Source organism: Comamonas resistens (assembly GCF_030064165.1).
In the GTDB taxonomy this organism is placed as follows: domain Bacteria; phylum Pseudomonadota; class Gammaproteobacteria; order Burkholderiales; family Burkholderiaceae_C; genus Comamonas; species Comamonas resistens.
Map to the genome: position 1 here is coordinate 3,068,844 of NZ_CP125947.1, position 57,671 is coordinate 3,126,514.

Annotated in this window: 47 protein-coding genes, 1 tRNA gene and 1 pseudogene (2 of these 49 cut by a window edge); 22 read left to right on the plus strand and 27 right to left on the minus strand. The window is 60.6% G+C overall.

What is annotated here, in order from left to right; all coding sequences use genetic code 11:
• Positions 1-62, minus strand: the beginning of a protein-coding gene (gene proP, locus QMY55_RS14325; RefSeq protein WP_283484865.1) for a glycine betaine/L-proline transporter ProP. 1,513 nt of this gene lie to the left of the window's left edge; the window shows 62 of its 1,575 coding nt (coding positions 1-62); it begins with the start codon at positions 60-62; its stop codon lies off the left edge, out of view.
• Between the two features lie 125 nt (positions 63-187).
• Complete coding sequence (locus QMY55_RS14330) at positions 188-1,444, minus strand: MFS transporter (RefSeq protein ID WP_283484866.1); 1,257 nt, start codon at positions 1,442-1,444, stop codon at positions 188-190.
• Between the two features lie 306 nt (positions 1,445-1,750).
• On the opposite strand from QMY55_RS14330, the gene QMY55_RS14335 reads away from it, so the two are divergent.
• The gene (locus QMY55_RS14335; RefSeq protein WP_283484867.1) at positions 1,751-2,782 is read left to right on the plus strand and encodes a patatin-like phospholipase family protein; all 1,032 of its coding nucleotides are present in this window, start codon (positions 1,751-1,753) and stop codon (positions 2,780-2,782) included.
• Positions 2,783-2,895: 113 nt separating this feature from the next.
• Here QMY55_RS14335 and QMY55_RS14340 read toward each other — a convergent pair whose 3' ends face one another.
• From QMY55_RS14340 to QMY55_RS14400, 13 genes are all read right to left on the minus strand, one after another.
• Positions 2,896-3,288: a nuclear transport factor 2 family protein gene (locus QMY55_RS14340; RefSeq protein ID WP_283484868.1), complete on the minus strand. Its 393-nt coding sequence runs from the start codon at positions 3,286-3,288 to the stop codon at positions 2,896-2,898.
• Between the two features lie 77 nt (positions 3,289-3,365).
• Positions 3,366-5,210, minus strand: coding sequence for an acyl-CoA dehydrogenase (locus QMY55_RS14345; RefSeq protein ID WP_283484869.1), 1,845 nt, complete (start codon positions 5,208-5,210; stop codon positions 3,366-3,368).
• Between the two features lie 126 nt (positions 5,211-5,336).
• Complete coding sequence (locus QMY55_RS14350) at positions 5,337-6,512, minus strand: acetyl-CoA C-acyltransferase (protein WP_283484870.1); 1,176 nt, start codon at positions 6,510-6,512, stop codon at positions 5,337-5,339.
• 161 nt (positions 6,513-6,673) lie between these two features.
• Positions 6,674-8,773: a 3-hydroxyacyl-CoA dehydrogenase NAD-binding domain-containing protein gene (locus tag QMY55_RS14355; protein WP_283484871.1), complete on the minus strand. Its 2,100-nt coding sequence runs from the start codon at positions 8,771-8,773 to the stop codon at positions 6,674-6,676.
• Between the two features lie 124 nt (positions 8,774-8,897).
• Positions 8,898-9,593: an ABC transporter ATP-binding protein gene (locus QMY55_RS14360; RefSeq protein ID WP_283484872.1), complete on the minus strand. Its 696-nt coding sequence runs from the start codon at positions 9,591-9,593 to the stop codon at positions 8,898-8,900.
• A 171-nt stretch (positions 9,594-9,764) separates the two neighbouring features.
• Positions 9,765-10,601 carry an ABC transporter ATP-binding protein gene (locus tag QMY55_RS14365; protein WP_283484873.1) on the minus strand — a complete coding sequence of 279 codons (837 nt, stop codon included), beginning with the start codon at positions 10,599-10,601 and terminating at the stop codon, positions 9,765-9,767.
• A 3-nt stretch (positions 10,602-10,604) separates the two neighbouring features.
• Complete coding sequence (locus tag QMY55_RS14370) at positions 10,605-11,942, minus strand: branched-chain amino acid ABC transporter permease (protein ID WP_283484874.1); 1,338 nt, start codon at positions 11,940-11,942, stop codon at positions 10,605-10,607.
• Between the two features lie 3 nt (positions 11,943-11,945).
• Positions 11,946-12,899: a branched-chain amino acid ABC transporter permease gene (locus tag QMY55_RS14375; RefSeq protein ID WP_283484875.1), complete on the minus strand. Its 954-nt coding sequence runs from the start codon at positions 12,897-12,899 to the stop codon at positions 11,946-11,948.
• A 106-nt stretch (positions 12,900-13,005) separates the two neighbouring features.
• Entirely contained in the window at positions 13,006-14,241 is a 1,236-nt protein-coding gene (locus tag QMY55_RS14380; protein WP_283484876.1) for a branched-chain amino acid ABC transporter substrate-binding protein, read from the minus strand.
• Positions 14,242-14,464: 223 nt separating this feature from the next.
• Positions 14,465-15,700 (minus strand): branched-chain amino acid ABC transporter substrate-binding protein, encoded by a 1,236-nt coding sequence (locus QMY55_RS14385; protein ID WP_283484877.1) that lies wholly within the window; start codon positions 15,698-15,700, stop codon positions 14,465-14,467.
• A 200-nt stretch (positions 15,701-15,900) separates the two neighbouring features.
• Entirely contained in the window at positions 15,901-16,914 is a 1,014-nt protein-coding gene (locus QMY55_RS14390) for a DUF4123 domain-containing protein (RefSeq protein WP_283484878.1), read from the minus strand.
• Positions 16,911-17,129, minus strand: coding sequence for a hypothetical protein (locus tag QMY55_RS14395; protein ID WP_283484879.1), 219 nt, complete (start codon positions 17,127-17,129; stop codon positions 16,911-16,913). The genes QMY55_RS14390 and QMY55_RS14395 overlap by 4 nt, the downstream gene beginning before the upstream one ends.
• A gap of 135 nt (positions 17,130-17,264) precedes the next feature.
• On the minus strand, positions 17,265-18,905 hold the full coding sequence (locus tag QMY55_RS14400; RefSeq protein WP_283484880.1) for a 3-(methylthio)propionyl-CoA ligase: 1,641 nt from the start codon (positions 18,903-18,905) through the stop codon (positions 17,265-17,267).
• A 241-nt stretch (positions 18,906-19,146) separates the two neighbouring features.
• On the opposite strand from QMY55_RS14400, the gene QMY55_RS14405 reads away from it, so the two are divergent.
• The 5 genes from QMY55_RS14405 (at position 19,147) to QMY55_RS14425 (ending at position 23,044) form a co-directional block, all read left to right on the plus strand.
• On the plus strand, positions 19,147-20,646 hold the full coding sequence (locus QMY55_RS14405) for a protein adenylyltransferase SelO (protein WP_283484881.1): 1,500 nt from the start codon (positions 19,147-19,149) through the stop codon (positions 20,644-20,646).
• Positions 20,643-21,059, plus strand: a complete 417-nt coding sequence (gene msrB, locus QMY55_RS14410) for a peptide-methionine (R)-S-oxide reductase MsrB (RefSeq protein WP_283484882.1) — start codon at positions 20,643-20,645, stop codon at positions 21,057-21,059. Before QMY55_RS14405 ends, msrB begins: the two co-directional genes overlap by 4 nt.
• 300 nt (positions 21,060-21,359) lie before the next feature.
• A complete protein-coding gene (locus QMY55_RS14415; protein ID WP_283484883.1) occupies positions 21,360-21,917 on the plus strand; it encodes a septation protein A in 558 nt (185 codons plus the stop codon).
• Positions 21,914-22,180, plus strand: a complete 267-nt coding sequence (locus tag QMY55_RS14420) for a BolA family protein (protein WP_283484884.1) — start codon at positions 21,914-21,916, stop codon at positions 22,178-22,180. The genes QMY55_RS14415 and QMY55_RS14420 overlap by 4 nt, the downstream gene beginning before the upstream one ends.
• A gap of 72 nt (positions 22,181-22,252) precedes the next feature.
• Positions 22,253-23,044: a peptidylprolyl isomerase gene (locus QMY55_RS14425; RefSeq protein ID WP_407650517.1), complete on the plus strand. Its 792-nt coding sequence runs from the start codon at positions 22,253-22,255 to the stop codon at positions 23,042-23,044.
• Positions 23,045-23,120: 76 nt separating this feature from the next.
• Here QMY55_RS14425 and QMY55_RS14430 read toward each other — a convergent pair whose 3' ends face one another.
• Genes QMY55_RS14430 through QMY55_RS14440 form a run of 3 tightly spaced genes read right to left on the minus strand, consistent with a single transcriptional unit; the run spans position 23,121 to position 25,339 of the window.
• On the minus strand, positions 23,121-23,828 hold the full coding sequence (locus tag QMY55_RS14430; RefSeq protein WP_283484886.1) for a hypothetical protein: 708 nt from the start codon (positions 23,826-23,828) through the stop codon (positions 23,121-23,123).
• Positions 23,825-24,412: a sigma-70 family RNA polymerase sigma factor gene (locus QMY55_RS14435; protein WP_283484887.1), complete on the minus strand. Its 588-nt coding sequence runs from the start codon at positions 24,410-24,412 to the stop codon at positions 23,825-23,827. The genes QMY55_RS14430 and QMY55_RS14435 overlap by 4 nt, the downstream gene beginning before the upstream one ends.
• A gap of 42 nt (positions 24,413-24,454) precedes the next feature.
• On the minus strand, positions 24,455-25,339 hold the full coding sequence (locus tag QMY55_RS14440; protein ID WP_283484888.1) for a hypothetical protein: 885 nt from the start codon (positions 25,337-25,339) through the stop codon (positions 24,455-24,457).
• Between the two features lie 516 nt (positions 25,340-25,855).
• On the opposite strand from QMY55_RS14440, the gene QMY55_RS14445 reads away from it, so the two are divergent.
• Positions 25,856-27,148 carry a purine-cytosine permease family protein gene (locus QMY55_RS14445; protein WP_283484889.1) on the plus strand — a complete coding sequence of 431 codons (1,293 nt, stop codon included), beginning with the start codon at positions 25,856-25,858 and terminating at the stop codon, positions 27,146-27,148.
• Between the two features lie 580 nt (positions 27,149-27,728).
• On the plus strand, positions 27,729-28,205 hold the full coding sequence (locus QMY55_RS14450; RefSeq protein ID WP_283484890.1) for an SH3 domain-containing protein: 477 nt from the start codon (positions 27,729-27,731) through the stop codon (positions 28,203-28,205).
• 65 nt (positions 28,206-28,270) lie between these two features.
• Here QMY55_RS14450 and thiD read toward each other — a convergent pair whose 3' ends face one another.
• Positions 28,271-29,143 (minus strand): bifunctional hydroxymethylpyrimidine kinase/phosphomethylpyrimidine kinase, encoded by an 873-nt coding sequence (gene thiD / locus QMY55_RS14455; RefSeq protein WP_283484891.1) that lies wholly within the window; start codon positions 29,141-29,143, stop codon positions 28,271-28,273.
• Between the two features lie 361 nt (positions 29,144-29,504).
• Between thiD and QMY55_RS14460 the strand changes: the two genes are divergently transcribed.
• From QMY55_RS14460 to QMY55_RS14475, 4 genes are all read left to right on the plus strand, one after another.
• On the plus strand, positions 29,505-30,599 hold the full coding sequence (locus QMY55_RS14460) for an FAD-dependent oxidoreductase (RefSeq protein WP_283484892.1): 1,095 nt from the start codon (positions 29,505-29,507) through the stop codon (positions 30,597-30,599).
• A 93-nt stretch (positions 30,600-30,692) separates the two neighbouring features.
• On the plus strand, positions 30,693-30,890 hold the full coding sequence (thiS, locus tag QMY55_RS14465; protein WP_283484893.1) for a sulfur carrier protein ThiS: 198 nt from the start codon (positions 30,693-30,695) through the stop codon (positions 30,888-30,890).
• 138 nt (positions 30,891-31,028) lie between these two features.
• A complete protein-coding gene (locus QMY55_RS14470; protein ID WP_283484894.1) occupies positions 31,029-31,847 on the plus strand; it encodes a thiazole synthase in 819 nt (272 codons plus the stop codon).
• A gap of 183 nt (positions 31,848-32,030) precedes the next feature.
• Positions 32,031-32,969 (plus strand): thiamine phosphate synthase, encoded by a 939-nt coding sequence (locus QMY55_RS14475; protein ID WP_283484895.1) that lies wholly within the window; start codon positions 32,031-32,033, stop codon positions 32,967-32,969.
• A 113-nt stretch (positions 32,970-33,082) separates the two neighbouring features.
• Here the strand turns inward: QMY55_RS14475 and QMY55_RS14480 are convergent.
• A pseudogene (locus QMY55_RS14480) lies at positions 33,083-34,295 on the minus strand (GGDEF domain-containing protein).
• A 330-nt stretch (positions 34,296-34,625) separates the two neighbouring features.
• Between QMY55_RS14480 and QMY55_RS14485 the strand changes: the two are divergent.
• The 4 genes from QMY55_RS14485 (at position 34,626) to QMY55_RS14500 (ending at position 39,775) form a co-directional block, all read left to right on the plus strand.
• A complete protein-coding gene (locus QMY55_RS14485) occupies positions 34,626-35,345 on the plus strand; it encodes a Crp/Fnr family transcriptional regulator (protein ID WP_283484896.1) in 720 nt (239 codons plus the stop codon).
• A gap of 244 nt (positions 35,346-35,589) precedes the next feature.
• Entirely contained in the window at positions 35,590-36,675 is a 1,086-nt protein-coding gene (locus QMY55_RS14490; protein WP_283484897.1) for a phosphotransferase, read from the plus strand.
• Positions 36,676-36,723: 48 nt separating this feature from the next.
• A complete protein-coding gene (locus tag QMY55_RS14495; RefSeq protein WP_283484898.1) occupies positions 36,724-37,998 on the plus strand; it encodes an acyl-CoA dehydrogenase family protein in 1,275 nt (424 codons plus the stop codon).
• 217 nt (positions 37,999-38,215) lie between these two features.
• Positions 38,216-39,775, plus strand: a complete 1,560-nt coding sequence (locus QMY55_RS14500; RefSeq protein WP_328517797.1) for an ABC transporter permease/substrate-binding protein — start codon at positions 38,216-38,218, stop codon at positions 39,773-39,775.
• Positions 39,776-39,794: 19 nt separating this feature from the next.
• Here QMY55_RS14500 and QMY55_RS14505 read toward each other — a convergent pair whose 3' ends face one another.
• Complete coding sequence (locus tag QMY55_RS14505; RefSeq protein WP_283484899.1) at positions 39,795-41,558, minus strand: methyl-accepting chemotaxis protein; 1,764 nt, start codon at positions 41,556-41,558, stop codon at positions 39,795-39,797.
• 303 nt (positions 41,559-41,861) lie between these two features.
• On the opposite strand from QMY55_RS14505, the gene prfB reads away from it, so the two are divergent.
• From prfB to QMY55_RS14535, 6 genes are all read left to right on the plus strand, one after another.
• Positions 41,862-42,966 (plus strand): peptide chain release factor 2 gene (prfB, locus tag QMY55_RS14510; protein ID WP_283484900.1). Its coding sequence is split into 2 segments (ribosomal slippage): positions 41,862-41,942 and positions 41,944-42,966, totalling 1,104 coding nucleotides; the frame shifts between segments, so codons are not numbered across the junction.
• Between the two features lie 18 nt (positions 42,967-42,984).
• Positions 42,985-45,687: an aminopeptidase N gene (pepN, locus tag QMY55_RS14515; RefSeq protein WP_283484901.1), complete on the plus strand. Its 2,703-nt coding sequence runs from the start codon at positions 42,985-42,987 to the stop codon at positions 45,685-45,687.
• Positions 45,688-45,704: 17 nt separating this feature from the next.
• On the plus strand, positions 45,705-46,661 hold the full coding sequence (locus tag QMY55_RS14520) for a tetratricopeptide repeat protein (protein WP_283484902.1): 957 nt from the start codon (positions 45,705-45,707) through the stop codon (positions 46,659-46,661).
• 60 nt (positions 46,662-46,721) lie between these two features.
• Positions 46,722-47,744: a class 1 fructose-bisphosphatase gene (locus QMY55_RS14525; RefSeq protein WP_283484903.1), complete on the plus strand. Its 1,023-nt coding sequence runs from the start codon at positions 46,722-46,724 to the stop codon at positions 47,742-47,744.
• Positions 47,745-47,757: 13 nt separating this feature from the next.
• Positions 47,758-47,833 (plus strand) — tRNA-Thr (locus tag QMY55_RS14530).
• 160 nt (positions 47,834-47,993) lie between these two features.
• Complete coding sequence (locus QMY55_RS14535; RefSeq protein ID WP_283484904.1) at positions 47,994-49,094, plus strand: tyrosine-type recombinase/integrase; 1,101 nt, start codon at positions 47,994-47,996, stop codon at positions 49,092-49,094.
• Positions 49,095-49,262: 168 nt separating this feature from the next.
• Here QMY55_RS14535 and QMY55_RS14540 read toward each other — a convergent pair whose 3' ends face one another.
• The 6 genes from QMY55_RS14540 to QMY55_RS14565 all read right to left on the minus strand — a co-directional run.
• A complete protein-coding gene (locus QMY55_RS14540) occupies positions 49,263-49,700 on the minus strand; it encodes an HNH endonuclease (protein WP_283484905.1) in 438 nt (145 codons plus the stop codon).
• Positions 49,701-49,761: 61 nt separating this feature from the next.
• A complete protein-coding gene (gene istB, locus QMY55_RS14545; RefSeq protein ID WP_283484906.1) occupies positions 49,762-50,559 on the minus strand; it encodes an IS21-like element helper ATPase IstB in 798 nt (265 codons plus the stop codon).
• Entirely contained in the window at positions 50,549-52,075 is a 1,527-nt protein-coding gene (gene istA, locus QMY55_RS14550) for an IS21 family transposase (protein WP_283484907.1), read from the minus strand. The genes istB and istA overlap by 11 nt, the downstream gene beginning before the upstream one ends.
• A 77-nt stretch (positions 52,076-52,152) precedes the next feature.
• A complete protein-coding gene (locus QMY55_RS14555) occupies positions 52,153-52,485 on the minus strand; it encodes a hypothetical protein (protein WP_283484908.1) in 333 nt (110 codons plus the stop codon).
• 189 nt (positions 52,486-52,674) lie between these two features.
• A complete protein-coding gene (locus QMY55_RS14560) occupies positions 52,675-54,681 on the minus strand; it encodes a hypothetical protein (RefSeq protein ID WP_283484909.1) in 2,007 nt (668 codons plus the stop codon).
• Between the two features lie 8 nt (positions 54,682-54,689).
• Positions 54,690-57,671, minus strand: partial view of an Eco57I restriction-modification methylase domain-containing protein gene (locus QMY55_RS14565; RefSeq protein ID WP_283484910.1) — the 3' portion only. 2,193 nt of this gene lie beyond the right edge of the window; only the last 2,982 of its 5,175 coding nucleotides appear in the window; its start codon lies beyond the right edge, outside the window; its stop codon occupies positions 54,690-54,692.

The window sequence follows — 57,671 nt, forward strand, 5'->3', positions numbered from 1 at the left end:
ATAAGCGGCGGCGCCTCAGGCGCAGGAGACGGGCTTTCCTCGGGCAAGGTGTTGGCAGACATGGCACTCCTGGGCAAAAGGTCGAGATTTGTCTCCCATATTGACCAGAGCTGAGCCCGGCGGCCGTAGGACTTGATAACTTGCGATGCTGCGCAAAGCCATTTTTTGCGCAGCAGCAGTCAAGCACTCAAAGCGCCGCCCGCATGCGCGGATGACGTGAAAAAGCCAGGCCCAGCACCGAGCCCAGCAGCATGACAAAGCAGGCAAATACCGTGACTGCGGTATCTATGCCCCAATGATCGGCAATCCAGCCCACCGCCATCATGGGCAGCATGGATCCCAGCAACCCTATGGCCTGATAGCTGGAGAGCAGGCCCGCACGGTTGTCGGGCCGGGCAATACGCCCGACCATGGTCATTCCAGCCAGCATGCACATGCCATGCCCCAGCGCCGTCAGGCCCACGCCCAGGACAAATAGCTGCGTCGACGCCATTTGCAGGTTGAGTATCAGCAATGCGTTGCTGGCCACCAGCAGCAGCATGCCCAGCGCGCCACAGCGATGCACGGCCAGCCGCGCTGCCAGCAATTGCACGCCCGCAGAGAGCAGCAAAATAATGGCAATCGCGCTGCCGCTGACCACAGGTCCGTGCCAGGGAATCATCTGCCGCAAAAACAGCGGGGCCATGGATGCATAGAGGCCGAATACCCCGAAGGCCACAAACGGATAGCCACAGGTCAGCACAAATGCAGCAGAGTCGCTGCGCGCGGGCCAGATCAGGCGTGGCCTGCAGTCCTGCCATTGCAACCGCCTGCTCATGCCCCCTGCTTCTGCCTCCTGCATGACGGGCGGCAGCTTGAGCATGGCCATTCCCCAGGCACCGGCACAGCCAAGCAATAGCGGCAGCACATAGGCACTCATCAGCGGCTGAGGCAGCCACTGGCCCGCCACACCGCCGGCCAGCGGCCCCAGGCCAAAGCCCAGCACGTTCAGGAAACTCGCCACCATGGCCACGCGCTGCACGGAAAACCTGCTGCAGCCGTGCACTGCCAGTGCCGCCAATCCGCTGGTCGCACTGATGGTGATGAGACTGGACGATAGCCCCACCACGAAGCGCCCGACGATCAGGCTGGGCAGGTTCCAGGCAAACATGGACATCAGCGTGCCCGCCAGCGTCAGCAGCAAAAAACACAGCATCACCCGCTGAAAGCCTATGCGGTCAGGCAATCGCCCCAGAAACAGCAAGGCGCACATGCCGCCGCACATATAGAGCACATAGATCAGCGAGATATCGCTGGCCTTCAACTGCCAGGCCTGCTGGTACAAGGCATAGAGCGGGCTGATGAGCGCTGCCCCCATCACGCCCACCACCAAGGCAAAACCCACCCACCATGTGGCTGCGGACGCGGCGATGCCTCCCGCCCGCCATGCACTGCTTTGCTGCATTGTTTGCGGTCTCTGTGATTGCTCCAGCCAGGCTGGCGATCAAGGGCACCTGCATGGCAGCTGCCGGACAATGGCAAGGTTGCGAGCGGCTCATACCGTCCGCGTTTTTACTTGCGATGAAAACATTGTCTGCAGCGCAGGCTTGGCATGCATAGACCAAATGAAGGATATCGGCATGGAACACTTACCAGGCAAGCGCCTTCAGCTATGTTTTCAGAAGTAATTTCCACCTCACGGCCTGCTGAAAAAACAACCCGAAGCTATACTTCGCCTCCTCTTATTCCCAAGACGGCAGGATTTTTCGGCATGCGCCTGAATGCTTTTTTGCGCCCTCTGTTATGTGTAAGTCTGCTCGGCCTCGGTGCCTGCGGCAGCAACCCGCCCGCTCCTTCCGCGCCTTCCGATACCGCGGCCAGCACCGCCACGGCACAGCCCATACGCATTGGCCTGGCCCTGGGCGGCGGCGCGGCCAAGGGCTTTGCCCATATCGGCGTCATCAAGATGCTGGAAGCCAATGGTTTCACACCTTCCGTGGTGGCCGGCACCAGCGCGGGCAGTGTGGTGGGTGCGCTCTATGCCAGCGGCATGAATGCCTTCGAGCTGCAGGAAAAAGCCGTGGCACTCGACGAGGCCAAGATTCGCGACCTGCAGCTGTCCTCGGGCGGCCTGGTCCTGGGCCAGAAACTCGAAGACTATGTGAACGAGCAGGTACACCGCAAGCCGCTTGAGCAGATGGCCAAGCCCTTTGTGGCCGTCTCCACGCGCCTTGAAGATGGCGAGCGCACCGTGTTCGCGCGCGGCAATGTGGGACAGGCCGTGCGCGCCTCCAGCAGCGTGCCCGGCGTGTTCCAGCCCGTGACGATTGGTAAGTACCACTATGTCGATGGCGGCATCGTCAGCCCCGTCCCTGTGGATGCGGCGCGCAATCTGGGGGCCGATATCGTGATCGCCGTCGATATCTCCAACAAGGCCAGCGGCAAGACCCCCGCGAATATGCTGGGCGCGCTCAACCAGTCGATTGCCATCATGGGCCAGAAGCTGGGACAGGCCGAACTGGCACGGGCCGACATCATCATCCGCCCCAAGGTGCTGGATATCGGCCCTGCCGACTTCGGCCAGCGCGCCAACGCGATTGTGGAAGGCGAAAAAGCGGCCACGGCACTGATGCCGCAAATCCGCGAACGCATTGCCCAGCTGCGCGCCGAGCGCAGCAAGGCCGTTCAGCTGGCCCAGCAAAAGGCTGCCGATGCCAAGCACCAGGAATGCCTGAAGCAGCGCAGCAGCCTGCAAAAGCTCTCAGGCATGGTGGGCATGAGCGACAACTGCGAAAAGCCCTGAGCACATCGCCATAGCCCACAGAAAAACAGCCCGCCGCATGCGAGCTGTTTTTCATGATTCGGCCGTTCGCCGCCGCACTTGAGACTCGGCTCGGATCCGCGCCAGTCAGCCGCCTATGCGGACTTGGGCAGATAGACCTCTTTCCAGAGGCTCACCTTTTCGGTTGCGTCAAAGCGCATCAGCAGCATCGCAACAAAGGACTCGCGCTCACCGTTCAGGCGCTCTATCTGCACCGCCATATCGAATACCACGGATTCTTCGTCGGCAATGGTATGGAGCACCTGGTACTCGATGCCTGCCATGGCGGTTTTCATGCCATTGAGGAATTCCAGGTACAACGCGAGATTCGCCTGATAGTGGCGGCCATTGGGCTGCACCACAAAATTCGCGCCGAAACACTGAGCAACCAGCTCCTGCGTCAGCTGGCTGTCGTGCCTCAGGTACTTGCGGTTCCAGCCCAGCACTGCATGGGCCAGTTCAGTATTCCGGGCTCTTTGTGTAGTCATGAAACGATAGTAAGGCCAAGCCAGCCACCGCTGGCGGCAAGCCTGTCTTCCAAGCGATTTTTGACCGGTGCCTCAGATCAGAAAGCTTCCTCTTCCAGATTCGCGCAGGTCATATCGCGTGACTTGACCACCTGCAGCCACGCGCCAATCCTGGGCAGTTCATAGTGAAAGAAATAGCGCTGCGCGGCCATGCTGCCACGATGGGCGGCAATGGCCAGGTCGGCATCCTTGGCCAGCACGGCCAGCCCCACATCGAGCCAGATCCAGGCCAGCACCACATGGCCGAAGGCCTGCATATAGGGCACGGCATTGGCCAGCGCTTCTTGCGGGTTGCCCGTGGCCCATGCCGACTTGGTCGCGCCCCCCACTTCTGCCAGTGCCCGCGCCAGCTGGTTGGCATAGCAAGCCAGCTGCTGACGCTGCAAGGCCATCTGAATGGTGGTGTTGATACGCGTAGCCAGCAGTTGCAGGCCGTTGCCGCCCTCCATGATGACCTTGCGGCCCAGCAGGTCCATGGCCTGGATACCGTGCGTGCCCTCGTGAATCATGTTCAGGCGGTTGTCGCGCCAGTACTGCTCGACCGGGAAGTCACGCGTATAGCCATAGCCGCCATGAATCTGGATGGCCAGCGAGTTGGCTTCCAGGCAGAACTCGCTGGGCCAGCTCTTGGCAATCGGAGTCAGCACCTCCAGCAGCAGCCTGGCATCCGCTGCTTCCTGCGCGGAGCCTGTGTGCTGCTCGTCAACCAGACGGGCGCAGAACAGGTTGAGTGCCAGCGCACCCTCGCAATAGGCTTTTTGTGCCAGCAGCATGCGCTTGACATCGGCGTGTTCGATGATGCGCGACTGGGGCCTGCTCGCATCCTTGCCGCCCGAACCTGGCCCTCCTTGAACTGGCCTGCCCTGCGGACGGTTTTGCGCATATTCGAGGCTGGCCAGATAGCCGGCCATGCCCAGCATGGTGGCAGCCGTGCCGATGGAGATGCGCGCCTCGTTCATCATGTGGAACATGCATTTGAGGCCCTCACCGGGTTTGCCCACCAGATAGCCTATCGCTCCGGAGGCGCCTCGCACCGGATATTTGCCTTCACCAAAGTTGAGCAAGGTATTGGTCGTGCCGCGCCAGCCCAGCTTGTGGTTCAGACCCGCCAGCGCCACATCGTTGCGCTCGCCCGTCAAGCGACCTTCGGTATCGACCAGCTTCTTGGGCACGATGAACAGCGATATGCCCTTGACTCCGGGCACGGGCTTGCCATCGGGTCCGGGAATCTTGGCCAGCACCAGATGCACGATGTTCTCGGTCAGCTCATGGTCGCCCGAGCTGATCCACATCTTGTTGCCCTTGAGACGGTAGCGTGGCCCCAGGGCCTCGCTTTCGAAATCCGCGCCATCGGGCTCGGCGCGCGTGGCGATGTCGGACAGCGACGAACCCGCCTGCGGCTCCGACAGCGCCATGGTGCCAGCCCAGCGGCCGTTGAATTCATTGGCCGCAAAGACCTGTTTCTGCATCTCCGTGCCATGGGCCATGATGGCGTTGGCATTGCCGCTGGTCAGCATGTTCGAGCCAATGCTGATCGAGGCCGCCGCAAAGAAACAGTTGGCTGCCGCCTCCACCGTATAGGGCAGCTGCATGCCGCCCATTTCATAGTCCTGCGCAGCACTGAGCATGCCCGACTCGGCATAGGCTTCGCGGGCTTCATAGGTGCACTGGGGCAGTATGACTTTTTCACCGTCGAACTGCGGCTCCTGCAGGTCCACCGTGCGGTTGAAGGGTGCGTACTTCTCGCGTGCGATGCGCTCGCAGGTGTCCATCACCGCATCGAAAGTGCTGCGTGAATGATCGGCAAAACGGGGACGGCTGGCCAGGCTCTCGGCCTGCAGCCAGTCGTAGAGCAGAAAGTCAATGGTGGAACGCAGGCGCATATTGAATCCCATTAAAAACCGCCTCAAGCCCTTTATTGGAAAGCGCTTTCAGCTATCAAAATCTTCTTCCACAGATAAATAAAAAGCCGCCTCCCGGCCGGGACTGCGGCTTTTTGCATGCTGCGCTTACAGAACCTCAAAAATACCCGCTGCACCCATGCCGCCGCCTATGCACATGGTCACGCAGACGCGCTTGGCACCGCGGCGCTTGCCCTCGATCAGCGCATGACCGGTCAGGCGCTGACCGGAGACGCCATAGGGGTGGCCCAGCGCAATGGCGCCGCCATTGACATTGAGCCGCTCGGCGGGGATGCCCAGCTTGTCGCGGCAATAGATGACCTGCACGGCAAAGGCTTCGTTGAGCTCCCACAGATCGATGTCGTTGATGGACAGGCCCAGCTTCTTGAGTACCTTCGGGATAGCGTAGATGGGGCCGATACCCATTTCATCGGGCTCGCAGCCTGCGACGGCAAAGCCCAGGAAACGGCCCAGGGGCTTGAGACCCTTGCGCGAGGCATATTCTTCGCTGACCACGGCGCAGGCGCCCGCACCGTCGGAGAACTGGCTGGCATTGCCGGCCGTGATCACACCTCCGGGCAGCGCGCTGCGCAGGCCGCTGATGCCTTCCTTGGTCGTGCCCTCGCGGATGCCCTCGTCCTTGGCCGCCAGCACCTCCTTGGTGATCAGACCGCGGACCTTGTCGGCCACGCCCATCACCGTCTTCATGGGAGCGATTTCGGCGTCGAACAGGCCTGCTGCCTGGGCGGCAGCGGCTTTTTGCTGGCTGGCTGCGCCGTACTCATCCTGGGCATCGCGGCTGATGTTGTAGCGCTTGGCGACCTGTTCGGCCGTCTGCAGCATGCTCCAGTACACCTCGGGCTTCATGGCCGTGAGTTCGGGGTCGAAAGCCATGTGCGAGTTCAGGTGCGGCTGCACGCAGGAGATGCTCTCCAGACCACCGGCCACCAGCACATCGTTTTCGCCGGCGATGATGCGCTGGGCCGCCAGCGCAATCGCCTGCAGGCCCGAGGAGCAGAAGCGGTTGATGGTCAGGCCCGAGGTCGTCACAGGCAGGCCGGCACGTACGGCAATCAGGCGCGCCACATTGCCGCCGGTCGTGCCTTCGGGCAGCGACATGCCCATGATCACGTCCTCGACCTCGGCACCCTCGATGCCGGCACGCTCCACGGCAGCCTTGACCGCGTGGGCACCCATGGTGGGGCCGTATGTCATGTTGAAAGCGCCCTTCCAGCTCTTGGTCAGCGGGGTGCGCGCGGTAGAAACAATCACTGCGGATGTCATGTTCTGTCCTTTGATTCTGGGTATTGCTTGGCAAACCGCCATTCACACAGGCCAGCAAATCGAAGATTTGCGTTTGAGACTAGGCGCCGGGCCGCGCTGGGCGAAGCCGTAGGCAGTACGAGTAGTACGCAACGGCGTCTCAAGGTCTGTGTGCATGGCGCTTAGCTGAACTGCTTTCCTTCCGCGGCCAGCTTGGCCAGCAGCGGCGCGGGTTGCCAGAACTTGGCATCGTCATTGGGGTTCTGGGCAAAGCGGCCCATGGCCTGCACCACATTGAACAGGCCCACTTCGCCCGCGTAATGCATGGGGCCGCCGCGCCACAGCGGAAAGCCGTAACCGGTCAGATAGACCATGTCGATATCGCCGGACTTGCCGGCAATGCCGTCCTCCAGAATATGCGCACCTTCGTTGACCAGCGCATAGACCAGGCGCTGCACGATTTCCTCGTCGGAGATCTTGCGTGGCGTGACGCCGATGGCCTTGCGGTGCTCGTCGATCATCTTGGCCACCACATCCGAAGGGATGGCATCGCGCTTGCCGGGCACATAGTCGTACCAGCCGGCGCCGGTCTTCTGGCCGTAGCGGCCCAGTTCGCACAGGCGGTCGGCACTGGCGCTGTACTTCATGTCGGGTTTCTCGACATAGCGGCGCTTGCGGATCGCCCAGCCGATGTCGTTGCCCGCCAGATCGCCCATGCGAAACGGCCCCATGGCAAAGCCGAACTTCTCGATGGCCTTGTCCACCTGCTGGGGCGATGCGCCTTCGTCCAGCAGGAAACCGGCCTGGCGCGAGTACTGCTCGATCATGCGGTTGCCGATGAAACCATCGCAGACGCCGGAGACCACGGCCGTCTTCTTGATCTTCTTGGCTATCTTCATCACCGTGGCCAGCACATCCTTGGCCGTGGCCTTGCCGCGCACCACTTCCAGCAGCTTCATCACATTGGCGGGGCTGAAGAAGTGCATGCCCACCACGTCCTGTGGACGCTTGGTGAAGGCCGCGATCTTGTCCACATCCAGGGTCGAGGTGTTGGACGCCAGGATGGCGCCCTGCTTGGCCACTTCGTCGAGCTGCTTGAACACCTGCTCCTTGACACCCAGCTCCTCGAACACGGCTTCGATGATGAGGTCGGCGTTCTTCAGATCGCCATAGTTGAGCGTGGTGCTGAGCAGCGCCATGCGCTGATCGTATTTTTCCTGGCTCAGCTTGCCCTTTTTGACCTGGGCTTCGTAGTTCTTGCGGATGGTGGCCACGCCGCGATCCAGCGCTTCCTGCTTGGTCTCCAGAATCGTGACGGGAATACCGGCGTTGAGGAAGTTCATGGAGATGCCGCCGCCCATGGTGCCGGCACCGATCACGCCCACGGTCTTGATATCACGCACGGGCGTATCGCCGGGAACGTCCGCGATCTTTGATGCCGCACGCTCGGCCATGAACAGATGGCGCAGCGAACGCGACTCGGGCGTCATCATCAGCTGCATGAAGGCTTCGCGCTCGGCAGCCATGCCATCGTCGAACTTCCTGGTGGTAGCGGTCTTAACGGCTTCCACGCAGCGCAGCGGTGCGGGGAAGTTCTTGGACATGCCTTGCACCATGGTCTGGGCAAACTGGAAGTAAGCCTCGCCCTGAGGGTGCTTGCATGGCAGATCCCGCACGCGCTGCAGCGGCCTGACATCGGCCACCTCCAGCGCATAGGCCTTGGCTTCAGCCAGCAGGTTTTCGGCCGACGACGCCATCTTGGTGAACAGCTTCTGGCCGGGAATCATGGCCAGCATCTCGCTTTGGACGGCTTCGCCGCTGACGATCATGTTGAGCGCAGGCTCCACACCCAGAACACGCGGCAGGCGTTGGGTACCGCCAGCGCCGGGCAGCAGGCCCAGCTTGACCTCGGGCAGGGCCACGGCCGTGCCGGGCGCCGCGATGCGGTAGTGGCAGCCCAGCGCCAGCTCCAGCCCTCCGCCCATGCACACCGTGTGGATGGCGGCGATCAAGGGCTTGGTGGACTGATCCAGCTGCTGAATGACCGAAATCAGATGTGGCTCACGGTAGGCATCTTCCTTGCCGAACTCGGTGATGTCGGCCCCGCCCGAGAAAGCCTTGCCGGCCCCCGTGATGACGATGGCCTTGACCGAAGCATCGGCCAACGCCTGATTCAGGCCGTCGACAATGCCGCGGCGCGTGGACAACCCCAGGCCGTTGACCGGCGGGTTGTTCAATGTAATGACGGCAACTGCGCCATCTACCTTGTATTCAGCAGTCATGCTGTTGTCCCCTGTTCGATGATGAGAAAAGAACGGTCGTGCGTTTTTTATTTTCTGGATTTTGCTGCATTGCGCAACTGCGGTTTGTCCTCAATGGGACAGCTCCTGCTCCGGTTCGAGGCGGCTAGACCTCCAGCCACTCCTTGCGAACTTTCTCGTTGGCCCTGAGGCCATCGGGCGTACCGTCAAAAACGATACGTCCATGGCCCATGACCAGCGCCCGGTCCGAGATATTCATGGCGATGGTGAGCTTTTGCTCGATCAGCAGCACGGACACGCCGCGCTCCTTGATCTTCTTCAGGTACTCGCCCACCAGTTCCACGATCTTGGGCGCCAAGCCCTCGGTAGGCTCGTCGATGATGATGAGATCCGGGTCGCCCATCAGCGTGCGGCACAGAGTCAGCATCTGTTGCTCGCCCCCAGACATCACGCCGGCCTCGGTGTGCTGGCGCTCCTTGAGGCGCGGAAACATCGCGTACATATCGTCAAAGCCCCAGCGGCTGCCCCTGCCATTGCCCTTTTGCCCCAGCAGCAGGTTCTGGTGCACCGTCAGGTTGGGAAACACATCACGGCTTTCCGGCACATAGCCAATGCCCAGATGGGCGACTTCATAGGCCTTCCTGCCGCGCAGGTTCTGATTCTTCCAGCCCAGCCCGCCTTCCCAGTGCACCAGGCCCATGATGGCCTTGGCCGTGGTGGAACGGCCCGAGCCATTGCGTCCCAGCAGCGCCACGATCTCGCCCTGATTGACCTCGAAATCCACACCATGCAGCACATGGCTTTTGCCGTAGTAGGCATGCAAATCATTGATCTTCAACATCTGCAGCTGTCCTCTCAGATTTTCCAAAGGCTTAAAACCTCAAAACATGCTTGCCCCATGTCAGTGACAGCAAGCAAGGGCCTGGGCCGGCCGCGCCGCCCCGCAGCGAGGCTGTCGTCCCCTTCCCGTAGAGAGAGGGGGAAGCGACGCAGCCGCTCAGGGGGAGCAACATCAGTGCCCGCCGGCCTGTTGTTCGGCAACGGAGGAACCAAGATAGGCCTCCTGCACCCGCGCATTGGCACGTACGGCCTCCGGCGTGTCAAAAGCGATCACCTCACCATAGACCACCACGGCAATCTTGTCGGCCAGGCCGAAGACCACGCCCATGTCGTGCTCCACGGTCAGCAGCGTCTTGCCTTCCGTGACCTTTTTGATGAGCTGGATGAAGTGCGCGGTTTCGCTGTTGCTCATGCCGGCCGTGGGTTCGTCCAGCAGGATGACGCTGGCGCCGCCGCCGATGGTGATGCCTATCTCCAGCGCGCGCTGCTCGGCATAGGTCAGGTTCACGGCTAGCGTGTCGCGCTTGCGATGCAGGCCTATCATCTCCATCAGTTCCTCGGTGCGCGCGTTGGCGTCGTGCAGATTGGAGAGAAAACGCCAGAAGCTGTAGCGGTAGCCGAGGCTCCAGAGCACGCCGCAGCGCAGGTTTTCAAACACCGAAAGCTTGGGAAAGATGTTGGTGATCTGAAAGCTGCGCGACAGCCCCATGCGATTGATCTCGAACGGCTTTTTGCCATCGATGCGCTCGCCGTGCAGCAGCACCTCGCCACTGGAGGGGGCGAAACGACCGCTGATCAGATTGAACAAGGTGCTCTTGCCCGCACCATTGGGGCCGATGATGGCAATGCGCTCGCCCGCATTCACGGCCAGTTGCGCACCCCGGATGATTTCGCTCTTGCCGAAGCTCTTGCGCAGATCACGCAGCTCCAGGGCGTAGGGCTGCCCCTGCTTCCGAGCCGCATGAGGGGCGGCCATTGCCGCCGCTTGTTGAATGGCAACGCTGCTCATGGCTCAAGCCTCCCTTTTCTTGACCGTCTCTTCTATCACTTCCTGAATCTGACTCCAGCGACGCGCTGTCACGCGCCTGGCCACTTCCAGCAGCCCCAGCCCCACCACCAGCACCACGATGGCCACCGTCCAGGTCGCCGCCGCGCCGGTGTCCAGCTGCGTGCCCATGAAGGACACGTTCGCACCCATTGCCGCATTGAGCTGCAGGTGATAGATCATCTCGATCAGCGCGGCCGCGCCCAGGATCGTCACGATGGCCGCCACCAGCACACCCAGATAGGGCTTGAGCAGGCGCTTGAAATGCCCGAACTTGGCCACGCGCAGATTCATCATGATGATGCTGGCCACGCCGCCGGGCGCATACATGACCATGAGCAAAAAAACCAGGCCCAGATACAGTAGCCAGGCCTTGGTCAGCTCTGACAGCAGCACCGAAGCCAGCACCAGCAGCACGGCGCCGATGATGGGGCCAAAGAAGAAAGTCGCCCCGCCCAGGAAGGTGAACAGCAGATAGCCGCCCGAGCGCACCACGCTGACGCTGTCCATGGCCGTGATGATCTCGAAATTGATGGCCGTCAGGCCACCGCCGATGCCGGCAAAAAAGCCCGCGATGATGAAGGCGAAATAGCGCACGCGCTGGGTGTTGTAGCCCACGAACTCCACGCGCTCGGGGTTGTCGCGCACGGCGTTCAGCATGCGTCCCAGTGGCGTGCCCGTGAAGGCAAACATGGCAGCCGTGCAGATGAAGCAGTACACGGCAATCAGGTAGTACACCTGCAGGCCCGAGCCGAAATCCAGGCCGAAGAACTTGCCGTAGACCCGGTCGGTGGTGATGCCGCCCTCGCCCCCGAAGAACTCGGGAAACATCAGCGCCATGGAAGCCACGAGTTCACCCAGGCCCATGGTGATCATGGCAAAGGTGGTGCCGGACTTCTTGGTCGTCACATAGCCAAACAGCGCGGCAAAGAACATGCCGGCCAGCCCGCCCACGATGGGGATCAGCACCAGCGGAATGGGCAGCTCGCCAGCGCCGGCCTTGTTCATGGCGTGAATCGCCAGGAAAGAGCCCAGGCCGGTGTAGACCGCATGGCCGAAGCTCAGCATGCCGCCCTGTCCCAGCAGCATGTTGTACGACAGGCAGATGATGATCAGATAGCCGATCTGGCTGAGCATGGTCAGCGCCAGCGAACTGGTGAAGATCAGCGGCGCCACGATCAGCGCCAGAGCGAACAGACCCCAGGTCAGGATGCGGCCCATGTTCAGCGGCTTGAAGCGGTAATGCGCCTGCGCAGGCTGCCTAGCAGCGGCAGAATTGATGCTTGTTTTTGTCATGGAATTCATGGCTCAGTCCCCTCGAGTGCCCAGCAAGCCCTTGGGGCGGAAAATCAGAATCAGCACCAGAAACAGGTACGGCAAGATGGGGGCAACCTGCGACACCGTCAGGCGCAGCACCGGCCAGCCAAAGGTGGACTCATTGACCTGATGCCCCATGGAAGCCAGCGCGCTGGCCATGGACCAGTCGATGGCCACGGCAAAGGTCTGCACCACGCCGATCAGCAGCGAAGCCACAAAAGCCCCGACCAGCGAACCCATGCCGCCCACGACGACGACCACAAAGATGATGGAGCCCACGGACGCCGCCATCGCCGGCTCGGTCACATAGGTGTTGCCACCGATCACGCCGGCCAGCCCTGCCAGCGCGCAGCCGCCACCGAAGACCAGCATGAACACGCGCGGCACGTTGTGCCCCAGCGCCTCCACCATCTCGGGGTTCTTGAGCGCGGCCTGGATCACCAGCCCGATGCGGGTACGCGTCAGCAGCAGCCACACGGCAACCAGCATCAGCAGCGCCACCAGCATCACAAAGGAGCGCGACTTGGGGAACTGCGTACCGTACAGCGTGAACAGCGGCCCCTGAAGCGACGGTGGCAGCGCATAAGGCACGGTACCTCGGCCCCAGACCAGTTGCACGACCTCCAGAATCAGATAGGACAGGCCGAAGGTGATCAGCAGCTCGGGCACATGGCCGTACTTGTGCACGCGGCGCAGGCTGTAGCGCTCGAACAGCGCGCCCAGCACGCCCACCAGCACAGGACAGATGAACAATGCGGGCCAGAAACCGATGATGCCGCTGAGCGTATAGGCGAAGTACGCGCCCAGCATGTAGAAGCTGGTGTGCGCAAAATTCAGCACACCCATCATGCTGAAGATCAGCGTCAGCCCCGAGCTGAGCATGAACAGCAGCAGCCCGTAGCTCACGCCGTTGAGCAGCGATATGGTGAAAAATTCAGGCGTCATTGACAGGCCTTGCTTTGGAGAAGATGAAAGAAAACGGCTGAAGCGCGCAGCTTGTTGTCGTGTTTATGGGCCTGCGCCGCAGCCTTCACAGCGGTAGCTTCCCGGCTCAGGAAGGCCGCTTCATCTGGCAGCTGGTCGGCGTGCTGGCCACATAGGGCTCGTAATACTTCACGGGGGCAAAGGTATAGCCGGTGTTCTCCGCGTCATACGGATATTTGCCGCCTGCTTTTTGCCACTTGGTGATGTACAGGCCCTGCTGCAGCTGGTGATCGCTCTTGCGCATCTCCACCTCGCCGTTGAAGCTCTTGATCTTCATGCCTTCCAGCGCCGCAGCCACCTTCACGGGATCGGTCGAGCCGGTCTTCACAAAGGCCGCGTCCAGCAGCGCAAACACGTGATAGATGGAGGCCTGCGTCAGGTCATCGTTGAACTTCTTCTTGAAGCTGGCCATGCTGGCCTGAATGGGCGGGCCCATGTTGTAGTGGCCGTAGCCCACGGTGAAGACCTTGCCGTCCGAGGCTGCGCCCATGGCCGTGGGAGCCCCCGCACCAAAGGCGTAATAGGTATAGAACTTGACGTTGTTCAGGCCCGCGTCGTTGGCTGCCTTGAGCAGCAGCGACAAATCTGCGCCCCAGTTGCCGGTGATCACCGTATCGGCGCCCGACTGCTTGATCTTGGCCACATAGGGGGCAAAGTCGCGTACCTGAGCCAGAGGCGAGAAGTCATCGCCCACGATCTGCACATCGGGACGCTTTTTCTTGAGCAGATCCTTGGCGTACTTGGAGACCTGCTGACCATGGCCATAGTTCTGGTTGATCAGATAGACCTTCTTGACCTCGGCATCGTCCTTCATGAAGGTGGTCAGCGCCTCCATCTTCATCGAGGTGTCGGCATCCAGGCGGAAATGCCAGTAGCTGCATTTGCCGTTGGTGAGATCGGGGTCCACGGCCGCGTAGTTCAGATAGAGCAGCTCCTTGCCCTTGTTGCGGTTGTTGTGCTTTTCCAGCGCATCCATGATGGCCAGGGCCGGCCCCGAGCCATTGCCCTGAGAGACATAGCGCACGCCCTGGTCCATGGCCGAGCGCAGAACCGCCGTCGTCTCCTGCGGGCTGAGCTTGTTGTCCATGGGGACGATCTCGAACTTCACACCCGATGCATTGCTTTTGTTGAACTCCTCGGCCAGCAACTGAAAGGTCTTGAGCTGGTTGGTTCCCACTGCAGCCATCAGGCCCGACAGGGGGTCAATCCAGGCAATCTTGACCGTCTCCCCTTTCTGAGCCCAGGCAGCACCGGCACTGACAGTCATCGCCGAAAGCGCCACGGCACGCATCACCCATTTCATACTTGTCTCCTTTCATAGTTTTCGCTAGTACCGTCTTCAATCTACCGGCGGGTAGACTTTTTCCCGCTGGGGAAAGCCTTAGAAACTATCGCCCATGCGACTTTGAAAGCCTTTAACTCAGCGATGGCGACACTTTGGAGACACAAGCGCGCAGTTGTCCGGATGGAAAAAAAGGGTGCCATGGGCACCCTTCAAGACCTCAGACCGATTCGGAGAACCGGAATCAGGAGGGTCGCTTCATCTGGCAGCTGGTCGGCGTGCTGGCCACATAGGGCTCGTAGTACTTCACGGGCACAAAGGTATAGCCGGTGTTCTCCGAGTCATAGGGGTACTTGCCGCCGGCCTTTTCCCACTTGGTGATGTACAGACCCTGCTGCAGCTGGTGGTCGCTCTTGCGCATCTCGACCTCGCCGTTGTAGTTCTGGAATTTCATGCCTTCCATGGTCGCCGCGACCTTGGCGGGGTCCGTGGTCTTGCTGCGCGCAAAAGCCTGATCCAGCATGTTCAGCCCCGTATAGACGGTGCCCGTATACATATCGTCATTGACCTTGGCCTTGAAGCCCTTGACGATTTTCTCCATGGTGCCGGGCATGTTCAGATGGCCGTAGCCCACCATATACACCTTGCCCGCAGCCGCTGCGCCCAGGGCCGTGGGAGCGCCCGTGGCAATGCCGTAATAGGTATAGAACTTGACGTTGTTCAGCCCTGCATCGTTGGCGGCCTTGATCAGCAGCGCCAGGTCCGAACCCCAGTTGCCCGTGATCACCGTATCGGCGCCCGACTGCTTGATCTTGGCGACATAGGGGGCAAAGTCACGCACCTGGGCCAGGGGAGAGAAGTCATCACCCACGATTTCCACATCGGGGCGCTTCTTCTTGAGCATTTCCTTGGCGTATTTGGAAACCTGCTGGCCGTGGCTGTAGTTCTGGTTGATCAGATAGACCTTCTTGATCTCGGGCACGTCCTTCATATAAGTGGTCAAGGCTTCCATCTTCATGGAAGTGTCGGCATCGAGGCGGAAATGCCAGTAGCTGCATTTGCTGTTGGTCAGGTCGGGGTCCACAGCCGCATAGTTGAGGAACACCACTTCCTTGCCCTTGTTGCGGGCATTGTGCTTTTCCAGTGCATCCATGATGGCCAGCGCCGGACCCGAGCCATTGCCCTGGAACACATAGCGCACGCCCTGGTCCATGGCCGAGCGCAAGGCCGCCGTGGTTTCCTGCGGGCTCAACTTGTTGTCAATGCCGATGATTTCAAACTTCACGCCCGAAGCACTGTTCTTGTTGATCTCTTCGGCTGCGTACTGCAGGCTCTTGAGCTGGTTGGAGCCCAGTGCCGCCATCAGGCCGGACAGCGGGTCGATCCATGCCACTTTCACCGTCTCACCCTTCTGGGCCATGGCGCTACCTGCACACGCCAGGATCACCGATGCTGTCAAAGCCTTGATTGCAAACTTCATTGAGCGTCTCCATTGGTGGTTATGAGCGACGCCCAGACTAAAGGGCAAGCAGGCCATCGCCGCCTGGGGCTTGCCCTAGCGCCTATCACCTTGGAGACGCTGGTTTGCCCTCAGATGCCAACATCAAAAAACATAGCTTACAGCGCTTGACAGCAAATGGTCTGAGGCCATTTTTAACGAATTAATCAATATCAGATGCCTCAGAGCGGCAACCGGCTTTCCGTCAGCGGCAGCCCCTGCGCATCGGTCATCACCCGGGGCTCACGGGCCTGCTTCTCATCATCGACCCGGGTGGCAATCTCCTCCATGGCCTTGTCGAACGACAGCTGACCAGCCTTGACCCTGGTCAGTATGGGAGACAGGCTTGGATATTGATCAAAGCGCTCCCCCACCGTCAGCGCCACGCACAGATAGTTGAGCAAGTCGCGCGTGCCCGTGAGCCCCTGCCTGCGCGCATAGACCAGTTGCTGGCGCGCAAACCAGTGCATGGCCAGCGGCGTCAGCTTGTCGCGCAGATGGACCTGATTGAGGTTCACGTAATAGATCAGCAGATCGGGCACGCTGCTCTGCACCAGCGCATCGACCTGCGCCGCGCTGAGTGCCAGAGGCAGCGGTGCGGGCGGCACGGAAAAATCGCTTGCCGCGTATTCGTGCAGACGGCCCGAACGGCTCCAGCACCACCAGTGGCCCACGGGCCCCAGCAGGGCACGGCCTTGTGCCGGGCTCAGCACCGCCTCGATGCGGCTTTGGGTATCCGCATCGCTCTGCCCCAGCAGCGCGGCCAGTATGGCCGGATCCCAAAATGCCAGATAACTGCCTTCCTTGCCCGGCATTCGAGGGTCCATGGCGCGGCGCAGATGGGCGATCAACACCGGTTGCTCGCACTCGCTGGCCAGCAGCGTCGCGCAGGGACTGGCCTGCACCACATCCAGCACGGCGTCGAGAAAACGCTGCTGCGGTTTGTTGAGCGCCTGGCCGCTGCGCCCCAAGTGCACCAGCCAGGGGCTGACCTTGCCCTCCTTGCTGTCGCGCGTGAAGGCAAACAAGGCCTCTGCACCGTTTTGCGGCAGCTGCGCCAGCAGATCTCGGTGCTGCGCGGCATCCAGCAGCAAATACAGCTGCAGTGGCTTGCCCTGGGGCCTCACCTTGGACCAGCGCTCTGCCCAGGCCTTGCGCGCCGGTTTCATCTCCTGCCAGGACAAAGGCTTGCTCATGGCAGCTCCTTGTTCACAAAAGCGGAGCGCTGCTGCGCACGGCGCGCCAGGCATTCCATGCAGACATTGCGCGGCGCAACCACATGGGCGGCCTCCGCCACGGCTTCGGGCGGGCAAGCGACGGCAGGCAGGCCCCAGGCTCCAAGCCCCCCTATCAATGCAGCGCCCAGAAGCTGCCTGCGCGGCAGGCCACAGACCGCGGGCTGCTCTGGCATTGCTGAAGACGGACAGTCGCAAGGACAGTCACCGGAAGAGGCGGCAAGAGACATGAGCAGGAAAAGCCTATGGGCGAAAACAAAAAAGCCATCATCGCATGATGATGGCTTGGTACCGGTCAGTGCGGTCGGCAATCAGACCGTGGGCAGCTTGTAGTCCTTGAGTTCTTCGCGCAGCTTGGTCTTGAGCATCTTGCCCGTAGCGCCCAGCGGGATGGCATCCACAAACACCACATCATCGGGAATCTGCCATTTCGCGGCCTTGCCTTCGAAGAACTTCAGCAGTTCCTCGCGGCTCACTTCGGCACCCGGCTTCCTGGCCACCGCCACAATGGGGCGCTCGTCCCATTTGGGATGGGGCATGCCAATACAGGCCGCCATGGCCACGGCCGGATGGGCCATGGCAATGTTTTCGATGTCGATGGAGCTGATCCATTCGCCGCCGGACTTGATCACATCCTTGCTGCGGTCGGTGATCTGCATATAGCCATCGGGGTCGATGGTTGCCACATCGCCCGTGGGGAACCAGCCGTAGCCATCGGCCCCCTGCACCAGCGGGCTGCCGCTGCCTTTGTAATAGCTGTCGATGATCCAGGGCCCGCGCACCAGCAGATCGCCATAGCTCTTGCCGTCCCAGGGCTGGTCTTCACCCGCATCGTTGACGATCTTCATCTCCACGCCAAAGATGGCACGGCCCTGCTTCTGGCGGATCTTCATCTGCTCTTCCTTGGGCAGATCCAGATGCTTGTTCTTGAGCGTGCACAACGTGCCCAGCGGACTCATCTCCGTCATGCCCCAGGCATGCAGCACATCCACGCCATAGTCGTCCTGGAACGCCGCAATCATGGCCGGTGGGCAGGCCGACCCGCCAATGACCGTGCGGTTGAGCTTGGAAAAACGCAGGCCCGCGGGCTTCATGTGACCCAGCAGCATCTGCCAGACCGTGGGCACACCGGCGGCAAAGGTCACGCCCTCTGCTTCGATCAGCTCGTAGACGGACTTGCCGTCCAGTGCCGGGCCCGGGAACACCAGCTTGCAGCCGGTGAGCGCCGCCGAATATGGAATGCCCCAGGCGTTGACGTGGAACATGGGCACGACCGGCAGCACCGAGTCGCGCGCCGACAGATTCATCACATCGGGCAAGGCCGCTGCATAGGCATGCAAGGTGCTGGAGCGGTGGCTGTACAGCGCCGCCTTGGGGTTGCCCGTGGTGCCGCTGGTGTAGCACATGCTGGACGCCGTGTTCTCGTCAAACTTCGGCCAGTGATATTCGGTGGGGTGGGAGCCTATCCAGGACTCATAGCTGATCAGCCCGGGAATGCCGCTGTCTGCGGGCAGACGGTCTGCATCACACAAAACCACCCATTGCTGAACCTGCGGGCATTTGGCATGCACGGCCTGGATGATGGGCAAAAAGCTCAGGTCAAAACACAGCGCCTTGTCTTCCGCGTGGTTCACGATCCAGGCAATCTGTTCGGGATGCAGGCGCGGGTTGATGGTGTGCAGCACCCTGCCCGAGCCGCTGACGCCAAAGTACATCTCCATGTGGCGATAGCCGTTCCAGGCCAGACTTGCCACCCGATCGCCCTGCGCCAGCCCCATGCCATCGAGTGCATGGGCCAGCTGGCGCGCCCGCGCAGCCAGATCCTTGTAGGTATATCGGTGGATATCGCCCTCCACACGACGCGAGACGATCTCCGCATCGGAATGGTGGCGCGCGGCGAACTCGATCAGGGACGAAATCAGCAACGGCTGGCTTTGCATCAGACCCAACATTGGCATGTCTCCTCGGTATCGTAGTGGTAGTCGGCAAGCATCCTAGCCTGGGCTTGGCAAACACCATCACAGGACTGTCACCAATGCGTAATTTGAGCGACGGTTGCCAACCGCTTCCCTATGGGATAGCGCCTGCCTCCCCGGGAAAAACCTAGGATTTGCCAGCGCCGAGCAAGGCTTTTGGCAGCAGCCAACAGCCCTACTCGCTCTGACCTTGACGCCCCTCAAGCACAATGACTGCATGAGCGATTCCACTGCCCCGCAATGGCACAGCCCCGGCCGTTTTGAAGCCCTGGGCCCGGCATTTTTCACCTATCTGCAACCCACTCCCGTACCCGCCCCTCACTGGGTCGCCACCAGCGCCAGCACCGCGCTATGGATGGGCCTGAGCACCGAATGGTTGGCTAGCGACGAGGCCCTGCAAGTGCTGTCCGGCAATGTGGTGGCCGACGGCAGCAAGCCCCTGGCCACGGTCTATAGCGGCCACCAGTTCGGCCACTGGGCCGGCCAGCTTGGCGATGGCCGGGCCATCCTGCTGGGCGAGACAAGCCAAGGCTTCGAAGTTCAGCTCAAGGGCGCGGGGCGCACGCCCTACTCGCGCATGGGCGACGGCCGCGCCGTGCTGCGCTCCTCGATCCGCGAGTTTCTCTGCAGCGAAGCCATGGCAGCCCTGGGAATTCCCACCACGCGTGCCCTGGCGCTGACCGGCTCGCCCCTGCCCGTGGCGCGCGAAGCCATGGAAACCGCCGCCGTCGTGACGCGCGTGGCCCAGAGCTTTGTCCGCTTTGGCCATTTCGAGCATTTCGCCGCCCGCGACATGCAGCCAGAGCTCAAGGCTCTGGCAGATCTGGTCATAGACCAGCATTACCCTGAATGCCGCCTTGCCACCTCACTGGCCGGCAATGCCTATGCCAATTTTCTGCAAGCCGTCAGCGAACGCACGGCGCGGCTGCTGGCCCAGTGGCAGGCCGTGGGCTTTTGCCACGGCGTGATGAATACCGACAACATGAGCATTCTGGGCCTGACGATCGACTATGGCCCCTTCCAGTTTCTCGATGCCTTCGACCCCGGCCATATCTGCAACCACAGCGACAACCAGGGCCGCTATGCCTTCAACCGCCAGCCCCAGGTGGCCTACTGGAATCTCTACTGCCTGGGCCAGGCCCTGCTGCCGCTGATTGGCAACGAAGAGCTGACGATTGCCGCGCTGGAGTCATACAAGAGCGTCTTCCCCGCCGCCTATGCCACGCAGATGCTGCGCAAGCTGGGTCTGCGGGACGATGCCCCAGGCACCGCCCCCGGCGAAGGCCGCTTTGCGCAGATCGTCAACCCGCTGCTGCAGATCCTGGCCGACAACAAGGTGGACTACACCATCTTCTTCACCCGCCTGACCGAAGCCGTCTCACACACGCAAGGCAGCGAGATCGACTTTGAACCGCTGCGCGACATCATTCTGGATCGCGCCACGTTCGATGCCTGGTCGCTCACCTATTCAGAGCATCTAGCACAGGTGGATAAAGAGCAAGCGGCCGATTTGATGCAAAAATCCAATCCCCGCTACGTGCTGCGCAACCACCTTGGCGAAACCGTGATTCGCGCCGCCCGCAATGGGGACTTCGCGCCCGTGCAGCAAATGCTGGCCGTGCTGCAAGCGCCTTACGATTCGCACCCGGACCATCATGCGTGGGCCGGTTTCCCGCCCGACTGGGCCTCCTCCATTGAAATCAGCTGTTCATCATGAGCTTTCCCATCCAGAAAACCGATGCCGAATGGCAGACCCTGCTGCAGGAAAAAGGCGCTGAGCCCGCCGCCTTCCAGGTCACGCGCCACGCGGCCACCGAACGCCCTTTTACCGGCAAATACGAACAGTTCTGGGCCGATGGCAGCTACCACTGCGTCTGCTGCGGCGCCAAGCTGTTCGACTCGCACACCAAGTTCGATGCGGGCTGCGGCTGGCCCAGCTTTGACCAGGCCGTGCCTGGTGCCATCACCAATATCGAGGACCGCAGCCATGGCATGGTGCGCGTCGAGACTGTCTGCAGCAGCTGCGGCGCCCATCTGGGCCATGTATTCCCCGACGGACCTACCGATACCGGACTGCGTTACTGCATGAATTCGGCGTCGCTGGACTTCCAGAAAAGTCATCAAAAATAAGAGCAAACATCGCTTTACACATAAGCGCTTGATGCGGATTTAAATCAGAATCTGCGACCCTGGCATATCTGCCCGGATCACTGAATCCGTCACGCACTCAAGGCTTTGCCCCGGACAGGCATGGCGCTTGGTGCATGATTCGCGCTTGCCCATCACGCGGGAACCCTGTGGAATCTGCGTGATCTGAATACCGTCATGACCTATGCAAATCAGGTTCAGACAAGCGCGCTGCCTCAAGGAAGCCGTCCTGACCCATTCCTGTTTGCGTAAGCCCTCACAGTAACCACCGATATTTCGCGCATGAAGCTGCTGCTTGATTTCTTTCCCATCATTCTGTTTTTCGTGGTCTTCAAGCTCTGGGGCATCTATGCCGCCACGGCCGTGGCCATCGTCGCCACCATTGCCCAGATCGCCTATCTGCGTGTCAAGAATGGCCGGGTCGAGCCCATGCAATGGATGAGCCTGGGCGTCATCGTGCTCTTCGGCGGCGCCACCTTGCTGGCCCACGACGAAAACTTCATCAAATGGAAGCCCACGGTGCTGTACTGGCTGATGGGTAGCGCGCTGCTGATCGGCCAGCTGGTGTTCAGGAAGAATCTGCTGCGCTCCGTCATGGGCGCACAGCTGCAACTGCCGGACGCCATCTGGCTCAAGCTCAACTGGGCCTGGACCGCGTTCTTCGCCGCCATGGGCGCGCTCAACCTCTGGATTGCCTACCACTTCGACACCGACACCTGGGTCAACTTCAAACTCTTTGGCGGCATGGGCCTGATGGTCGTGTTCGTCATCGCCCAGGCCATCTACATGAGCCGCTACCTGCCCCAGGAAGGCACGGACAACAAGGACCAGCAATCATGAGCGTGACCATCAGCGCCCCAGCCATGGACGCCGCGCTGCGCCAGCGCCTGACCCCCACACAGCTTGAAGTCATTGACGAAAGCTACCAGCACGCAGGCCATGCCGGTGCCAACGACAGCGGCGTGGGCACGCATTTTCGCGTCCGCATCGCCTGTGCAGGCTTTGACGGCAAAAGCCGCGTAGCACGCCATCGCCTTGTGTATGATGCACTGCAAGACTTCTTTGACCAGGGCGTTCACGCCGTCGCCATCGAAGTTTTATGACCTCAGGCTCCGTTCTACGGAGCCTGTTGCTTATGGGCTGAACTTAATTCACCTTTCTCAATCAAGATTCGAATGAGCATGAATCAAAAGCAATTGACCCGCCTGGTGGGCGCGGCCGTCCTGGGCTTTGCCGCCCTGTCCGCTTCGGCGCAAAACGTGGCCATCGTCAATGGCAAGGCCGTCCCCGTGGCCCGAGTGAACGCCCTGAAGGCCCAGATCGAAGCCAGCGGCCAGCCCGTGCCGCCCGAGATGGACAAGATGATCAAGGACGAGGTCATCGCCCGTGAAATCTTCATGCAGGAAGCCAACCGCCGCGGTCTGGCCGCCAGCGACACCTACAAGCAGCAAATGGAAATGGCCCGCCAGACCGTGCTGATCCGCGCGCTGTTTGAGGACTACGAAGCCAAGAACCCCGTGTCCGACGCCGCAGCCAAGGCCGAATACGACAAATTCGTGGCAGCCAATGGCGGCAAGGAATACAAGGCCAGCCACATCCTGGTGGAATCCGAAGACCGCGCCAAGGCCATCATTGCGGAAATCAAGGCCGGCAAGAAGTTCGAAGACATTGCCAAGAAGGAATCCAAGGACCCCGGATCGGGTGCCCGTGGTGGCGATCTGGACTGGGCCAACCCCGGCAACTACGTGCCCGAATTCACCGAAGCCCTGGTCAAGCTCAAGAAGGGCGAGTTGACAGCCGCCCCCGTCAAGAGCCAGTTCGGCTGGCACATTATCCGTCTGGATGACGAGCGTCAGGCCGAAATGCCCAAGTTCGAAGATGTGAAGCCACAGATTGTTCAGCAGTTGAAACAGCAAAAACTGCAGCAATTCCAGGATCAGCTGCGCAAAAACGCAAAAATCCAGTAACATATTTCAACGTCGGTACTGAAAAGTACTGGCTTGACCATCACCCAAGCCCGCATCATGCGGGCTTTTTTTGTTCTCAATTCTCGCCCGGCACTCTCTTTTGCGAAGCGCCTTTCGCAGGTGTCTCATGGGCTTGAGGCGGTTTTCGTGGACTGCAGAGAACAGGCTCTTCGGCCTCTGCAACAGCGGCCTGGCCCGATCTATCGGGCTTGACATGCTTTGTTTCAGAATCGGGCGGGCATGGTGGCAGCTGCGCTTTTCCCTCAGCAGACTCCTGGCTCGCCGCATCGGCGCGGGCCTTGGCCTTGTTTGGCGCAGGCGGCGCGGACGCTGGAGCCGGCCGATTGGCCGACGAAGCGGGAGCCACCGCAGCGGCGCTGGAATCCGCCATGGCATCTGCAGGCTCGGCGCTGATTTCTGCGCTGGAAGGCGCGGCGGCGGGCGCGCTCGAATGGTGCAAGGCAGCATCACCAGCAGGTTCCGCGCCCTGCTCCGTTCCACCCCACCAGGCCATGTGCTGCAGCATCAGCCAGCCGACCAGCCCCACGGCGGCCAGACCACCTAGCGCATGACGCAGCCAATGCCTGTCGTTGGCCGCCGGCTGCGTGGACACTCGCGGCCTCTCTGACTCGCGTGCCTTCTGCCCCAGTACTTTGGCCTGCTGGCGGGCATGCGCCAGTATGGCGGCACTGCTCCCGGCGCTGGGGCCACGGTCTTGCGCCACGGCATCGCGGTAGATGCCGCGCAGTGCATCGGGCCTGGCAGCCTGCTTGTCCTTGCTCATAGCCGGCCCTCCAGCGCCTGGCGCAATTTGGCGCGTGCATAGCGCAAGCGGCTCTTGGCCGTCTCTTCGGCAACCCCAGTGGCCTGTGCAATGTCTGCCACCGTCATATCCGCCTCCACCTGCAACAAAAAACATTCGCGCTGCTCGGCGGGCAAGCCTGCCAGGGCATCGAGCAGCAGCTGCGCCATGAGCTGGCGGTCCAGGCTATGGTCTGGCTCGAACCCGGACGCCGCAAACAGGCTGTCGGCCAGGCGCAAAGACTCGTCGGTATCGGCCGAGAGGCTCAGTCCCGGCTTGCGCCTGCGCCAATGATCCACCAGCCTGTGGTGCGCCATGGTGAACAGCCAGGTCGTGAATTTGCTACGCACTTCATAGCTGGCAGCGCTGTCCACGACAGCAAACCACAGGTCCTGGCTGAGATCATCGGCCAGGGCTGCGTCGGCCGTGTTACGAAAAAAATAGCGCCACAGCCGCAGAGCATGTCTTGCATACAACGACTCGAAAGCCGTGGCCTGCCCTGCTGCATAGCTTTGCATCAGGGTCTCGTCGCTCACGGAAGATGGTGCCTGCGGCAGTTCGGACATGCCCGCGATTATGCAAATTTCGCGGGCTGCTGAGCATCTCCATCAGTTGCGCGGCGGATCAGGCACAAAACCGTCATCGGCCGGGAAGGCATTGGGGCTGCGCGGACGGCTCGGACGAGGACGGGGCTCACGAATCACGCCCTTGGCCACGAGATTGGCATAGCTGTCGTAGCGTATGCGCACCACCTGCCCGGGCCGGACCGTATCGCTGTCAAAGTCCACCGTCGTGACCTGCGAGCTTTCCACTGCTCCGTGGCCGGTACCTAGCGACGGGGCTGGCGAGGGAGCGCTCCTTTCCATGCTGCGGCTCTTGCGGCTGGCATTGGGTGCTGCGGCGTCGGCAGCCACTGCCGAGGATTCCTGTGCGGCGCTGGATGCCTCGCTTTCATAGACCGGCCCGTTATAAACCACCTCAGGCAGCTTCTCGCGAAACAGAGCCACGCCGATCACGCCCACATCCTGCGGCCGACCTGTGCGGCTGGCGTAAGACATATCGCTTTGCGAAAAATAGAACGCTGCCACGTTGTCATTGCTCTTGCGCCAGCCCGTCACGTCATAGCTGTCGCCAGCATCCAGCACATAGCCGTTTTCAGCACGGGCACTGGCTCTCTTGCCGTTGATGGCATTGATGCCATCCACGCTGATGACACCCATGATGCGCCTGTCCTGCAAATTGCGAATGCGCACCGCATAGTTGGCGCCAGGGCGGCCCACCACCCACAGCTCGCCCTCATGGCGATAAATCGGCAAGACACGGCCCGTGGCCCGCTCGACGATGCTGACTTCGGCAACCTTGCCGCGATCGGCTCGCGGCGACAGGGCGCTGGCCGTGCCCACGGCTCCCGCGGTGGCGGCAACAGCAAGGCAGATCAGCGAGGCACGCAACAGACGGTTGCGGGTGACGGGAAAACCGGGGTTTAGACGCATTTCAGGGTCTCCTTGGAAAACAGTACGACTTACGCCAATCAGGTTCAGGTAAGACGCTACCCCTATGGGAATGTCTCTTACGCATCCTTATTTGCATAGGTCCTGAACAGGTTTGAGTGACTGGACGGAGACTGGAACGCACCAGCAGCGCTGACGGGGTTAAAACCAGCGCACTTGAGTTGAAAGTATTTGCAACACAGCTTTGCCCTAATCAGGGCGCGGCGGCAGCACCCGGAGCAGGCTTCTCTGGCACAATCGCGCTCGCTGCGACGGGGTTTGGCCCTGTTGCCGCAACGCTGGGGGTGTCCAGGCTGGAGCACATGTTCAACATATGTTCCGAGGGCCTGGGCTGAGAGAGTCCCTTTGAACCTGACTGTGCAGAGCCTCCCCGGCTCTGCCCGAGATCATCCTCGCGCAGGGAAGCTGTCCATGGTGTCATGCCGTGGCTCGCTATCGCTTCAGTAGCCAGTCACGCAACCCGCACGGCCCCTGCTTCGTTTTTCTGGCGGAGCATTCATGAATTCTTCCTCTTCCCAACCGGCCAACCAGGCCCTGGCTCCGGTGGCGGCGCAAGACCGCGTCTTTGTCTGGCGCGACCATGCATCGCTGTGGTTCAGCCTGGGCGTGGGCCTGCTGGTCATGCAGATGGGCGCGTATCTGCTGCCCGCTCTCAGCCCTGTGCAGGCGCTGATGGCCATCACCCTGGGCTCGCTGATCGGTGCAGCCCTGCTGGGCTGGGTGGGCAAACTGGGCTGCGACAGCGGCCTGTCCAGCGCCGGCCTCATGCACAGCGTCTATGGCCGCCACTTTGCCCGTCTGCCTATCGTGCTGAACATCATCCAGCTGCTGGGCTGGGGCAGCTTCGAGCTGGTGGTGATGCGCGATGCCACCGTGGCCCTGGGCAAGCAAAGCGGCGCCATGACGGCCACCTACTGGCCCTGGCTGGCTACCCTGTTCTGGGGCAGCGTGATCCTGCTGCTGATGAGCGGCTCCATGGTCACGCTGGTGCGCCGCATCGTCTCGCGCGTGGCATTGCCACTGGTGATTGCGTCGCTGCTGTGGCTAAGCTGGCAGTTTCTGGCCATGGCCAACGCTGCCGGTTTTGCCACGCTGATGAGCCGCGAGGGCGACGGCAGCATGAGCATGCTCAGCGCCATGGATCTGGTGATCGCCATGCCCATCAGCTGGCTGCCGCTGGTGGCCGACTATGCACGCCACGGCAAAAGCGGTAAATCGGCGCTGACCGGCGCCTGGACGGGCTTTGCCCTGGCCAATATCTGGTGCTACTCGCTGGGCGTGCTCGTGGCCCTGACGCTGCCCAGCGAGGACCTGGTCACGGCCCTGCTGCTGGCCCAGGGTGGTCTGATCGCCCTGTCCCTGGTGCTGATCGACGAGGTGGACAACGCCTATGGCGACGCCTATTCGGCAGCCATGTCGGCCCACAGCATTCTGCCCAGCTGGAGCATTCGCCGCTGGGGCCTGCTGATCGCGGCCCTGTGCACGGCACTGGCCATGGTGCTGCCCATGCACAGCCTAGAGCCGTTCCTGCTGCTGCTGAGCTCCTGCTTTGTGCCGCTGTTCGGCGTGATGCTGGGCCGCCTTGCTTTTGGCGCCAACGCCGTGGAATTGATGCATGACGCGCCTGCCGTGCGCTGGGATGCCGTCGCCATCTGGGTGGCCGGCATTGCCTTCTATCACCTGCTGCCCTATCTGAGCAGCGCCATGGGCTCGGCCCTGCCCACGCTGGTGCTGACCTTCATGGTGGCTACTACCACCCGTCAGCGGCAGCCTCGCACTGCCGCAGCCTGATCGAGCAAAAACTCCTGAAAAAATATCTGAAAGCGCTTTATACATTGGCGCTTCCAGCTTTTTATGCCTGTTATCTGGCGCCAGCCTGCTCCAGCAGCTGCACTACCTGGGCCTGCTTGCTCTGACGCGCCTGGCTGAGCGCCGTCACTCCTTCTTTATTTCCTGCAAGTTCAGCCCCTGGCCGCTATCAGAGCACCTTGACGACGGCCTGATGATGAGGCTAGCCGCGCCCCAAAAAAACAGCGCCTCCGTCTACGAGGTCCAGCTCAGGCTGATGGACATGGTTCACATTCAGCCAGCCGTAGTCAGCACCTGGGCCACTTCCACTATGACTCGGCGAGTGTGCCGGGCACAGAACTTTGGCAGCCCACCGCCATGCTGAGCAAGACCCTGGGTGACAGGTGAAAGGATGGCGCCTGCATGGCACTACTGCGCAGACGTCAGGCATTCCATTCAGAACAGGCTCTTGCTGTCAGCTGTCAGCTGTCAGCTGTCAGCTTTCTACAGGAACTATAGCTAACTGCGCAAATCTGATGCGGGGTAGAGCATGTTTTTATGGAAGAAAAGGAGAATCTGCCCCGTGCCTTGCAACCAACGCCGCACAGCCCCCTGGATCAGCACCGCCGCCATCGCACTGACCGTTTTATCTGCCACTTTGCTGCCTGCAGCTGCCCATGCGCAGGAATACGTCAGCATCAAGGGCAATAGCGTCAATGTGCGCGAAAAGCCCACGACCCGCTCGTCAACCCTGTGGGAGCTCAGCAAAGGCTACCCGCTGCAAATCGTCAAACGCCAGGGCCAGTGGCTGCGCGTCAAGGACTATGAGGCCACATTGGGCTGGGTCCACGCACCGCTGACCGCCAAAAGCCCGCATATGGTGGTGACGGCACGCACGGCCAATCTGCGCTCGGGCCCCGGCCAGAAGCATGGTCGCACCGGCCAGCTCAAGCAGTACGAGATCGTGCAGACGCTGAAAAAGCAAGGCAGCTGGGCCCAGATCCAGCGCAGCAACGGCCAAAGCGGCTGGGTGGCCAAGAGCTTGGTCTGGGGCTGGTAAAAACCTCTGATCCCCAAAAACGCAAAAGGCCTGCAATGCAGGCCTTTCTTGCATGGACTGAAAAATCAGTCCTGCAGCACCAGCTGTGCACGCGGCGCATAGCCATGGTTCAGCGGGCCATGGCCCTGGCCGGTATAGACATCGGCACCGGCTTCAATGGCTCCCAGAATATATTGGCGCGCCAGGGTTACGGCCTCGGACAAAGCCAGCCCCTGAGCCAGATAGGAGGCAATCGCCGAAGACAGCGTGCAGCCCGTGCCATGGCCGTTATGCGTGGCAATGCGCTGGGACTGCAGACGCAGATAGTCGCCGTGGTTCTGGCCCTGCTGGCCCAGCACATCCATGACCAGATCACCGCTCAGGTGCCCGCCCTTGAGCAGCACGGCGGGCGCGCCCATGGCCAGCAGATCGGCCACGGCCGCGTCCAGCTCGCCAATACCGTCGATATCCCGGCCCAGCAGCATGGCGGCTTCATCGAGATTGGGGGTGATCACGCTGGCCAGCGGGAACAGTTCCTTGACCAGCACCTGGGCGGTTTCCGGCGCAATCAACCGGTCGCCGCTGGTGGCCACCATCACGGGGTCCAGCACCACATTGCGGATCTTGTGGCGGCGAATGGCATCGGCCACCACGCCGACCACCTCGGGTGTGGCCAGCATGCCGATCTTGACCGCATCGACGCCTATGTCCTGCACCACGGCATCGATCTGGCCACGCACGGTGTCGAGCGGAATGCTGTGGATGCCCGTCACGCCCAGCGTGTTCTGCACGGTGATGGCGGTAATGGCCGTCATGCCGTAGCAGCCCAGAGCCGCGCAGGTCTTGAGGTCGGCCTGGATGCCAGCACCGCCGCCGCTGTCGGAGCCGGCGATGGAAAGAACGCGCGCATAGCGTTTTTTCGCTGCGGCAGAAGTCGAGGAAGAAGCAGTCACTGTCATGGCTAAAAATTATCGCCCATGCGCATGGTCAATGCGCCATGTTTGAGGTTGTGCTGTAATGTCCGCTCACGGACGAAACAGGGGTGTCCTGCTGGCAGTTGCCGGCGTGGACTGAGAAACACCCTGGGGCCACAGCTGACGCCACCCGCGTTACCGGCCCTTGCACCCGATCCAGGTCATGCTGGCGTGGGGAGTTTCATCAAGCCGCGTGGCATGCCGCGTTTTGTCCGGTGCAGGGTCTTTGCCCTGTGCGCGATGGAAAACGACACGACTTACGCAAATCAGGTTCAGGCAAGAGCTTCGCTTCAAAACAGCAGTCCTTGGCGCATTCTTGCTTGCGTAAGTCCTCAACGATTTGCACATGTCATTGCTACAAGCTTCTTCAAAGATTGCCATTCTGGGCGGCGGCCTCATGGGTCGCCTGCTGTCGCTGGCCCTGGCCCAGCGCGGTCACAAGATCGATCTCTATGACGCCCACGGCCCCGAGGGCGATGGCTCCGCCGCACGCGTGGCAGCGGCCATGCTGGCCCCGCTGGCCGAGTCGGCCATCACCGAGCCCGGCGTGGTGCGCATGGGCCAGCATGGCCTCAAGCGCTGGCCGGAACTGATCGGCCAGCTGAGCCAGCATGTGTTTCTGCAGCAAAACGGTACGCTGATTCTCTGGCACCGCCAGGATCAGCCCGATGCCGCACGCTTCTTCGGCCTGCTGGAGAAAAACCGCCGCATCAATCCCAGCCTGCCAGCCATGGAGGAAAAGACAGGCGCGGCGCTGCACGAGTGTGAACCGGCCCTGCAGGGACGTTTCAACCGGGCCGTCTATCTGCCCGGCGAAGGCCAGCTGGACAACCGCCAGTTGCTGGCCGCCCTGGTGGACAGGCTCGCAAACCTGGGCGTCGCCATGCACTGGAACAGTCCCCGCGAGATCAGCGACCTGCGCCCCGGCGAGGTAGATCAGCCCGACTTTGTCTTTGACTGCCGCGGCCTGGGTGCACGCACGCAGTGGAAGGACTTGCGCGGCATTCGCGGCGAGGTGGTACGCATCCATGCGCCTGAAGTCACACTCGCCCGCCCCACGCGCCTGATCCACCCGCGCTATCCCATCTACATCGCGCCCAAGGAAGACCATCTGTTCGTGATCGGCGCGACCGAGATCGAATCCGACGATATGTCGCCCGCCAGCGTACGCTCGACGCTGGAGCTGCTGTCGGCGGCCTACACCGTGCACTCGGGCTTTGCCGAAGGCCGCATCATCGAGATCGCCACGCAATGCCGCCCCACCCTGCCCGATAATCTGCCCGCCGTGCGCCTGCTGGCTCCGCGTGTCATGGAGATCAACGGCCTGTACCGCCACGGCTTCATGATCTCGCCAGCCATGCTGGATGTGGTGCTGGAGCTGATCGACCTCAATGACTCGCCGCTGGCGCGCGAGTTCGACGTTGCCATTCACCGAGCCTGAACTTTGGTGCACAGCACTTGTTCCCCCGGCGCGCACAAGCAGCACTGCGCTGCGGTTTAAGTTAGCGCCAGCCTATTTTTCCGTTTTGAAGCCATGAAGATCATCCTCAACCAGCAAGCCACCGAACTGCAAGCCAACGCCACGGTGGCCGATGCGCTGGCACAAATGCAGGCCAAGCCGCCATTCGCCGTGGCGGTGAACACCGCGTTTGTGCCCAAAAGCCGCTATGCGGCCCATGCGTTGAACGAGGGTGACAAGATGGAAGTCATCTCGCCAGTGACGGGTGGATGACCCCCTGAGTCGCTACGCGCCTTCCCCCAAGGGGGACGACGCCTTCGCTGCGGGTCGGCCCTTGCTCGGCATCCTTGGCTTGGGCCGCGTCAGCTTCAGGTACAGCGGGCCGCAATTTGAAGATTGAAGAGAAAAATCATGAACCATTCGAAAACCACCGCCGACGACGCCCTGGTCCTCTACGGCCAGCGCTTTGAAAGCCGCTTGCTGCTGGGCACTTCGCGCTATCCCTCGCCTGCGATTCTGGAAGCGGCAGTGGAGCGCTCCAAGCCCGCCATGGTCACCGCTTCGCTGCGCCGCCAGGGCAGCAACGCGGCCGATGCCGCCGAAAACGGTGCCAGCTTCTGGGAGCTGCTGCGCAAGCTCAATGTGCCCGTGCTGCCCAATACCGCGGGCTGCATGACGATCCAGGAGGCCGTGACCACAGCCCAGATGGCGCGCGAAGTCTTCGACACGCCATGGATCAAGCTGGAGCTGATCGGTGACGACTACACGCTGCAGCCCGACACACTGAACTTAGTCGAAGCCGCTTCCATCCTCATCAAGGACGGCTTCCAGGTTCTGCCCTACACCACTTATGACCTGGTGCTGTGCCAGAAGCTGGTGGACGTGGGCTGCCAGGCTGTCATGCCCTGGGCGGCCCCCATTGGCACGGGCCGCGGCCCCATCAACCCCTATGCGATGAAGATGCTGCGCGAGCGCCTGAACGTGCCGCTGATCGTGGATGCCGGCCTGGGCCTGCCCTCGCACGCCTGCTCCGTCATGGAGTGGGGCTATGACGCCGTGCTGCTGAACACCGCCGTGGCCCTGTCCGAAGACCCCGTGGCCATGGCCGGCGCCTTCTCCGATGCCGTCAATGCCGGCCACGCCGCTTACCGCGCCGGCGCCATGACCGAACAGACCGCCGCCCAGCCCAGCACCCCGGTGCTGGGCACGCCCTTCTGGCATCAGGAATAAAGCACGACCTACGCACATCAGACTCAAGCAAGGGCTTCGCCTCAGGGAAGCCGTCCTGATCCGTTCTTGTTTGCGCAAGTCCCATAACGGCACGACTTACGCAAATCAGGTTCAAGCAAGACATTTCCTCCATGGGAACGCTCCTTGTGCATCCTTGTTTGCGTAAGTCATAAAAGGTTTCTCATGGACACCCAAGAAATTCAGGCCCTGGCTCAAGCCATCATTCATCAGCACGGCGCCACCTTTGGCGCACAGCTGCACCACGATGCCAACTCGGTGGAGCTGACACCCCAGCCCGTACCGCCCGCCATGCGCCAGGAGCCCGCCTATCTGGCAGCGCTGCAGGCTTGCAGCAGTCTGGGTTTCATTGCGGTGGATGCCGAGACCCTGGCCCAGGCCTGGCAGCGCCAGAGCGAGCGCACCCAGCAGTTCGACATCACGCACTGGCCCGATGACCCGCGCGACTTCGGCCTCAGCGGCGGCGACCCCGCACAGGCTTTTGCCCATTGCCCGCGCGAGCTGGGCCTCTACGGCGTGCTGCCCACGGCCGAATGGGTGGGCCGCATGGCCCGCGCCGGCGTGCCCACGGTGCAGCTGCGCTTCAAGTCCGACGACAAGGCTGCAGTCGCCGCCGAGGTCAAGGCCGCCGTCGAAGCCGTCAAGGGTACGAAGGCACGCCTGTTCATCAATGACCACTGGCAGGCTGCGCTGGACGCAGGCGCCTACGGCATTCACGTCGGCCAGGAAGACCTGGATGTGATCGGCGCGCGTGACCTGGAGACGATTCGCACCTCGGGCACGCGCTTTGGCGTGTCCACCCATGGCTATGCCGAGATGGTGCGCGCCCATGCCGTGCAGCCCAGCTATATCGCCCTGGGTGCCGTCTTCCCAACCACGCTCAAAAAGATGGCCACCGCCCCGCAAGGTCTGTCGCGTCTGGCCGCCTATGTGCGCCTAATGCAGCATTACCCGCTGGTGGCCATAGGCGGTATTTCCGAGGACTTGTTCCCCGCCGTACGCGCCACGGGCGTGGGCTCGATTGCCGTGGTGCGAGCGCTGGTCAATGCCCCCGACCCCGAAGGCGCCGCACGCGACCTGATGGCGCGCATGAATCAGGCATAAAACAGCCGCTATCGCTTGCTGGCACTGCGCAATGCACTATCAAAAAAGGACTCTTCAGGGAGTCCTTTTTTTATTGAAAGCAAAGAGGTTTTCCGGCTTGCCGAAGCGCGTCACTATGGCATGCCATTGGTTCCGCTTCGGCTTGGGATCAGCTGGTTGCTATAGGCCGCCTGAACCACCTCCACTCGGTTGCGCCCCGCAGCCTTTCCTTTGTACAGAGCAGCATCGGCCTGGCGCATGGCTCCATCCAGCGCCGCAGCCTGCTTGAAGCCATGGGAGACGCCAATGGTGACCGTACATTGCAGCGTTCGGTCCAGCCCCGTGATGCGAATGGTCTGCATCTCGATGGCAGCGCGCAGGCGCTCGGCCAATTGCCTGACGCCGGCCGCATCGCCCCCCCTGGCTGATGACGACAAACTCCTCTCCTCCTATGCGCCCCACCAGGTCTCCCGGGCGCACCGTTCCCTGCAACACCTTGGCGACCTGGCACAGCACAGCATCGCCGGCCTGATGGCCGTAGCTATCGTTGATGCGCTTGAAATGGTCGACGTCGGCAATCAGCAGATGCGCAGGCTCGGCCTTGCGCGATCTGAAGCAGTGCTGCAGTGCCTCGTTCAGGCCCCGGCGGTTGAGCAACTGGGTCAAGGGATCGCGCGCGGCAATATTGCGCAGGTCGTCGCTGAGGCGGCGCAGCACCAGCCAGACGATGGACGGTGGCAGCACCGTGGCCAGGAATGACATATAGATATAGAACGCCAGCTGAAAACCGTGATCCATCTGCAGCGCGTCCAGGCCCCCTGTCAGCAACTTGAAGAATTTGATGACGTTGAGCACGCATATGCCGCTGACCAGCACGGCAAAGAACACCATCTCCCCATAGAGGTCCTTGGCAAACGTGCGCACGCCGTAGATCACCGTCAGCACCATGCCGAAGAACAGTAGCGCGGCCATGCCCGAAAGCATGGCATAGCGTGCAACCGGACCCAGACTCCATTGCACCAGCACTTGCATGGTGCTGTAGATGGCGGCAAAGGCCAGCAGGGGACGCAGCAAGGGCACAGGCTGCCCGAAAAAGCGCATGGCCCCCAGCCAGTAAGCCACGGGAGACGCCAGTGTGAGCGTGTGATTGAGCACGCTCATCGCGCTCCAGGCCGGCCCGCCCTCCACCAGCTGCAGCACATAGGCACTGCCCAACAGGAAATTCCCCATGGCAAAGAAATCCATGCCCATTTTTCTGGGACGCAGACGCTGGCTGATGAGCAGGAACATCAGCGAGAAGCACAGCAGATGTGTGCACAGCATCCCGACAAGAATCTTTGCAACCATGAGACATTGGGAAAAAACCAAACCGCCTGCCTGCACGACATGCACGGCATCGATATTCGGACGGCGCGGCAGATGCACGCTGATGTAACCACAAGCAACCAAGGCAGAGCCGGAGTGTAAGCCTTGTCTGTGACGCGCAGTTGTGCAGACGCAAGCAGCACGGCCGTGCAGGTGTAGAACGACAGTTCTGAGGCCTTGCAACTGCTCGGCGGGCACGGGCTTCACGCTACGGCCTTGACACCTCAGTGACAATCCCGACGACCCTAACTTGGGCAGCCCCGGTCCCACACGCGACAATGGGCCGGTTACCAGTCACGCATAAGACAGAACATGGACGAACCGATTCTTAGTATGGAAGAACGTGAGGCGATCAACTCTGGTCGCTGGTTTTCATCCCTTTCGCCCTCTCTGAGGCACGACATTCTTCGATGCGCTTACGTCAAACGATTCAAAGATGGCATGCTCATCTGTGCTCGGGGGGAGCCTCCCGAGGAGTGGATTGCTTGTGCGCGTGGCGCGGTACGCGTCAGCTCCACCTCCATCACGGGCAAGCAGATCACGCTGACCTATGTGGAGCCGGGCATCTGGTTTGGCGATGTGGCAATTCTGGATGGCGACAAGCGCACCCACGATGCCTATGCCCATGGCGAGACCACGCTGATGTGCGTGTCCAAGGCCGACTTCAAGCGCATTCTGTCCGAGCATGCGGAGTTCAGCGACGCCATACTTCGCCTGAATGCGCGCCGCGTGCGCCAGCTCTATGGTCTGGTGGAAGACCTCAACACCTTGCCGCTGCGCGCACGTCTGGCCAAGCAGCTGCTGCACCTGACACGCAGCTACGGCGTGATGAGCCTGTCGGACAGCAACGAGATCCGCATCGGCCTGCATCTGGCGCAGGAAGAGCTGGCCCAATTGCTGGGTGCCTCGCGTCAACGCGTGAACCAGGAACTCAAGTCCATGGAGCGCGAGGAAGTCATTCGCATCGAGCCCGGCGGCTTGGTGGTGCGCAACCGGGCGGTGTTGCTGAGAATTGCCGATACGGATCACTAGCCCCCCTGAGCCGCTTTGCGGCTTCCCCCCCGAGGGGGGACGACACCTTCGCTGCGAGGCGGCTCTTGCTCGGTGTCACTGACCTAGGTTGTGCCTGCTTTGAGGCCAGCCACCTTCGGCAGCCCTCGTTTCTTCGCCGCTTTCGCGGCAACTCCTCTTCTTCTATGCAAACGCTCGCTGCGCCCTGGCGCAGCGCGGCGGCTTGCGTGCGGACATCACAAATCGAATCAAGGACTGAGATTTAATGAGCACTTTTGACCATTTTGTCGGCACCCGTGCTGTTTCCGAGCAGCATGCTTTCGACACCGACGCGCTGACAAGCTGGATGAAGCAGCATGTCGAGGGCTTTGAGGGCCCGGTGCAGGTGGAGATGTTCAAGGGCGGCCAGTCCAACCCGACCTACAAGCTGCTCACGCCCCGCAAAAGCTATGTGATGCGCTCCAAGCCCGGCCCCGTGGCCAAGCTGCTGCCCTCCGCTCATGCCATCGAGCGCGAATACCGCGTGATGAAGGGCCTGGCCGGCACCGATGTGCCCGTGCCCCATATGTATGCGCTGTGCGAGGACGAGTCCATCATCGGCCGTGCCTTCTACATCATGGAGTTCATGGAAGGCCGTGTGCTCTGGGACCAGTCCCTGCCCGACATGACGCCCGAGCAGCGCGCCGAGATCTATAACGAGATGAACCGCGTGATTGCCGCCCTGCACAAGGTGAAATTTGCCGAGCGGGGCCTGGCCGACTATGGCAAGAGCGGCAATTACTTCGAGCGCCAGATCGGCCGCTGGAGCAAGCAATACGTGGCTTCCATCACCCAGCCCATTCCCGAGATGGACAAGCTGATGGAGTGGCTGCCCGCCCATATGCCAGCCAGCGCCCGCGATGAAAGCCGCGTCTCCATCGTGCATGGCGACTATCGCCTGGACAACCTGATGTTCCACCCCACCGAGCCGCGAGTGATCGCCGTGCTGGATTGGGAACTGTCCACGCTGGGCCATCCGCTGGCCGATTTCAGCTACCACTGCATGAGCTGGCATATCCCGGCCGCGCTGGGCCGCGGCATTGCCGGCCTCGATATCGCGGCCCTGGGCATTCCCAGCGAGCAGGACTACATCCAGCGCTACTGCCAGCGCACCGGCATCGAAGACGTGGCGGCGCTGCAGCGTGACTGGAATTTTTACCTGGCCTACAACATGTTCCGCATCGCCGCCATCCTGCAAGGCATTGCCAAGCGCGTGGAGGCCGGCACGGCCTCCAGCGCCCAGGCCAAGGCCTCGGGCGACACGGCCCGCCCCATGGCCGAACTGGCCTGGTCCTTCGCCCAGCGCAGCTGAGTTTCCCCCCTCACCTCTCTTGCTTGTCCCACAATAAAAGGAGCTCTCATGGACTTCGACTACTCGCCCAAAACCAAGGATCTCCAGCAGCGCCTGCTCAAATTCATGGAGGAGAACATCTATCCGGCAGAAAAAGACTATGCCGAAGAGATGCTCGCCAACACCGCGGCCGGCAAGCGCTGGACGCCGCTGCAGACCATTGAAAAGCTCAAGGTCAAGGCCCAGGCCGCGGGCCTGTGGAATCTGTTCCTGCCCGTGGACAGCGCCGAAGCCTCGGGCTATCACGGCGCCGGCCTGACCAACCAGGAATACGCGCCGCTGGCCGAGATCATGGGCCGCGTGCCATGGGCCTCCGAGGTCTTCAACTGCTCGGCCCCCGACACCGGCAATATGGAAACCATTGCCCGCTACGGCAGCGAGGAACTCAAGAGCCGCTGGCTCAGGCCCTTGCTCGAAGGCAAGATCCGCTCGGCCTTCGCCATGACCGAGCCCGAGGTCGCTTCGTCGGACGCCACCAATATCTGCACCCGCATCGAGCGCCAGGGCGACGAATACGTGATCAACGGCCACAAGTGGTGGATCTCTGGCGCCGGCGATCCACGCTGCGCGGTCTACATCACCATGGGCAAGACCGACCCCGAAGCGCCCAAGCACTCGCAGCAAAGCATGATCATCGTGCCCGCCGATGCACCCGGCGTGCGCGTGGTGCGCCCGCTCAACGTCATGGGCTATGACGATGCGCCGCACGGCCATATGGAGATGTATTTCGAGAACGTGCGCGTGCCCGTCGGCAATATCCTGCTGGGCGAAGGCCGCGGCTTCGAGATCGCCCAGGGTCGCCTTGGCCCCGGCCGCATCCACCACTGCATGCGCCTGATCGGCCTGGCCGAGCGTGCGCTGGAGCTGATGTGCAAGCGCGCCAGCAGCCGCGTGGCCTTCGGCAAGAGCGTGGCCCAGCAAACCGTGACCCAGGAGCGCATTGCCGAGGCGCGCTGCAAGATCGACATGGCACGCCTGTTGACCCTCAAGGCTGCCTGGCTGATGGACGTGGCCGGCAACAAGGTGGCCAAGACCGAAATCGCCATGATCAAGGTCGTGGCTCCCAGCATGGCCTGCCAGGTCATAGACTGGGCCATGCAGGCGCATGGCGGCGGCGGCATGTGCGATGACTTCCCGCTGGCCTACGCCTATGCGGGTGCGCGCACGCTGCGCTTTGCCGACGGTCCCGACGAGGTGCACCGCAATGCCATCGCCAAATGGGAGCTGGGCAAGTACGGCAGCTATGGCAGGAATGCCGACATCCCCGTCACACGCGGCAGCTGATTAGTCCGGCGCTTCCGGCCTGAGCCACCCCCAACACCCCGACTGCGCAAGCTTCGGGGTGTTCTGTTTTTCACTATCTATTTGCAAGCAGCTAACGCTTGTTGATAGCCAATTTCAGGCCATTTTGATTCAAATCAGAGATAGGGCCAGCGCCAGCAGCTTCTCTATTCATAGCACCCCAGAGATGGTCTCTGACCCTGCTTGCTATAGTGCCCCCATGAAGCTTGTCCACCGACTGCTCGTCGCCCTGGCTGCCTGGTGTCTGCTGATGCCCTCGGTGCTGCTGGCACAGAGCCCGCAGGGCGAGCCGCTGCGCGTGGGCTCCAAGCGCTTTACCGAAAGCTATATCCTGGCCGAAATCGTGGCCCAGACCGCGCTGCAGGCGGGTGTGCCCACCCAGCTGCGCCAGGGACTGGGCAATACCGCCATCGTCCATGGCGCGCTGCGCTCGGGTCAGATCGATGTCTATGCCGAATACACGGGCACGATTGCACAGGAAATCGTCAAGGACGCAACCCAGACCACACTGGAGGGACTGAACCGCGCCCTCGCCTCCCAGGGTCTGGCCGTGGGCGTGCCTCTGGGCTTCAACAATGGCTATGCGCTGGCCATGCGCCGCGATGTGGCACAACGCCTGGGCATCACGCGGCTCAGCGATCTGGCCCGGCATCCGGAACTGCGCTACGGCCTGTCCAATGAATTCCTGGGTCGCGCCGATGGCTGGGCCGGCCTGGCCCAGCGCTATGGCCTCAAGGCCCAGCCGCAGGGCCTGGACCATGGTCTGGCCTATGAAGCCGTGCGCCAGCAGCATATTGATGTGATGGACATCTACACCACCGACGCCAAGATCGACCACCTCGGCCTGCTGGTGCTGCGGGACGACAAGGATTACTTCCCCCATTACGACGCCGTGCTGCTCTACCGCAGCGACCTGCCCCTGCGCCAGCCTGCTGCCTGGGCCGCGCTGCAATCGCTGCAAGGCCGTATTGACGAGGCGGCCATGATCCGCATGAACGCCCAGGCCGAGCTGCAAGGCATGGACTTTGCCCGGATTGCGCAGCGGTTTCTGCAGCCGGACGCCAAGGCCGATGCAATAGCCCCATCCTCGAACAAGACCGCGCAGCACCCCGGTTTTGGCGCCCGGCTCTGGCAAAGGCTGGCTGCCGATGATCTGGGGCGCCTGGTCGGGCAGCATCTGCTGCTGGTGCTGCTATCGGTGGGCGCTGCGGCGCTGATTGCGATTCCTGCAGGAATCTTGCTGTTCCCACATGCACGGTTGCGAGCCCTGGCACTGGGCATGGCCGGCGTGATGCAGACCATTCCCTCGCTAGCATTGCTGGCCGTGCTGATTGCCGCCATGGGCGTGATTGGCCGCGCTCCTGCACTGGTGGCGCTGACGGCCTATTCCATCTTGCCGATTCTGAGCAATACCTGCGCCGGGCTGGCCGAGGTCTCACCAGGGCTGCGCAATGCAGGGCTGGCCCTGGGCATGACCAAGCCACAGCTGATGCGCTGGGTGGAACTGCCCATTGCCATGCCCACCATCACCGCCGGTTTGCGCACGGCCTGCGCGATTGCCATCGGTACGGCCACGATTGCCGCCTTTATCGGCGCGGGCGGCCTGGGCGAGCGCATTGTCACGGGGCTGGCCCTCAACGACAGCGCCCTCATGCTGGCCGGTGCCCTGCCCGCCGCAGGTCTGGCCCTGATCAGCGAGCTGGGTTTTGAACTGTGGGAGCGCACACTGCGCCACAGACAGCTGCGGCGCAGTGCCTAACCACGCTTGAGAGAGACTCTTAAAAGGTTTCCCAGTCACCGTCGCCGGCCACTGCCGGCACAGATGCGGGCGCAGGCTTGGCGATGGACTTGGGCCTGGCAGCTGGCGCCTGAGCGACCGGCTTGTTTGCCATCGTGGCCAGAGGCTTGGTTGCAAGCGCTGCCTTGGTCACGGCTTGAGGCATGGCCGCTCTCGCCGGTGCCAGCGCAGGCGAGCTCATGCCAGCAGCGTTGACCTGGCCCAGCTTGAAGAAGCTCACCGTCTCGGCCAGCGCGGCGGCCTGGGCGCGCAGGGCTTCGGTGGCGGCAGCGGACTCTTCGACCAGCGCGGCGTTTTGCTGGGTCATCTGGTCCATCTGAGCGACCGCCTGACTGACCTGCTCTATGCCCGAGGTCTGCTGATGGCTGGCCACCGAGATCTCGCCCATGATGTCGGTGACGCGGCGCACGCTCATCACGATTTCGTCCATGGTCTTGCCGGCCTCGTCCACCTGGGAGCTGCCTTCCTGCACCTTGCTCACGGAGTCATCGATCAGTTGCTTGATCTGCTTGGCCGCTTCGGCCGAGCGCTGTGCCAGGGTACGTACCTCGGATGCCACCACGGCAAAACCACGGCCCTGGTCGCCAGCACGCGCAGCCTCCACGGCGGCATTGAGCGCCAGGATATTGGTCTGGAAAGCGATGGAATCAATCACGCCGATGATGTCCACGATCTTGCGCGAGGACTCGTTGATGGCCGACATGGTCTGCACCACCTGGGCCACCGTGGTTCCGCCGCGAACCGCCACCTGCGAAGCGGCCGAAGCCATCTGGTTGGCTTGCTGGGCATTGCCGGCGTTCTGCTGCACGGTGGAGGTCAGCTCCTCCATGGAGGCCGCGGTCTGCTCCAGCGAACTGGCCTGCTCCTCAGTGCGCGAGGACAGATCCTGGTTGCCGCTGGCGATCTGGCTGCTGGCCGAGGCAATGGAGTCCGTGCCCTGACGCACCTGACCCACAATGCGCTGCAGGCTGGTATTCATCTCCTTGAGCGCCTGCAGCAACTGGCCGACTTCATCGCGGCTTTGCACGGTGATGCTGGCGCTCAGATCGCCTGCGGCCACGGACTGGGCCAGCTGTACGGCAGACTGCAGCGGACGCGAGATGGAGCGTGCGATCAGCACCGCCAGCACCACACCGATGACGATGGAGCCCAGCAGCAGCGCCATCACCCACCACCGAGCCGCCGCATACAGGTCGTCGCCGGCCTGATTGGTTTCCTCGGTCGCCTGGTGATTGATCTCGCTGAGCGCTTCAAGACGCGTATTGATGCCACGACTGATCCTGAGAGCTTCGCCGCGCAAAATCTCGCTGGCGTCATCGTTGAGCAGTTGATGCGAAAGATCCACCACCTTGGCCGTCTGCACGGCATAGGCCTTGAGCTCTTCTCCGATTTCAGCCAGCAGCGTCCTCTCCTTGTCGGTTCTCACGTACTTGGTGTAGGACTGCAGGTTCTGGAGCAGCTCGTCCCAGAGCTTGGGCATACTCTTGTCATAGACCGCCATTTCCTCGGACGTCTGTGCCATCACATGCTGCATGGTCTGCGAGCGGTAGCGCTGCAGCTGGTAACGCATGTCCTGCAGGTTGCGGGCCGCCGGCAGCCACTGGCGCGCCAGATCGGTGGCCGTGGCATTGACACGCTCCATCTGCACCAGGCCGTACAGGCCCGATACCGCACTGATCAGCAGGATCAGCACAAAAGACACCAGCAGCTTGTTGGCCAGCTTGAGGTTGCGAAAGAAGTTCATGGGGGATAAGAGGGCCCTGGACGACCTGAAAGGTCTGGCACCCGCGAGATGGGAAATAGGGAAACGTTCCGAAAGCGAAAGCGCGTGCACACTGCGCGCGCCTGCGGATTCTATGCAGTATTTGTTACTGTGAGTAACGTTGCCCATGAATAAATCCGATGGTGCCATCAGGGACATAGCTGGGGTCAACAAGACACCCGGATGCAGGCCTCGAAAGCCCTGTCAAAGGCCATTGCCTGCCCGAAGGCTCATGGCATGAGAAAATCAGCGCTTATTTATCAACAAGAACACAACGGATTCACCATGGAAGCAGAACGCGTCAACTCTATCGGCAACACCCTCCAAGATCTGTCCGAGCGCACGGCAGATCTCCGGAGGTATCTTTGACTACGATGCCAAGTACGAACGTCTGCGCACGGTAAACGCCTCGCTGGAAGACCCCTCCGTCTGGAACGACCCCAAAAAAGCTCAGGAGCTGGGCAAGGAAAAGAAGTCGCTTGACTCCGTGGTGCTGACGCTGCAAAAGCTCACCACCGAGCTGGCCGACAACACCGAGCTGTTCGAGATGAGCAAGGAAGAAGGCGATGACGCCGGCCTTGAAACCATCGAAGTCGAAACCGCCAAGCTCAAACCACTGATCGAAGAGCTGGAATTCCGCCGCATGTTCGGCGGCGAGGCCGATCCGCTCAACTGCTTCATCGACATCCAGGCCGGCGCCGGCGGCACCGAAGCCTGCGACTGGGCCAGCATGCTGCTGCGCCAGTACCTGAAGTACGCCGAACGCAAGGGCTTCAAGGCCACGGTGGAAGAAGAAACCCCTGGCGACGTGGCCGGCATCAAGAGCGCCACCATCAAGGTCGAAGGCGAGTATGCCTATGGCCTGCTGCGCACCGAAACCGGCGTGCACCGCCTGGTGCGCAAGTCGCCCTTCGACAGCTCGGGCGGCCGTCACACCAGCTTCTCCTCGCTGTTCGTCTACCCCGAGATTGATGACTCCATCGAGATCAACATCAATCCGTCGGATGTGCGCACCGACACCTACCGTGCTTCGGGCGCTGGCGGTCAGCACATCAACAAGACCGACTCGGCCGTGCGCCTGACCCACATCCCCACGGGCATCGTGGTGCAGTGCCAGGACGGTCGCTCGCAACACAGCAACCGTGACGTGGCATGGCAGCGCCTGCGCTCCAGGCTGTACGACTTCGAGATGCGCAAGCGCATGGAAGAGCAGCAAAAGCTCGAGGACACCAAGACCGATGTGGGCTGGGGTCACCAGATCCGCTCCTATGTGCTGGACAACAGCCGCATCAAGGACTTGCGCACCAACGTCGAAGTCTCGGCCACCCAGAAGGTGCTGGACGGCGACCTGGACGTGTTTATCGAAGCCTCGCTCAAGCAAGGCCTCTGATCCTAGAAAGGAATCGATATGCTGCAACTGCGTGACGGGCAAGCCCCGGCCACCGCGATTTATCGTGCCGACTACGAGGCCCCGGCCTGGTGGATCGACACGGTGGACCTGACTTTTGACCTGGACCCGGCCAAGACGCGCGTGCTCAGCAAGATGCGCGTGCGCCGCAACCCCGAGGTGCCGGCACAGGCGCTGCGCCTGGACGGCGACGAGCTGAATCTGGCTCGGGTGATGGTCAACGGCGGTGGTACCTCCTTCAAGATGGACGGCGACCAGCTGGTGCTGGAGAACCTGCCCGAGGGCAACGAGCCCGTGGAGCTGGAAATCTTCACTACCTGCGCCCCCATCAAGAACACCAAGCTCATGGGCTTGTATGTGAGCGAGGACACGTTCTTCACGCAGTGCGAGGCAGAAGGCTTTCGCCGCATCACCTACTTCCTGGACCGTCCCGATGTGATGGCCATGTACACCGTCACACTGCGCGCCAGCAAGGCCCAGTATCCGGTGCTGCTGTCCAACGGCAATCTGGTGGAGTCCGGCGATCTGGAAGACGGCCGCCACTTTGCCAAGTGGGTCGATCCGCACAAGAAGCCCAGCTATCTGTTTGCGCTGGTGGCCGGCAATCTGGTGGCCCGCGAGCAGAAGATCAAGAGCCGGGCCGGCCGCGACCACCTGCTGCAGGTCTTTGTGCGCCCCGGCGACCTGGAAAAGACCGAGCACGCCATGAACTCCCTCATGCACTCCGTTGCATGGGACGAGGCCCGCTTTGGCCTGAGCCTGGATCTGGACCGCTTCATGATCGTCGCCACCAGCGACTTCAACATGGGCGCCATGGAGAACAAGGGCCTGAACATCTTCAACACCAAGTATGTTCTGGCCAGCCAGGCCACGGCCACCGACACCGATTACGCCAATATCGAATCCGTCGTCGGACACGAGTACTTCCATAACTGGACGGGTGACCGCGTCACCTGCCGCGACTGGTTCCAGCTCAGCCTCAAGGAAGGCCTGACGGTGTTCCGCGATCAGGAGTTCAGCATGGACATGGCGGGCACGGCTTCGGCCCGTGCCGTCAAGCGCATCGACGATGTGCGCGTGCTTCGCACCGTGCAGTTTCCCGAGGACGCAGGCCCCATGGCGCACCCCGTGCGCCCCGACAGCTATATCGAGATCAACAACTTCTACACGGTCACGATCTACGAAAAAGGCGCGGAAGTCGTACGCATGCAGCACAACCTGGTTGGCCGCGAAGGCTTTGCCAAGGGCATGAAGCTGTACTTCGAGCGCCATGACGGCCAAGCCGTGACCTGCGACGACTTCTCGCAGGCCATTGCCGACGCCAACTCGGGCTCTCCCCTGGCTCAGCATCTGCAGCAGTTCCGCCGCTGGTACAGCCAGGCCGGCACACCCGTGCTCAAGGCCGTGGGCCAGTACGATGCCGACGCCCGGACCTATACGCTGACGCTGTCGCAAAGCTGCGCGCCCACCGTGGGTCAGGCCGAGAAACTGCCGTTCGTCATTCCCGTGCAAATGGGTCTGCTCACGGCCAGCGGCCAGCCCATCGCCCTGCAATTGCAAGGCGAGGATGCGGCCCAGGCAGTCGCCAGCCGCATGCTGGTGCTGACCGAAGCCGAACAGCGCTTTGTTTTCAGCAATGTGAGCGAAGCCCCCGTGCCCTCGCTGCTGCGCAGCTTCAGTGCCCCCGTGGTGCTGGAGCATGAATTCAGCGATGCCGATCTGCTGACCCTGCTGGCCCATGACAGCGACCCGTTCAACCAATGGGAAGCCAGCCAGCGCCTGGGCCTGCGTTATGCCCTGAAGGCAATCGCTGCCAGCGGCGAAGCCAGTGCCGAAATCCTGCCGGCGGACTTCATCGAAGCCATGCGCCGCGTGCTGCGCGATGACAAGCTGGACGCGGCGTTCAAGGATCTGGTGCTCACGCTGCCGTCCGAGAGCTATATCGCCGAGCAGTTGGCAGAAGTCGATCCGCAGCGCGTGCATGCCGTGCGCGAAGCCATGATCTTGCAGCTCGCGAGTGCCCTGCAGCCCGAATGGGAGAACATCTGGGAAGCCAACCGAGACACCGGCGCCTATCGCCCCGACCATGTCAGCGCCGGCCGCCGTGCTCTGGCAGGTCGCGCCCTGTCCATGCTGTGCTTGCAGGCAGCCCGGACTGGCGACACGGTCTGGCCCGGCAAGGCCTACCAGCGCTGCAAGGACGCCGGCAATATGACGGACCGCATGGCCGCCCTCTCTGCCCTGGTCTACAGCGCCAGCCCTCTGGCCGAGCAGGCGCTGCAGCGCTTCCACGCCCTGTTCAAGCAGGATGCACTGGTGCTGGACAAATGGTTTGCGCTGCAGGCTGCCGCCAGCGACCGCGGCGGCGATGTGCTTCCGGCAGTCAAGGCGCTGATGAAGCATGCCGACTTCCAGATCAAGAATCCCAACCGTGCACGCAGCCTGATCTTCAGCTACTGCAACAATGCTGGCGCCTTCCATCGCGCCGATGCGGCGGGCTATGTGTTCTGGGCCGATCGCGTGATCGAGATCGACGGCATCAACCCCCAGGTGGCCTCCCGTCTGGCCCGGGTCATGGACCGCTGGAAGAAGCTGACCGAGCCCTACCGCAGCGCGGCCCGCCAGGCTATAGAGCGTGTGGCAGCCAGGCCCAATCTGTCCAATGACGTGCGTGAAGTCATCACGCGCGCGCTGGCAGACTGAGCCCCATGACATCAGGCATGTTCCGCAAAAGCGTGGCCACTCTGAGTGCTGTGCTGGGGTTTGGCGCCCAGGCCGCCAGCCCTGCCTCAGGTTTTGAGGCACGCTTTGCGCCGCTGTATGCCAGCGTCTTCACCGAAGGCGGCAGTTTCAGCGGCAGCGCCATGAGTCGAGACCTCAAGGCGCTGGAACCTCTGCTGACCAAGGCATCTGCACGAGACATCTTCCGGCTTTACTACACCGAAGCCAGTGTCTATGGCCGACGCCAGATGCCTGCCGAAGCAGCTCAAGCCGCCCAGAAAGCGCTTGCGGTCTTGCCGACGACCACCTCTACCGAGCTTGCTTACCCTCAGTTCTATTTGCGCCATTCCAGCATTCGCTGGCTGGCCGATGCAGGCGACCATCAGGCTGCCATGCGATGGGTCAAGCATTTTCAATCGCAGTATCCGCTGCCAAGCATTGCCAAACTGCCTGCCGAGATGCGCTGGGACGAAACCAGGCCCATCGCCAAAGCGCTGGACTTCCCCACACAGACCCAGATCCTGGGTGTGTATGAGGACGAAGGTTATCTGTTGCATGAGCAAAAAAGATACCGTGAAGCACTACAGGCCAATCAGCGCCTGCTGCCCGTGGCGCGCGAACGCCTGCAAGCCCTGGGCCGTCCCGAGTTGCTGCGCGGGCTGCTGACCAATATGGCGCAAAACAGCTACGAGCTCGGTGATCTGGAGCTGGCGCGTGGCTATCTGCAGCAGCGTCTGGATATTGCCCTCAAGGCACAGGATCACGAAACTGTCTACGACTGTTATTTCCAGCTCATGGTGCTAGCCCAGGAACAGGGTCAGCAGCAACAAGCCCGGCAATGGCTGGCGGCATACGAAAATCTTGCCCAAACCAATAAGGACAGCACTCATTTAGAGCGCTCCAAGCAACTAGGCGCCGAACTTGCCAAGCGATCCACCAATCGCAGCAAACCTTAGGCACCCAACAACTGTTTTCAATCCCCTGGGATTGGCCAAGAATTTTTAAGGAGTTCTCTCATGAAGAAAAACATCAGCCTGACCCGCTATCTGGTCGAGCAGCAACGTGTGGACGGCCTCATCCCTGGCCAGTTGCGCCTGCTGCTGGAAGTGGTGGCCCGCGCCTGTAAGCGCATCAGCTTTGCCGTGAACAAGGGCGAGCTCGGCGACGTCATGGGCACGGCCGGCAGCGAGAACGTGCAGGGCGAAGTGCAGAAGAAGCTGGACATCATCGCCAACGAGACCCTGATCGAAGCCAATGAATGGGGCGGCCACCTGGCTGCCATGGCCTCGGAGGAGATGGAAGGCATCTACGTGGTGCCCAACCGCTACCCTCAGGGCGAATACCTGCTGATGTTCGATCCGCTGGACGGCTCGTCCAACATCGACATCAACATGTCCATCGGCACCATCTTCAGCGTGCTCAAGAAGCCTGAAGGCCACCCAGGCGTGCATGAAAGCGATTTCTTCCAGCCCGGTACCCAGCAAGTGGCCGCCGGCTACTGCATCTACGGTCCTCAAACCACTCTGGTGCTGACCGTGGGTGATGGCGTGTCCATGTTCACGCTGGACCGTGAGCAAGGCTCTTTCGTGCTGATCGAGGAAAACGTCAAGATCCCCGAAGACACCAAGGAATTCGCCATCAACATGTCCAATATGCGCCACTGGGATGAACCCGTGAAGCGCTATGTGGACGAGTGCCTGGCCGGTGAAGAAGGCCCCCGCGGCAAGAACTTCAACATGCGCTGGGTGGCGGCCATGGTGGCCGACGTGCACCGAATCCTGTGCCGCGGCGGCGTCTTCATGTACCCCTGGGACAAGCGCGAGCCCCAAAAGGCCGGCAAGCTGCGCCTGATGTACGAAGCCAACCCCATGAGCTGGCTGGTCGAGCAGGCAGGCGGCATGGCCACCAACGGCCGCCAGCGCATCATGGACATCCAACCCACACAACTGCATGAGCGCGTCAGCGTGGTGCTCGGCTCCAAGAACGAAGTGGAACGTGTGACCCGCTATCACCTCGAAGCCGATGAAAAAGCGCTATAATTTCTAGCTTATCGCCGGTGTAGCTCAGTCGGTAGAGCAGCTCATTCGTAATGAGAAGGTCGCGTGTTCGATTCATGTCTCCGGCACCAATAAATTCAACGACTTACGAGTCGTGATTGTTCAAAGTGCCGTCTCCTGTCACACTCAAGTCACAGTAGACGGCACAACTGAACAACGCTGCGCAGTAGCGCTATCTCTTCAGCCAGTTCTTGTGCCGTCACATTTCGCTGACCACACACAAGATGCACCATGGCTGCAATCCGCGAACGAAAAGATCAGAACGGAAAGGTGAGCTACCAAGCTCAAGTCCGTATCCAAGGCTATCCACCTCAGTCCAAGACATTTCTGAGGAAAACCGACGCCAAGCAATGGGCCATCCAGACGGAAACCGAAATCCGTACTGGCATGACTATCCGCAAAAGCACCGCCAGCAAGCACACCGTGCGCGAGATGTTGGAGCGCTACCGCGACAACGTGCTGATCGACAAAGCCAACGGCGGCAAAGATCACAAGACGCACATTGCATGGTGGATTGATGAGCTTGGCCACTACGCCCTGTCTGAAGTCACAACGGACCTTGTGACACGGAGCATGGATAAGCTCAAAAAATCCAAGACACGGCTGGGCAAATCCCCTGCACCTGCGACCGTGCTGCGCTACTTGATGGCGCTCTCTCATGCGTTCAATGTGGCACGTAAGCAGTGGAACTGGTGCGAGTCTTCACCAGTCGAGAATGTCCAACGCCCCAAAGTCAAAAACGAGCGCACCCGCTATCTGACAGATGCCGAGCGAGAAGCTTTGCTGCACGCATGCAAAAACTCTCCGAACTCCGACCTCTATTTGGTCGTGCTACTGGCAATTTCCACTGGTATGCGCAAAGGCGAAATCATGGGCATGCGCTGGCAGGACATTCACACTCCACCAGATCAGAGCTTCACTCGCGTACATCTGACCAAAACCAAGAACGACAAAGCTCGCTCGGTCTTGCTGACCTCCCCTGCCCTGGAGTTGCTGGAAGAGCGGCGCACAAAGCTGCTTGATAGCCTGCAAGCCAAGACCACTACCGGGCTTATTTTCCCGAGTGCTGTGAACGCAGATCAGCCCGTCGACCTTCGCAGGCCATGGTGCTCTGCATTGCAAGCGGCGGGTGTTGATGGGTTCCGCTTCCACGACCTTCGTCACACAACAGCTAGCTACCTTGCCATGAACGGAGCCAGCCTTCTGTCTATCAGCAAAGTGCTGGGGCACCAAACCACCAAAATGACGGAGCGGTACTCCCACTTGGCAACATCCCATATCGACGAGGTAGTTCGCAGTATGAATGCGAAGAAGTTCGGCGCAATCACTTAACGGCCCCACCATATACAGCCCACCTCGCAATCGAAATTAATGCTCAATCTCCACTCGAAGCAAAAACACCTCCAATCAACAGCATGTGTTTTACCAAAATGCAGTCAAAAATATCTCCAAGCTTCCAGTGCATCAAAGGGAAAATTTATTTAGGCACACTCATTGTTGCTATTTTTTAAAAACCACATCTCGATGAAATTCAAGATACGAAAAATTTTCAATTTTCAAATTATGTATTTTCAAATCAATTGAAATACCTAAATTCTGTTGTGCTTCCATCGGCAAGGTATTTGAAACCAGCAAAGTGCCATGATTCGAAAAAGAAATCCAACCGCCATCAAACAAGGCATCGAAATTAGGCGCCAACAACAAACCATTGAAAACATCCAACCGCTCGTTATCAGAGGCACACAAGGCCCAGGGTTTGATATGCGATGCGCGTAGCAAAGATGGCACCGCCAGCCCGGAGACACAGCAACGACCTTGCCAAAAGTCGAGCAATGCTCCCCGAAAGATGTCCTGCCCTACACGTTGAACGACCATACGTTCAGCTTCAGTAGTTTTTGGAAGATTGTGCGTTTGGGCTCTGAATATGTTGATTTCCATGCAAAACTGACCCGCTATTTCCATCTCAAACTGACCCACCCTTTGGCTTGAGCCGTAAGGCTCAAGATGTGGATAAGGTTTTGTTTCTCTCCTTCTTCATGGGCGTTTGTTGGACTGCACTGCTATGCTTGAAGCGGTAGCTGTCATTGCCTGTTTCCATAATATGGCAGTGGTGGGTCAGGCGGTCCAGCAGGGCCGTGGTCATCTTGGCATCACCAAACACGCTGGCCCATTCGCTAAAGCTCAGGTTAGTGGTGATCACCACGCTGGTGCGTTCGTAAAGCGTCGAGAGCAGATGGAACAGTAGCGCACCACCAGATGAGCTGAAGGGCAGATAGCCAAGCTCATCGAGTATCACCAGATCCGTATGCACCAGCCTGTGGGCGAGCTGTCCGGCTTTGCCCTGTGCCTTCTCTTGCTCCAGGGCATTAACCAATTCCACGGTAGAGAAGAAGCGCACCCTTAGGCGGTGGTGCTCGATGGCCTGGATACCCAGCGCCGTAGCGATGTGGGTCTTGCCAGTACCAGGGCCACCGACAAGCACCACATTGTTAGCCTTCTCGATGAATTCACAGCGGTGAAGGCTGCGCACCAAGGCTTCATTGACTTCGCTGTGGGCAAAGTCAAAGCCCGCCAGATCTCTGTAGACCGGAAACTTGGCTGCCTTGAGCTGATAGGCAATAGAGCGCACTTCTCGCTCTGCGCTCTCGGCCTTGAGCAGTTGCGACAGTATGGGATGTGCTGCTTCAAATGCTGGTGAGCCTTGCTCGGCAAGTTCTGTCACGGCCTGGGCCATGCCAAACATCTTGAGCTGCCTGAGCATGATGATGATTGCTGCAATGGCTGGGTCATGACGCATGGCGCACCTGTCGGAGTTGGTCATAGCGCACGACGTTGGCTTGTGGCTCAACGATCAAAGCCAAGGCTTGGGGTGAATGGATGGGCTCAGGTTCCGGTGTTCCATCAATGAGGCGGTGCAAGACATTGATGATGTGGGTCTTACGAGGCACACCATCCTCCAATGCCAACTCGACAGCGGCTAGGACGGCTTGCTCATCGTGCTGCAACACCAAGGCAAGCACCTCCACCATCTCACGGTCGCCGCCAGGCTGCTTGAGCAGCAGGGCTTGCAGACGTTTGAACGCGTCTGGCAGCTCGCTAAACGGAGCACCGTTGCGCAATGCGCCGGGTTTGCGCTGCAATACGGCCAAGTAGTGACGCCAGTCATAGACCGTTCGCCCAGCGCCTTGGTGATTGCGCTCAATGATGCGCGGATGTTCACAGACGAACTGGCCTTCGGCTACGACGACCAGGCGGTCGGCATAAACCTGCAAGCTCACAGGCCGGTTGGCATAAGAGGCTGGCACGCTGTAGCGATTGCGTTCAAAGTGCACCAGACAGGTGGGCGAGACCCGTTTGGCATGCTCAACAAAGCCGTCAAACGGCCGAGGCATGGGCATCAAGGCTGAGCGCTCTTGCACCCAAACATCTGTGACAGAGCCAGGCAATTGGCCATGCGCAATCTCTTGCCATAACTGCTGACACCGTTGCTCTAGCCAATCATTGAGTGCACTGAGTGTCGGAAACGCTGGTACAGATTGCCAGATACGATGGCGAGCGTCCCGAACATTCTTCTCGACCTGTCCCTTCTCCCATCCCGAGGCCGGATTGCAAAACTGTGCCTCGAACAGGAAGTGGCTGGCCATGGCACTAAAACGGGCATTGACCTCTCTGAGCTTGCCACGACCGACACGATCGACGGCTGTGCGCATGTTGTCGTAGATACCTCGCCTAGGGATGCCTCCAAACACCGCAAAGGCACGGTTGTGGGCATCAAACAGCATCTCATGGGTTTGCAGCGGATAGGCCCGCAGATAGAAGGCTCGGCTGTGGCTGAGCTTGAAGTGAGCCACTTGCAGCTTAGTCCGTACACCCGCAATGACAGCCCAATCCTCGCTCCAATCAAACTGGAAGGCTTCTCCAGCGCTGAAGACCAGAGGCACAAAAACGCCTCGCCCTGATGTCTGCTCAGCCGCATGACACTGAGCCTTCCACACTCTGGCAAAGGCAGCAACTCGGTTGTAGGAGCCGGTATAGCCCAACGCCTGCAAGTCGAGAAACATCTGCTTGATCGTGCGCCGCTGCTTGCGAGAGCGGTTGGCTTCTGTGCGCAGCCAGCCCGAGAGTTTGCTGGCAAATGGGTCTAGCTTGGTGACGATGGTGCGCTGTGCAAGACGAGGCTGCACAACATCGGCACGCAAATACTTGCGGATGGTATTGCGAGAAAGCCCGGTTCTGCGGGCGATCTCTCGGATGGACAGGTGCTCACGCAGAGCCCAGCGTCGGATGACACTCAAAGTAGCCACGTCAATCACTCCTGGTCTCCTGCTGCACAAGAAAGCAGCAGGCTAGGGTTAATGCGTGGGTCAGATTGAGATGGAAAAACCGGGGGCTAGTGGGTCACTTCTGGGTGGAAATCAACACTGAATACATCAGCCACGCGGTTCGGTATCGTCCGCGCCATTGCAGACGCATGCTGTAACACTTGATAAAGCTGTTCAAACCCTGTAATTTGCAATGCCCCAGTCATAGAATGAGGATGAAGCAAGGCAAATGCGGAACTCGTTAGCTTGTACCCTCCTGTCGGAGTCAACTCCACACATATAAACTCGGGAAAAATGGCCGAGCGTAGTTCCAACTGACCTTTTTCATTAAGCGTTATTTGTCGCTCGAAGCCACAATCAGCAGCGGCTTTTTCGATACGAATACGTTCTAGTGGTTTCATGTGGCATCGTCTAATATTTTCTGAAACTCGTTATGGCCAACGCAAGCTTGGAGAACATAGCTTTCAGTCTTAAGCAGCCTCTGTCCCATCACAAATCCCACGGCTTTGCACAACCCCTCTAGCCTCGTTGGCATATTCTTTTGGAAAGAGGAAAGCATGGGTATACGCACCAACTGTCACCAAAGTGCATCACGCAGCATTGCCGCCGTCTTTCGAAGCAAACCCAGGCAACTCGACCTCAAGCTTCCTCTTAAAAAGCAACGCTTCATCCTTTCCTGGTTGAAGTTCCAGCACCAGAAAAGGATCTTTACCCAGCTCCAATGGAGGGGGCGAGGTTGTGGTGACGATGTACTGAAAGGGTACTCCTTCCGAGGTAGATAGCTGCTTATCGGCTTCGAACGCCGTAGAGAGAAAATTCCGGTACAAAAGCGCACTCATGTCCGCTTCTCGCGGGCAGTCGTGAACGAGGAAGCCAGGATGGTGGCTTTCAACAGAGGTTGCCGCATCGAGCAAGCAACTCAGGTCGCCCAAAAGTACTTCAAGTACCTGATATGCCTCACCGCCGAGAGCCAGCTCAAAGGGGCGCTGGTCAGAGTCGTGCACGAAGCGGCCGTGCCCTTCTTCACCAAGCAGCGCGGCCGCTACCATAGACGTAATGACTTTGATTTGCTCGACACGCGCTGATGCTTGCAGCCGCCGCGTAGCAAGTGCTGCTCTCTTGCCATTAACCTGCTCGGTCAAAGTGCCCTCATGGGTCCGCGCAGAAGTCAACGCCTCAGAGCCCTTCCCCTCGGCTCGGAGCGCGTACTGAGCTTGAAACTCTTTCCAATCCGCCGCAAGCGTATCGCGCCCAATCTGGCTCGTGGCAACCCGCATCCGTAGCCTAGCCACACCAGCTCTTAGCTCTTTTACTCGAGCAACCTGCTTATCCAAGCGTGCCTTAGCGGCCTTCTCATCCTCAGCAGCCTTATTGAAAGAGGCAAGCCTTACTTGAAGCGAAGCCTGAGCATCCTTAACGTCCATTCGCCCATGCATGCTTACCGTGGACCTGCGACTTAGAACGTAACTGCAACTATCGAAATCGACCCTTCCATGCGAACAATGACCTTTCAGACGTGTGAGCTCGTCAATTTCGCCTCTTAGACGCAGTGCATCTTTCTCCCGTGCCTCATACAGCGCCTTGCTCAATTGTGTTTCCAAAATGGACTGTGCACATACCGACCGCAAGTCATTCAGTAAGACCAAATCCGGCTCCATAGCTTGCTCGGCAGCAAGCGCCTCCGCTTCAATCGTCTGTTCGTTCAACGCTGCACGGCGTAAAGACTCTGCTACCTGGGAAGCTAGGGAATCTTCCACAATGGACTCGAATATCGGCAACTCCTTGCGAGCACCCACTTTGGTGCGAACTCGCTGCTCCAGTCGGTCCAGCTCCATCGCCGACACCTTCTCCAGAATAGGAATCTGGCTTTTCACCTTATTCAACTCCGCATCAAGCTGCTCGGCTTCTTGAAGCAACCTGACCACCTCGACATTCAAAATTCCCAGTACCGAACTCACAAACAGAGGAGGGTCTACCCGCGAGCGCCTAAACCCCAGACCCTCACCCTCGCGCCAGTGAAAAAATCCATCAAAGCGAGTTCGCTGCTCCCGGACACACCAAGCAAGCAGATGCCGCCACTCCAAAGGTTGGTTTGTTCCAGGTAGCACTTGCGTGGGGAGGCGGCCAATGAAGCCGCTTTGCAAAGCCTCCAGGTAGTCCTGAAACGGTGTTGCTCGCGGTTCATCAAACAACTCGTCTAATTGGTTGCCTACCTTGGCCCATGAGGGCGACGATGCACCGAAGGGCCTGAAGACTAGCCAAGAGACACCTTCAATATGAACTTGAGCCGCCACACCACCTTTGGGGAAATTCGCAGCCGCTTTGGCCCTCAGCGCTGAGATGGCACTGGCGTCGTCTCCCAGCAAATAGCGCAGTAGAAGACAAAACGAGGTCTTTCCAACTCCATGGCCAGCACTCGCCAGGCCAGAGCCTGAGTTATCGTCCGGCTCTCTGGCCCACACGACGTTTATACCTGGCCTCAGAGGAATATCACGAATACAGCACAGAGGCTCGCGGGACTCCAAAATCCAAACCCGCTCTACCCAAAGCCGTGGCAGTGGACGCACTGCCTGAAGATTCTGAAGTCCTGATTTCATACTGTTTCTTACCCTCCAAACCTGACCTGTGGGTCATCACCACCGTCTTCGTCCCGCTGCGCGGCGGTAGCAGACCGATGAACTGAAAGCTTGAGCATCAAACTAGCCAACTCAGGGTGTGACGGCCGAACCAGTACATCGGCGGGAGTCTCACCTAACCCCGCAATGAACACAACAGACCCGCCATCCCGCTTGCGCTGCAGCAGTTGTGCCGACTCAAGCCGCAGCACAAATGGTTGAACCAAGTCCAACGTGGAAGTTTGGCTGAGTAGCGGAAGTGAGCTGCTCAACCCTCTTAGTCGTTGCGCGTCGACTGCATTCAGGTAGCGTCCTGCCAATGCAACATTCACAACAGCATCCTGCAGTTGGTCCACACTCATACCGAGCTCGCTGGCTCTGACTAAAGAGAGCAAAAGTCCTGCAAATTCAGCTTCATCCAGAGTCTTGATGACACCTTGCTCAGAGTAAATGGGCGACAGCACATCCTCTTCCTCAGCCGTTGACTCTTCCAAGCCCTTCGACAACTTGTCCCAGGCCGCCAGCACCAGCCGCTGTGTTCGGTACTCCCCAAACTCCTGAATTTCGTTTTTCTTAAGAACGCGGAAAGTTTCGCTAGGGTAGTCCGCGCCCATAACGTCTGCCGGGTCGAGGATGTAGCGCAGCTCGTCGCGGGTGAGGCCGTATAGGCGGGCGTAGTAGGCGTCGAGTTCGGCGCGCAGTTGAGCGCGGCGCTCGGGATTCCAGGGAAAAGGGGGCAGCGGGGTACCGTGCTGTTCGGGCGGGCGCGGGTCGGCGCTGGGCATGGCGGCCAGCAGGTCGTCGGCCCAGGCTTGTATGTCGTGGGCTGTGTATGTGAGTTCCAGCACGCGTGGGAGGATGAAGGCAAGGTCGGTCTCGCTGTAGTGTTCAGGAGGTAGAACGGCAAACTGCTTGACGTAGTGGTAGGTCAACGACGAGCCACTCACTTTTTGCTTTGCGATGTAGTCCAGCGGAATGGAATTGATTCCTGCCAGCAGACATGCGTTGAGCGCAGCTGAGTACTTGGCCTCGATGAATAACAGTGGTGTTTTGTGATTTGCAGCGTATCTAGGGAACACCGATGCCAGTACTGTGCGCTCCGCTGCGGCATTCGTGATATCCCGCCACCCAATCAGCCACCTCGGGCTGCGCCTGTCCATCCAGGCGTCCAGCCATTGCAGTTCAAAGTCTTTGCTATCTGAGCCTTGCAGGGCTTGCAGTTGGGCCAGTTCATCTTGACTCAAGCCCTCACCCTGGGCTGGGTCGTCTTGTCGCGCCCATTTCTGAAACAGCGACAGGGCTTTTTTGCCGGTGGAACCGTCGGCCTTGAGTGCATCGGCCAGCCAACGGTGTTGCTGCGCCATCTGGGCTTCCACTTTTTGGGTCAGTGCCCAGGCAGTGGCAGCATTGCTCAGACAGGCCAAGGAGGTGCTGGAGCCTGCCGTTGGGTGACTAGCAGCCACATCATTGTTGGGTGCAGCAAACATGTCCGCCGTGGAGGCCACAAGTTCAGGGACAATGCCTTCGGCCCGCTGTCGCAGCAGCGCACCGGCCACCCACTGTGCCACGGCCAGGGTCAATGAAGTGCCGCAAGTGACCATAGCAGCCGCCCGCTCACCGTCTCCGCCGTCATCGACCTGAGCAGCTTCGGTGGCTGTTTTGAAAGCCAGCCAAGCGTTTGCAACCCTACCGGGCACACGGGCAATACGTGCCAGTACTTCGTACTCCTCCACCCAGTATCGTGGGCGCACGGTGAATGCGGGGTCTACTTTCTGTGCCCAAGTAACGTCTTCGATGTCCTGCTCAATGGGGTTGTCTGGGTTGTCTACATAGGTGGCCCAGCGGTGGTCGAACTGGTGAATCATCTTCGCCTCATACAGCGGCAGGCGCTTGTGCGCCTCGCTGAGGTCTGCATCGGCAGGGCCTGCAGTAAAAAGGTGACTGTCGTTGGACATGTGAAACATCGTTGAAAAACGAATGCTCCAGGGATTGACCTCAGGTGCGATGAGGCGTGCGTCTTGGCCATCGCCGGACCATTCGGCCTCACGAATGAGCACAGGTGCGGCGCGATAGAGCTTTTTGGTCAACTCTGCGTCACGTTTGCTACGGAATGTGGGCAAAGTCCGTGTATTGGGATTAAGTAGCCGAAACTCTTCCGGAAGAAGCTCGTACCACTTTGCGTCTAACACCAGTTCCGCTATTCGATTGACATCAAATATGAACTTAGCGCTTCCCGATGTACCGAGCGTCAAGAGACAAAACGGTTTACGTTCATCTGTGGCCGGGAACCACTTACGGACCTCATAGAAGCTAATCAACTTCGCTAAACGCCCAGACGAAACTACAGAGCCAAAAAAAATCTTTGTGGTGTCATCAGTCGCAATGCCGGTCGGCACGATAAAACCTGCGCGGCCCTGCGGTGTGGTGAGCTGTAATAGGGTTTCAGCAAACAGCGCGTAGGTGTTGACATCCCCCACGCCAGTCAGCGGGTAACGGCCACTGTCATGGGCATAGAGACTTGCGGCTTCGGCGCCCCGACGGGCGGCGATGAAGTCTTCGTACAGGCGCATTTCGGCGCGGTTGGGCGGGCTCAGGCCTTCTGCGGCTTCCACGTCTGGGTACAGGGTGTGCAGCAGCAGGCCCTGGCGCAGCAGTTCAATGCGCTTGGCTCGTTCGGCCTTGTTTTTGGCGGTGGCTACCAACGGGCTGCGGGTTGCAAAGAATTCCTCTTCTTGCAGCTTGATGCGCTCCCACGGAGGGTTGCCCAACATGACGGCAAACCCGCCCTTGGCCGCCACCTGCGGAAAGGCCTGCCACCAATGGAACACACTGTGAGCACGGCACAGGTCGTGCGCGGCTTGGTTCAACTCGAGATTGGCTGGCTGGTTAAGGTTGGGGTGCATCAAGCCCCACAGGTAACCCGACATCGGAATGTGCGCCTGGTTTTGCGGAACCTTGGGCGCTAAAAAGGC

What these genes read in the sequence shown, in the direction of transcription:
- QMY55_RS14395 (WP_283484879.1), bottom strand. Translation starts at nt 17,129, where the DNA reads ATGCCAGAGCAGCCCGCGGTCTGTGGCCTGCCGCGCAGGCAGCTTCTG.
- QMY55_RS14435 (WP_283484887.1), bottom strand. Translation starts at nt 24,412, where the DNA reads ATGTCCGAACTGCCGCAGGCACCATCTTCCGTGAGCGACGAGACCCTG.
- QMY55_RS14490 (WP_283484897.1), top strand. Translation starts at nt 35,590, where the DNA reads ATGAGCACTTTTGACCATTTTGTCGGCACCCGTGCTGTTTCCGAGCAG.
- QMY55_RS14475 (WP_283484895.1), top strand. Translation starts at nt 32,031, where the DNA reads ATGGACACCCAAGAAATTCAGGCCCTGGCTCAAGCCATCATTCATCAG.
- thiS (WP_283484893.1), top strand. Translation starts at nt 30,693, where the DNA reads ATGAAGATCATCCTCAACCAGCAAGCCACCGAACTGCAAGCCAACGCC.
- QMY55_RS14430 (WP_283484886.1), bottom strand. Translation starts at nt 23,828, where the DNA reads ATGAGCAAGGACAAGCAGGCTGCCAGGCCCGATGCACTGCGCGGCATC.
- QMY55_RS14375 (WP_283484875.1), bottom strand. Translation starts at nt 12,899, where the DNA reads ATGACGCCTGAATTTTTCACCATATCGCTGCTCAACGGCGTGAGCTAC.
- QMY55_RS14385 (WP_283484877.1), bottom strand. Translation starts at nt 15,700, where the DNA reads ATGAAGTTTGCAATCAAGGCTTTGACAGCATCGGTGATCCTGGCGTGT.
- QMY55_RS14400 (WP_283484880.1), bottom strand. Translation starts at nt 18,905, where the DNA reads ATGTTGGGTCTGATGCAAAGCCAGCCGTTGCTGATTTCGTCCCTGATC.
- QMY55_RS14495 (WP_283484898.1), top strand. Translation starts at nt 36,724, where the DNA reads ATGGACTTCGACTACTCGCCCAAAACCAAGGATCTCCAGCAGCGCCTG.
- QMY55_RS14470 (WP_283484894.1), top strand. Translation starts at nt 31,029, where the DNA reads ATGAACCATTCGAAAACCACCGCCGACGACGCCCTGGTCCTCTACGGC.
- QMY55_RS14445 (WP_283484889.1), top strand. Translation starts at nt 25,856, where the DNA reads ATGAATTCTTCCTCTTCCCAACCGGCCAACCAGGCCCTGGCTCCGGTG.
- QMY55_RS14355 (WP_283484871.1), bottom strand. Translation starts at nt 8,773, where the DNA reads ATGACTGCTGAATACAAGGTAGATGGCGCAGTTGCCGTCATTACATTG.
- pepN (WP_283484901.1), top strand. Translation starts at nt 42,985, where the DNA reads ATGCTGCAACTGCGTGACGGGCAAGCCCCGGCCACCGCGATTTATCGT.
- QMY55_RS14440 (WP_283484888.1), bottom strand. Translation starts at nt 25,339, where the DNA reads ATGCGTCTAAACCCCGGTTTTCCCGTCACCCGCAACCGTCTGTTGCGT.
- msrB (WP_283484882.1), top strand. Translation starts at nt 20,643, where the DNA reads ATGAGCTTTCCCATCCAGAAAACCGATGCCGAATGGCAGACCCTGCTG.
- QMY55_RS14380 (WP_283484876.1), bottom strand. Translation starts at nt 14,241, where the DNA reads ATGAAATGGGTGATGCGTGCCGTGGCGCTTTCGGCGATGACTGTCAGT.
- QMY55_RS14350 (WP_283484870.1), bottom strand. Translation starts at nt 6,512, where the DNA reads ATGACATCCGCAGTGATTGTTTCTACCGCGCGCACCCCGCTGACCAAG.
- QMY55_RS14505 (WP_283484899.1), bottom strand. Translation starts at nt 41,558, where the DNA reads ATGAACTTCTTTCGCAACCTCAAGCTGGCCAACAAGCTGCTGGTGTCT.
- QMY55_RS14345 (WP_283484869.1), bottom strand. Translation starts at nt 5,210, where the DNA reads ATGCGCCTGCGTTCCACCATTGACTTTCTGCTCTACGACTGGCTGCAG.
- QMY55_RS14535 (WP_283484904.1), top strand. Translation starts at nt 47,994, where the DNA reads ATGGCTGCAATCCGCGAACGAAAAGATCAGAACGGAAAGGTGAGCTAC.
- thiD (WP_283484891.1), bottom strand. Translation starts at nt 29,143, where the DNA reads ATGACAGTGACTGCTTCTTCCTCGACTTCTGCCGCAGCGAAAAAACGC.
- QMY55_RS14420 (WP_283484884.1), top strand. Translation starts at nt 21,914, where the DNA reads ATGAGCGTGACCATCAGCGCCCCAGCCATGGACGCCGCGCTGCGCCAG.
- QMY55_RS14370 (WP_283484874.1), bottom strand. Translation starts at nt 11,942, where the DNA reads ATGAATTCCATGACAAAAACAAGCATCAATTCTGCCGCTGCTAGGCAG.
- QMY55_RS14415 (WP_283484883.1), top strand. Translation starts at nt 21,360, where the DNA reads ATGAAGCTGCTGCTTGATTTCTTTCCCATCATTCTGTTTTTCGTGGTC.
- QMY55_RS14330 (WP_283484866.1), bottom strand. Translation starts at nt 1,444, where the DNA reads ATGCAGCAAAGCAGTGCATGGCGGGCGGGAGGCATCGCCGCGTCCGCA.
- QMY55_RS14365 (WP_283484873.1), bottom strand. Translation starts at nt 10,601, where the DNA reads ATGAGCAGCGTTGCCATTCAACAAGCGGCGGCAATGGCCGCCCCTCAT.
- QMY55_RS14520 (WP_283484902.1), top strand. Translation starts at nt 45,705, where the DNA reads ATGTTCCGCAAAAGCGTGGCCACTCTGAGTGCTGTGCTGGGGTTTGGC.
- QMY55_RS14500 (WP_328517797.1), top strand. Translation starts at nt 38,216, where the DNA reads ATGAAGCTTGTCCACCGACTGCTCGTCGCCCTGGCTGCCTGGTGTCTG.
- QMY55_RS14390 (WP_283484878.1), bottom strand. Translation starts at nt 16,914, where the DNA reads ATGAGCAAGCCTTTGTCCTGGCAGGAGATGAAACCGGCGCGCAAGGCC.
- QMY55_RS14485 (WP_283484896.1), top strand. Translation starts at nt 34,626, where the DNA reads ATGGACGAACCGATTCTTAGTATGGAAGAACGTGAGGCGATCAACTCT.
- QMY55_RS14405 (WP_283484881.1), top strand. Translation starts at nt 19,147, where the DNA reads ATGAGCGATTCCACTGCCCCGCAATGGCACAGCCCCGGCCGTTTTGAA.
- QMY55_RS14340 (WP_283484868.1), bottom strand. Translation starts at nt 3,288, where the DNA reads ATGACTACACAAAGAGCCCGGAATACTGAACTGGCCCATGCAGTGCTG.
- QMY55_RS14335 (WP_283484867.1), top strand. Translation starts at nt 1,751, where the DNA reads ATGCGCCTGAATGCTTTTTTGCGCCCTCTGTTATGTGTAAGTCTGCTC.
- QMY55_RS14560 (WP_283484909.1), bottom strand. Translation starts at nt 54,681, where the DNA reads ATGAAATCAGGACTTCAGAATCTTCAGGCAGTGCGTCCACTGCCACGG.
- QMY55_RS14360 (WP_283484872.1), bottom strand. Translation starts at nt 9,593, where the DNA reads ATGTTGAAGATCAATGATTTGCATGCCTACTACGGCAAAAGCCATGTG.
- QMY55_RS14555 (WP_283484908.1), bottom strand. Translation starts at nt 52,485, where the DNA reads ATGAAACCACTAGAACGTATTCGTATCGAAAAAGCCGCTGCTGATTGT.
- QMY55_RS14460 (WP_283484892.1), top strand. Translation starts at nt 29,505, where the DNA reads ATGTCATTGCTACAAGCTTCTTCAAAGATTGCCATTCTGGGCGGCGGC.
- QMY55_RS14525 (WP_283484903.1), top strand. Translation starts at nt 46,722, where the DNA reads ATGAAGAAAAACATCAGCCTGACCCGCTATCTGGTCGAGCAGCAACGT.
- istB (WP_283484906.1), bottom strand. Translation starts at nt 50,559, where the DNA reads ATGCGTCATGACCCAGCCATTGCAGCAATCATCATCATGCTCAGGCAG.
- QMY55_RS14425 (WP_407650517.1), top strand. Translation starts at nt 22,253, where the DNA reads ATGAGCATGAATCAAAAGCAATTGACCCGCCTGGTGGGCGCGGCCGTC.
- QMY55_RS14540 (WP_283484905.1), bottom strand. Translation starts at nt 49,700, where the DNA reads ATGGAAATCAACATATTCAGAGCCCAAACGCACAATCTTCCAAAAACT.